Here is a 52,322-nt window from a genome sequence, read left to right as displayed (position 1 = left end):
TTCGCGCAGCGGCGGCGTATGCGCGCCGCTGGCCGGGTAGGTCCGCAATTCGGCGAGCAATTCCGTCAGCTCCGGATCGGCCGTCACCTCAACCTGCCGCTCCAGCCGCGCGAAAATATGCGCGCGCCATTCGCCAAGATTGAGGATGCGCGACGCGAGCCCATCCGGATGCAAGCTCGCGCGCAGCACATTGGCTGGCGGGGCTAGCAAAGCCGGCGCGATGCCGCTCATAAGCTTCATGGCGGCGTTATTGGCGGCGACGAGAGTCCAGCAGCGGTCGATCGCGAGCGTCGGATTGGGCTCGTGCGCCTTCAGAACCATGTTCATCGCGGCGCGTATGGCGTCGAAATCCGGATCGTCGAGCTTGCGTTCGCCAAAGCGCGGCGCAAAGCCGGCGGCCACCAGCAGCGCGTTCTGCTCGCGCAGCGGCAGTTCCAGATGCTCGGCCAATTGCAGCACCATCTCACGTGAGGGCGTGGCGCGGCCGGTTTCGACAAAGCTCAAATGCCTCGTGGAAATACCGGCCTCGCTGGCCAGATCGAGCTGGCTCATACGGCGACGCTGACGCCAGGTGCGAAGGTGATCACCGAAGGATTGGGCTTGCTGCATGGATCAAACATAGCCGGCGACGTTATTCGCGCCATTACCTCGCACGTAATCGCCCGCCCTGCGGCGCTGCGCCATCCTCCCGCCATCAACCCAGGAGGAACACATGCAACCGACCCTCATCCGCCGCGCCCTGCTCGCCGACGCGATACTCTCCGGCGCCGCCGGCATCGTCATGATCGTGGGCGGCGCAGCACTCGCGCCCTTGCTCAACTTACCGGCCGAACTCCTGGTGGGCGCTGGCGTGTTCTTCATCCCGTGGACGCTCGCGCTGCTCTGGATCGCACGCGCCACCCAGCTCCCACGCACCGGCGCGCAGGCTGTGATCGCCTTGAATGTGGCGTGGGTGCTGGCCTCGATCGGAGTGCTCTTCGTGCTGACGCCATCGCCGTTCGGCGCCGCCTTCGTCATCGCGCAGGCTATCGCCGTGGGCGTGCTCGCCGAGCTGCAATATATCGGCCTCAAGCGCGCGCCGGCGGCCGCGTAAACCATACACGCGGCGGGCGACCTCCCACGCCCGCCGCGCGATCCGTTCCCAGTCTTCAAGCTCTTGTGATCGCGGCCAGGTTTGCCCTGTGCCCGCGGTCACATCGTGCATCCAAACCGCTTCCTACATTCATCCTCAGTGCAGGAAACGTTTTTGCGTTTCGGGGAGTTGGGGAGCCATGTCACGCTTAGTCACCTCCGGGTTTGCCACAGCCATCGCGATTGCGATGGTGGCCGGGGCTGCGATCAAGCCGGCCGCGCCCGCCGCTGACGCTGCAGCGCCTGCGCGCATTGAAGCGCCACGGCGCGCGGTCGATCTGGGCCAATGCCAAATCCAGTACGACGCACTCCCTGCAACGCACCAACCGGCTGCGATGGAATGTGAGCACGCTAACTGGATCGCGCAACGCTGGGGCGGTCGCGTCATGGAAAGCACCGGCGCTGGCATGATCGAACGCGCGTCGTATGACGGCGCCAACGATTTCACCGACGTCCCGGCACACGCCTTGCCGCGCGCCGGCTATTGCCGCGCTTGGATCGATGGCGTTGAAGCTGATGCGCAACCTGCACAAGGCGATTGCCGCGAAGCGCGCCGCACGGCGGCGAACCTCGGCGGCCGGGTCATCTTCATGCCGCTCTAAGCGCGCATCGCGCCGAAGATGCTCTTGTGGCCGCTGATGATGCCTGCGATCGCTTGCGGGTCGGGCTCCAAAGACCACTCGCCGCGATCATAGGTGCCGCCGAGCACTATGCCGTCGCGCCGACCGAACATGTAGCCTTCCTGCGCGATCGTGTTGTAGTCGATCTCCGGCTGCGGCAGCAGGATCACGAGTTGGCCCCGCACGGGCGTGATCTCGGCATCGCCGAACAGTGCGCCCGCACCTAGGCCCGTGCAATTGAAGATCGTCCGCTCGGGCAGCGCTTGGATTTGCGCGACGTTTTCGAACCCGCCCACCACGATCTCGGCCCCCGCCATGCGGACGTCGGCCTCGACGCGACGCAAATAGAGCGGCGTCTCGATCATCATGGTGTCGAACTGGCGCACGTAGCGCTTGGGAAAATTGTGCTCGCGCGGTTCGAGGTCGCGCTGATTAACCACCAGCGCCCGCATCGCGTCGTTCTCTCGCGCCGGATATCGGGTGATGGGCTCGTCGGAGAGATTGTAATTGCGCTCCCAGCTCACACCGTACGCATCGCCGACCAAGCTCTGGTAACGCCGGAACGCGAATTGCGCGGCTTGGAAGTGCTGCGCCAGATATTCAGGCGTCGCCACGCGCCAATCATACACGGACGCCGGCCACCATTGCGCGCCGGCGACGTTGGATGTCGTGTTCGGCGAAAGTTCGCGTGCATAGATGCGAACTTTAGCGCCGCGCTCCTGCAATAGTCGCGCCGTCGCTAGGCCAACAGCGCCGCAACCAAGCACAGCGCAATCGGGTTTTGCCGGATCGTAGCCAAGGTCCACCGCGAGCTTGGCCGTACCCCAAGACAACGTGATGCCGCCGCCGCCGTGCCCGTAATTGTGTACGACAATCTTGTCGCCGAACGGCACGCGTTCGACGCGAAATCCGCTCGGCCGATACGGCCGCAAGCCAACGTCAATACGGATGATCCGCTCCTCCGAGACATGCACCGGCGGCAGCACAGCGCGATGCGGCGGCGCACGCCCAAGATCGCGCGCTAACCCTTCGCTAAATCCACGTGCGGCCGCGCACGAACTCGCAAGCCCCGCGCCGCCCAACGCCAAAACCTTACGCCGTGTATGCATGAAACTCCCTCGCGCGCATGAGATGGCTTACACGAACTCTGTCAACGATGGCTTGCAGATCGCGCGAAATCCTCGCACAAGGTCGCCATGCACGGGCATCACGGTCACGCTCACGATCATCATCACGATCACGCGCATCACCATCCCGAGCCTTCCGACAAACGTTATACAATCGCCATCGCGCTGAACCTCGGCTTCGTCATCGTCGAAGCGGCGGCAGGCTTCTTTGCGAATTCCACGGCGTTGCTCTCGGACGCCGCGCACAATCTGTCCGACGTGCTGGGTTTGGCGCTCGCCGGCGGCGGCGCTTGGCTGGCGCAACGCCAAGCGGGCGAACAGCGCACTTATGGCTATTCAAAAGCAACCGTGCTGGCCGCACTCGCTAACGCACTTGTGCTCGTCATCGCCTGCGGCGGCATTCTCTGGGAAGCGACCTCGCGCTTCTTCCGACCGGAAGAGACGCAGCCGATTTTCGTGATGACGGTTGCAGCGATTGGCGTGTTCATCAATGGCGCGACCGCAATGCTCTTCCTCGCCGGCCGCAAGGAAGACGTGAACGTGCGCGGCGCGTATCTGCATATGCTGGCGGATGCGGGCGTCTCCGCCGCCGTCATCGTGGCGGGCGCCGCGATCTGGTTCAGCGGATTTAACTGGATCGACCCGGCCATTTCAGTGCTCGTCGTGCTCCTGATCCTTTGGGGCGCCTGGGGCCTGCTGCGTGAATCGCTCGATCTCGCGCTTGATGCGGCGCCAGCGCACATCAATGTTTCAGAGGTGCGAGACTTCCTCGCCGGGCAAGCCGGCGTCACCGCCGTGCACGATCTGCACATTTGGGCGATGGCAGCGACCAAGCCTGCGTTGACGGCGCATCTCGTTCGCCCCGAGGGCGGCGACGATGCGTTCTTGAGCCAGCTCGCCGATACGATCAGCAAACGCTTCGGTATCAAGCACGTCACGATCCAAATCGAACGCGCCCAGCGCGACGATTGCGTGGATTGCCACTAAGATGTTCATGCTCCCGCGTATACGGGGGAGCTGTCGCGTAAGCGACTGAGGGGGCGAGTGGCGCAACGGAACCAGACTTACCCCCTCCGGCTCACTACGCTCGCCACCTCCCCCGCAAGCGGGTGAGGATTATTCTTCGCTCCACGTCTTCAGCAGCTGATGCGCGATCGCGAACGGCGGCGGCGCCCAGGAATCGGGATGTTTGCCGGCGATGAGAAGCTTGGCTTCTTCGCGCGTGAACCAACGGCCGCTTTCGAGTTCGGTCGTGTCCACCGTCTCGCGATCGTCTTCGACTTCGCAGAGCACCCCGATCATCAACGAATGCGGAAATGGCCAGGGCTGCGTCGAATGCATGCGCACTTCACGGACCTTCAATCCCGCTTCTTCCAACGTCTCGCGCGCGACGGCTTCCTCGATCGCTTCACCGGGCTCGATGAAACCCGCAAGCGCGGAATACATGCCCTTCGGCCAAGCGCGTTGGCGGCCGAGAAACACGTGCTCGCCGAACGTCGCGACCATGATGCAGACCGGATCAAGACGCGGATAATGCTCGCCACTGCAGGACGGGCAATCGCGTCGCCAGCCTGCTTCCACGATCAAAGTCGGCGTTGCGCAATTGGCGCAATAGCCATTGCGCGCGTGCCATTCGAAAATCGATTTTGCAGGCCCCAGGATCGCCAGATCCTCCCGCGACAAACGCGGCCCAAGCCCGCGCAAATCTTCGAAGCGGCCAAGATCGCCCAGAGGCGCCGGATCGGGGATATCGAGCGCAAAATGCGCGGCGCCTTTGGGATCTAAGCCTAGAAACAGCAAAGTCGCGTCCGCCGGCGCAATCCGCGTGCGCGCCGCGCCATTCAGCCAACCAGGCCCCACCACGCCGCCTTCTTCCATGACGAACGGCTGGTGCCGATAGAAGGGCACGAGCTGCGTCTCCGGCGCGGCGAGGGCTGCCTCCAGCCACGCCTTATCGCGCCGGTGATGACCGGCGCGATCGAGCGGCGAACGGGTAAACGCGTTCGGGTTATGCGGCAGCAACATCAAGCGGGCCGACGGAAGCGCAGCACGAACTGATCCGTCCGACCGCGAATATCGCCTTCGAACACGCGTAGCGCATGATCGTCCGCTGGATTGCGCAGGACTTGGCTCTCTTGATCAAGCACGAAGCCCGCCGCCGTGAGATCGGCGACGACTTGCTCTTGTGCGATACGATGCAGGGTGCTCGTGACGGAGATGTCGCTGCCCGCCGACGCCGCGTGATCGATGATCACAAGCACACCGCCCGGCTTCAACGCGGCGAACATTTCACGATTCAAGCGCGGCACGTCGATGCTCAGCTGCGGGAGGTAGAAATCGTGATAAATTTGCGAAATGAAAATCGCGTCGAGCGGCTCATCGATCGTCCAGCCCTGATAACCCGCCGTCAGATGCGTGACATTCGGATAGAGCGGCGCAATAGCAGCGAGCGGACGCGGGCGCTCCGCCGCGCCAGGACGATCCACGCCATAGACGCGCCCGCTCTCGCCGACCGCGACGGAGAAGAGCCGCGTGTAATAGCCGCCGCCGGGGCCAATATCAGCGATGCGCATACCGTCGCGCACGCCTATGAACGCCAAAATCTCCGCCGGATGGCGCAGCGCATCGCGCTCGCGATCGGCTTCAGGGCGGCGCGGATCGCCTAAGGCCGCCACGATATGCGGAGACGCGGCCGTCACTTCAGCCGGCATGGACATCATCAGCCCCGGCACAGCGCCACCGGCGCACGCGGCCAGAACCGCCGCAAACCCAAGCCCTGCCAACAATTTCCGCATATCGTCCTCCCGAATTGGCGGGAGATTTAGCCCGGCGCGGCGCGCTTGTCTTGCCTCTCCCAACGATGTGAACGATTGGAAACGGCTTCGCGTTACACTGCCGCCCATGATTCCTGTCACCGCCTCCCTCGCTCTGGACGAGCGCGACCTCGAAGAGCGCTTCATCCGCGCCTCGGGCCCTGGCGGCCAGAACGTCAACAAGGTGTCGACGGCGGTTGAGCTGCGTTTCAATCTCAACGGTCACACCGAGTTACCGGAAGACGTACGCGCGCGGCTGGAACGTCTTGCGGGGCGGCGGCTCACACTCGAAGGCGAGATCGTCATCCGCGCCGACGAGCACCGCACGCAAGACCGCAATCGCAGCGAAGCTTTAGCGCGGCTGGTCGATCTCGTGGAGCGCGCCACACACCGGCCTAAGCCCCGCGTGAAAACCAAAGTACCGCGCGCCGTCAAACAAAAGCGCCTCGACGGGAAGTCGAGGCGCTCTGACGTCAAATCAAAACGTGGTCGCGTCCGCGACCACGACTGATTATTCCGGCTTCCGAAACCGCATCACAAACTGATCCGTGCGGCCACGGATCGTGGGATCGAACACGCTTGCGGTTCGTGCGTCGGCGGGATTGCGCAGCACATCGCTTTCGCCGTCGAACACAAAGCCCGCCGCTTCCACTTCGCGACGCACGGTCGCTTGATCAATGCGGTGCGTGGTTGTTTCCGCATCCGTCGCCACCGGCGAGCCATCCACGGCGGAGTGATCGATGACCACGTAAAGGCCGCCGGGCTTCAGCGCCGCGAACGCTGACGCGTTCATCGCCGCGCGATCGCCCAGTGCGTACGCCGTCAGCGCCATGTCGTGGTAATTCTGCGCCGTGAACACGACGTCGAGCGGCTCAGGATAGGCGAGCGCGTCGTACGGTGTGCGCGCCATCACCGCGTTCGGATATTCCGCCGCAACGGCCAAGACCGGCGTTTCATACTCGCCCGCGACGCCATCGGGTCGGATCGTCGGATAGACGCGGCCTTCGTCGCCAACGGCCACTGCGAAAAGCCGTGTGAAATAGCCGCCGCCCGGAAAAATGTCCGCGACGCGATCGCCCGGCTCAATGCGCGCGAATGCCAGCATTTCAGCGGGGCGTCGACTGGCGTCACGGTCGCGATCGGCAGCCGGTCGGCGCGCATCAGCCACCGCCGCTACGATATTCGCCGCATCGGGCGACACCTCGACCGCAGCCGGCGGCGCGACCGGCGCCTCGCTCGTCGGCTGCCCGCAAGCGCTCAACGCCAACGCCGCCGCAGCGGCCAAAAGCAAATGTCTCATGTGCGTTCCTCCGGGCAGCGGATTTAGCGCTGCACCCGACGAACTTCACGTGCACTGCGACGAACGCACACTTCCGCGAGCTTAGCGCCCGCGCTTCGCCGTTTGCGGCGGCGGCATCAATTCCAGCTGTTCCGGCGGCGCTGGGATACGCGGTGCGACTTCGATCTGCGCAGGCTGGGCGATGTCGACGCCCGCATCGCCCGCGCCCAATTCCTTGAACTTACGCGCCTGCGGCAGCACGCGGCTTTCGACCGAGCTGAGCAAGCCGTTGTAGGTCGTCACCGTTTTACCGATCGCGTCGCCAACTTTGCTCATGTGATCGGTCATTACCGCCATGCGGCGATAGAGTTCGCGGCCGAGATCGGCGATCTCTTGCGCGTTCTTGGCGCTCTGCTCTTGGCGCCAGCCATAGGCGACGGACTTTGCCAACGCCACCATCGTGCTCGGCGTGGTGATGATGACTTTCGACGCGAACGCATCATCGAACAAATTCGCGTCTTGCTCTGCGGCGGCCGCGAGGAAGTTCTCGCCCGGCACAAACAGCACCACGAAATCCGCGGTCGCTGGCACGTGCTTCCAATAATCCTTGGACGATAGGCTTTTCACGTGCGCCTTCAACTCGGCCGCGTGCTTCTTCAAGCTGGCTTGGCGCGAAAGATCATCTGTCGCTTCCATCGCCTCCATGTAGCCCGAGAGCGCGACCTTCGAATCCACGACGATGCAGCGCCCGCCCGGCAGATTGATCACAACGTCGGGGCGCAGACGCGAACCTTCGCCATCCGTCGTGCTCACCTGCTCGGTAAAGTCCACATTCGGCGCGAGGCCGGAAAGCTCAAGCACGTTGCGCAACGTCTGCTCGCCCCAGCGGCCGCGCATCTTCGGCGACGCTTTCAACGCAGAGAGCAATTGCGTCGTCGTCTTGTTGGTGGAGCCGACCGCATCGACGATCTGCTTCACCTGCTCGCTCATCGCCGACTTGTCCTGCAGCCGCGCTTTCTCAAGCGCCTCCACAGAGCCCGCGAGCTTCGTCAGCGTCTCCTGTGCCGGCGCCAGGACCTCTTTCACACCCGTCGCGGAAGCGGCCTTGTGCTTTTCGAACGTCTCATTCGCGAGCGCCATGAAGCTTTGCCGATTAGCCTCCAAAGCCTGCGTCGCCAGCGCCACGAATTGTTGCTCGACCTTCTTGGCCTGCTCCTCAGCCGCCGCCGCACGCGCCGCCGCCCCCGCCTTCTCGGCCGCCAGTTCCGCGCCCAGGCGGCTCGCCTCAGCCCGCAGCGTCTCGCACTCGGCCACGGCGCGGTCGCGCTCGGCCCGGATCATGTCCACCCCCTCAAAGCGCGCCTTCGCGGCTGCGGCAGATTCCTGAGCCTTTGCAGAGCGATAGGCGAAGAAGGCGGCCGCCCCGATGGCGGCCAGGGCGAGGAGAAGCAGGAGCGATTCGGTCATCGCGCCAGTGTATCAGGTTGATCTGGCGCATGGCCTGTTGCCCGCTTCGGGCGTAGGTTCCTCCACATGAACGCGATCGAATATTTGATCCCTGTCGCCCTGGTGGTCGTCTTCGGCGTCCTCTGCTTTGGCATCTACGCCATGTTCCGCGGCGGCGATTTTGGCCGCTCCTGGTCGAACAAGGCGATGCGCATGCGCGTGGTCGCGCAATTCGTCGCCATTCTGATCCTGGTTGCGGCCATGTGGGCAAAGCAGCATTACGGGTAAATGGTCAGACTAGATAAAATCGTCACCAAGGCTGGCGACGGCGGCAAGACCCGCCTCGTCACCGGCGAGCCCGTTTCCAAAGCCAGCGCCCGCGTTGCAGCTTACGGCGCGGTGGACGAAGTGAATTCCGCCATAGGCGTCGCGCGCCTGCATACGAACGCCAAGCCCACGCTCGATGCGATCCTGGAGCGCGTGCAGAACGATCTCTTCGATCTCGGGGCCGACCTCGCCACACCGCATGCGCCCGATCTCAAATTCGAGCCGCTGCGCATTCAACCCAGCCAAGTCGATCGCCTTGAAGCGGAAGTCGATCAACTCAACGAACAGCTGGAGCCGCTGACCTCGTTCATCCTGCCGGGCGGCTCACCTGCGGCCGCGCACCTGCACCTCGCTCGCGCCATCGCCCGCCGCGCCGAACGCGACATTGTCGCCCTCGCTGACGTTGAAGAGATTTCGCCGGACGCGATCAAATTCATGAACCGGCTGTCGGATTTGCTCTTCGTCGCCGCGCGCTACGCCAACGACCAAGGCAAAGCGGATCTGCTCTGGAAACCCGGCGCGAACCGCTGATGCGCGGTGGCATTCATCACATTGATCTTACTGTGAGAGACGCGCACGCCTCGCGTGCGTTCTACGAAAGCGTGCTTCGCTTCATGGGCTATCGCCTCGCCGACGCGCATCCCAACGGCTACGATTTCGATTGCCGCGATGGCGATACATTCTGGTCCATCGGCATCTTGAGCGCGCGCGGCGCACACGCGGATCGCGTTCATGATCGCTATAGCGCGGGCCTGCATCACATCGCCTGGAACGCCGCGAGCCGCGAAGATGTCGATGCGATGCACGCGCACCTTCAGAGCATCGGCGCCAACATCACCGATCCGCCCGCCGATTATCCGAAATACGGCCCCGGCTATTACGCCGTATTCTTCACCGACCCCGACGGCCTGAAGCTCGAATACGTCTTCAAGCCGTGAGCAGTGCGCTTGCGTGCTGTTCGCCTTGGTGAGATAGTCACTTCACCGGGCAGCAACGCGGGCGCCCGGTGAGACGATGTTCGTCCAAGTCCCGCTCCAATCCCGTTTGGGAGGAGCGCACTTATGACGGACCCTCGCCTTCAATCCATTTTGCAGGACGTGATCGCGGGCCAGCGCCCGAGCACTTGGGTCACGCGCGAGCGCCCCAAGATCGATCGCATCGCCTGCCCCTGGGCGATCCTGCGCTTCATCGATGCGAACGCGCGTATTCTCTATGCGCCGACTGAGGATGTCTTCGATGTTGCGGAGCGCGAGCACGCGGTGGCGTTCGATATTCCGGGCGCACCCATCTCACACGATGGCGATCTGTGTAGCTTCGACACGCTTTTGCGCGCGTTCGGGTTGAGCGATACGGCGTTACAACGTCTGGCTCTGATCGTGCGCGGCGCGGATACGGATCGTCATGAGCTCGCGCCGGAAGCGGCTGGTTTGCACGCGATTTCGCTAGGGCTTTCCCGCAATTATGGCGACGACCACGCGCTCTTGGCGCAAGGGCTCGTCGTATATGACGCGCTCTACGCCTGGGCGACACAGCCCAGCGTCGAGCGCCATGCGTGGCGGCCTGCGGTGTAGGAAAAGCCGGCGCGCTCACGAGCGCGCCGGCAACGCCGCCTCAGCTTTTGCGCGACATCGCGTCGAGCTGTTTTTGCATCGCTTCCATTTGCTTACGCAATTCGGCGACTTGCTGATCGCTGTCTTCGTCGTCAGCGCTCGGCGGTTTTGGCATGCCGGGGATGCCGCCGCCCGTATATGTCGCGCCTGGCACCGCGAACGGCGCCCACATTTTCATGGCTTGCTGGAACATCGCCATGTTGCGTTGGGCTTGCTCCTCGAACGCGGCCATCGGCGTCGTTGCGCCAAACGTGCGTGAGAAATTCTCGCGCAATTGATCTTGGCCCTTGGAGAAGCTCTCCATGCTCATTTCGAGATAGGGCGGCAGGAAACCTTGCATCTGATCGCCGTAGAAGCGGATCAAGCGGCGCAGGAACTGCACCGGCAAAAGGTTTTGCCCCTTGCTCTCCTGTTCGAAAATGATCTGCGTCAGCACCGAGCGCGTGATGTCGTCGCCGCTCTTTGCGTCGAGCACGACGAAGTCCACGCCCTCGCGCACCATTTCCGACAAATGATCGAGCGTCACGTAGCTCGATGCGGCGGTATTGTAGAGCCGCCGATTTGCGTACTTCTTGATAACGACGACCTCACCTTGAGCTTCGCCGCCGGCCTCCCCCGCCGTTGGACCGTTTGCATCCGCCACGATCGCTTCCTTTATTTTGCGCCCGCGAACACCGGGCTTTCCAAGAGAATCCGCTCTCCTTCGCCGCATTGCAAGAAAAAGCGTCCGTTAGGACAGCCCATTGCGACCGGCGCGCTTGGATTTCGCGTTTCGCTTGTGCGATAGGACGGTTAATCTCTTCTTTTCGATCCAAGGCCTTCGCCTTTCAGGAGCCTGCCGCATGACCGACATCGTGATCGTTTCCGCCGCCCGTACGCCTGTCGGCTCGTTCCTGGGTTCGTTTGCTGCAACGCCCGCGCATGAGCTCGGCAAAATCGCGATTACGGCCGCGCTGCAACGCGCAAAAGTCGACGCCAAAGACGTGTCGGAAGTGGTGCTCGGCCAAGTGCTGACGGCCAACCAAGGCATGAACCCGGCCCGCCAAGCCTCGCGCGCCGCTGGCGTGCCGGATGACAGCCCGGCCTGGTCGTTGAACCAGGTGTGCGGCTCAGGGCTCCGCGCGGTCGTGGTCGGCTATCAGCAGATCAAGGCAGGCGACGCGAAGATCGTGGTCGCGGGCGGCCAGGAAAATATGAGCCTCTCACCGCACGCGCAGAACATGCGCGGCGGCACGAAGATGGGGCCTGTCGAGTTTGCCGACACGATGATCAAGGACGGCCTGACCGACGTCTTCAATCAATATCACATGGGCATCACGGCCGAGAACGTCGCCGAGAAATGGCAGATCACGCGCCAGCAGCAGGACGAGTTCGCCACGCTCTCGCAGCAGAAGGCGAGTGCGGCGCAGAAGGCCGGCAAGTTCAAGGACGAGATCGTCGCCGTCACCATCAAGGGCCGCAAGGGCGACACGGTGGTTGAGAATGATGAATACATCAAACACGACGCCACACTCGAAGGCGCAGCTGGTCTGCGCGCAGCGTTCAAGAAGGACGGCACGGTGACGGCCGCGAACGCGTCGGGCTTGAACGATGGCGCGGCCGCACTCGTGCTGATGACGGCCGACGAAGCGGCCAAGCGTGGCCTGACGCCGCTCGCGCGCATCGCCTCGTGGGCCTCGCGCGGTGTCGATCCGAGCATCATGGGCACGGGGCCAATCCCGGCGTCGAAGGCAGCACTTGAGAAAGCTGGCTGGAAAGTTGGCGATCTCGATTTGGTCGAAGCCAACGAGGCCTTCGCCGCGCAAGCCTGCGCCGTGAACAAGGATATGGGCTGGGATCCGGCGATCGTGAACGTCAACGGCGGCGCCATCGCCATCGGCCACCCGATCGGCGCCAGCGGCGCGCGCGTGCTGACGACGTTGCTCTACGAACTGCAACGCGCCGGCAAGAAAAAGGGCCTGGCCACGCTCTGCATCGGCGGCGGCATGGGCATCGCGGTGTGCGTGGAGCGGTGAGCGCCGCAAGGAAGACTGTAAAGACCGCGAAGAAGGCAGCGCCAGCGAAGGCGCCCGGCGCTGCCAAACCCCACCGCATCTATTCCATCAGCTTCGCCAGCGTGTATCCGCACTATGTCGCGAAGGCGGAGAAGAAGGGCCGGTCGCGGGCGGAGGTGGATGAGATCATTCGATGGCTCACCGGCTATCGCCAGCAATCGCTCAATGCGCACATCAAGAAGCAGACGAGCTTCGAGGATTTCTTCGCGCAGGCGCCGAAGATGAACCCGGCGCGCTCGTTCATTACGGGCACGGTCTGCGGCGTGCGCGTCGAGCAGGTGAAAGAGCCGCTGATGCGCGAGATCCGCTATCTGGACAAACTCATCGACGAACTCGCCAAGGGAAAAGCGATGGAGAAAATATTGCGCAGCGAGAAGCCGTAGCGATCCGCCCGGCATCAGGCTAAATCCCCAGCGATGTCCGACGTTCAACGCAAACTGACCACCATCCTCGCCGCCGACGCTGCAAGCTATAGCAGCGTGATGGAGACCGATGAGGTCGGCACCTTGTCGGCCTTGCGCGCCGCACGCGGTGTATTCGCGCAGTTCATTGCCCGCCATCACGGCCGCATAGCCAATACGGCGGGCGACGGGCTGATCGCGGAATTCCCGTCTGTGGTGGAAGCGGTACAATGCGCCATCGAGGTGCAGCGCGAATTGGCGAGCGATGCGCGAGGCGGTTTGCGCTTCCGTATCGGCGTGCATTTGGGCGATGTGCTGGTCGATGGCGACGATCTGCTGGGCGAAGGCGTCAATCTCGCCGCGCGCCTGCAAAGCATGGCTGAGCCCGGCGGCATTCTGATTTCGCAGCAAGTCTATGATCAGGTGCAGAAGAAGCTCTCGGTCGGCTTCCACTATCTGGGCGAAAAGCAGCCGAAGAATTTCGCCGAGCGCGTCAACGTCTATAGCGTCGGCGGCGCCGAGGGCAGCGCGAGCGACAGCAAGGCGCGTGCGAAGAGCGCGGCGCCCGCAAGCGAGAAGAAGCAACGCTTCATCGCACAGGCGGCGCGGCTGGGGCTGATCCTCGCGGCGCTGTTCGCCATCGATTGGATGACGGGCGGCGCGTGGTGGGTGCAATGGCCGGCGATCGGCATGGCGCTGTGGTTGGCGTTCCGGTCTGGGCCGCTGTTTGAGCGCTCCTAAGCGATCCCCAATTCGCGTAGCACCCCAGCCTGATCAAAATACGGGCGCTCGCAGCGGATTTTGGCGCTGCCTGGTTCGAACTCGAAGCTCGCGGCCATGCGCATACGGAAGCTTTTGCCCGTCGGCTCGATTGTGCGGCTGCCCACTTTGAGCGGGCCGAGATGCGTGCCGGTCAGCCAAAATTCCACGAGCACTGTGTTGTCGGCGTGCGAGATGGCGATGATCTCGTTGCCCTGATCCGGAAACGGCGTGCGCGAGGCGGTGAAATAGGCGCGTACGGCTGCTTCGCCGTCGAACACTTGGCCGCCGCCATACATTTCGTAACGCGGGTGCTCGAACGTGGCGATCACGGCGTCCCAATCGTGGGTCACCTCGAGCGCCATGTGATCGCGGACGGTTTGCAGGCGGGCTTCGGCGAGAGCATCTGTCATGCGCCGAGTGTGGCGCGATCGGTGTGGCGCGCAAGCCTCAAGCTTTGCTCCCCCGCCCAGTATGCTCTTTTTCCCAACGCTTGCGTAATTGCGCCGGCCGTTGGCGATAGCGGGTTTCCAGCACTTCCGCGTCGCGGAAGCGATCCGAGCGGAAATGGCGGAAATCTTCGCGCAGCTCACACCAGGCCACGACCAGCCGTACGGTTTCAAAATAGCCGATCATAAATGGCCAGATCGTGCGCTCCGACGTGCGGCCGTTTTCGTCAGCATAGGCGATGCGCATTTTGCGTTGTTCGCGGATCGCGCCGCGCACAGCCGCGAGGTCGAACGCGTCGATCGCGCGCTTATGTGACGACACTGGCGCGAGCTGCGCATCGAGCACGACAGGCCGCAGATGCTCCGGCACGGCGGCGGTGAGCTTGCCGATGAGATCGCGCGCGCCACGCGCCAAAGCCGCATCGCCACGCTGCGCCACCCAGGCGGCGCCGAGCACGGCTGCTTCCAGCTCATCCTGTGTCAGCATTAGCGGCGGCATGTCGTAATCGCTGTCGATCACGTAGCCGGTCCCGGCCTCCCCCCGGATCGGCACCCGCTGGGCCATTAGCTCGGCGATGTCGCGATAAAGCGTGCGCAGCGACACCTCCAATTCATGGGCCAATTCTTGGCCCGTGACGGACCGGCGCTTGGAGCGGAGGATCTGGATAATCTGGAAAAGGCGTTCGGTGCGGCGCATAGGGATAACTTATACTGACATCCTGCTGCCACAAGGCTGTCAGCAGGGGCGAGCTATGACCTCTTTCCAAGCGAAGCGAGGAGAGAGAAATGACCGTTCTGTATGGTTGGGGCCCGATGTTCGGGGCGCCGAGCCCAAGCCCCTACGTGATCAAGTGCGACATGCAATTGCAGATGCTGGGCGTGAATTTCACGCGCGCCATCGCCGATCTGGAGCGCGTGCCAAAGCACAAGGCGCCTTATGTTGAGGATGACGGCCGCATCATCGAGGACTCCACCTTCATCCGGCTCTATTTCGAAGAAAAGCTCGGCGACGATCTCGATGAAGGGCTGACGCTTGAGCAGCGCGGCATGGCCTGGGGGCTTGAGCGCATGCTCGAAGACCGCCTCAGCATGATCATGGCGCATGAGCGCTGGTTGGTGGATGCCAATTTCGACAAGGGCCCGCGCCAATTCTTCCAAGGCGTGCCGGAGCCGCAGCAAAGTGCGCTGTGCAAGGACGTGCGCGAGCAATTGCACACAATGATGGTGCGCCACGGCATCGGCCGTCATTCACGCGAAGAGCGAATGATGCTGGCCGAGCGCGACATCTCGGCGATCGCGGCTGTGTTGGGCGACAAGCCCTATCTCTTCGGCGACACGCCAAAGGCCGTCGACGCCTCCGCCTTCGGCGTGCTGGCGTCCTGCGCCACACAATTCTTCGAAACGCCGCTCACTGGGTTGGTGCGCGAGCACACAAACTTGATGAGATACCTCGAACGCATCGAGTGGCGCTTCTTCGGCGAAAGCGTCTGGCCGGCGATGGCGGCGTAAATCGTCGAGGCGCGGCGGCGATTCATCGCTCTCGGCTCAAACATCCGCTTCGGCAGGCGCAGCCTCCCGGCGGGAGTTGATGATGAGAACGATCCTCGCCGCTCTTGCGGTGCTTGCGTGTGTGGGCTGTGCTTCGGCGCAAGCGCAGCCTGCCGCAGCCTCGCCGTGCAGCATGCCTGAATTCCGCCAGATGGATTTCTGGGTGGGCGTTTGGGATGTGCGTTGGGAGGCCGCTTCTGGGATGCCAGCGGGCCAAGGCGTCAACACGATCACGCGCGCTTACGGTGATTGCGTCATCCAAGAAGCTTTTGACGGCGGGCCCGCAACCGGCGGACTGATCGGTCATTCAGTTTCGACTTATCACGCGCCGCTGCAGCACTGGCGCCAGACCTGGGTCGACAACCAAGGTGGCTATTTCGCTTTGGTTGGCGGGCCCGAGGGCGATGATTTTGTACTGGTGAGTTCGCGCGTCAGCGATAACACGCCGGTACAGCGCATGGTGTTCACAGAGATCACGCCCAATAGCCTGACCTGGCGCTGGCAACGCACACCCGACGGCGGCGCAACCTGGGCGGATCAATGGGTGATCCACTATACGCGGCGCTCGCGGTGAATCTGCGCGACGCGAAACCTTCGCATGGTTCCAAAGCCGGCGCCGCTGCCCTCGTGGCTCAGCGGTTAGACGTGTTGGTCAATCAGGATTTGGTTGCCGTCTGGGTCTTCGAGTGTCAGGTGCGCCGGCCCTTGGAGTCTGCTTGCATCGACCTCGGCGACCAGCGTGACGCCTGATGCTTTCAGGTTCTGCTGAATTTCGCGGATGTCGGTAAAGCTGGCCAAAGCTTGGCCGTCGCTATCCCAGCCCGGATTGAACGTCAGCAGGTTCTTCTCGAACATGCCCTGAAACAGGCCGATGAGCGTGGTGTCGTTTTTCATGATCAGCCAGCGCTGATCCTGGTTCCCGCCGAACGCAGTGAAGCCCAATTTTTCATAGAACGCGCGCGAGGCCGCAATATCCTTCACCGCTAGGCTGATCGAAAATGCGCCAAGTTTCATGGGGCGGCCCCTTGCTGAGTGGTTGATCAGTGAGCGCGCGCCGGCAGCACGCGCGGATTGCGCAGGATCGCGGCGGAGATGAGCGCGATCAGTAGGCCCACGGGAAAGATTTCCGCGAACGTCATGGGCAGACGGAACAGCGGGTTGCGATACGCCTCTTTGATTTGGTCGAGTTGAGCCGCGTAAGCCTCCAATTCGGCGGCGCTGACGCCAGCAGCGCGTTTGGTCTCGATGGACTGGGCGACGTACGTCTCCATGAACGTGTAGTTCGTGGCGGCGAGATAGATTTCCCAGCCGATCACATACGCGACGCCCGCCGCGGCCGCGACCAGCAGGCCGAGACCGAACGCCGGCATGAATTTGATCACGCCGCCGAGCTTCTTGTTCCGGTAATCGCGGATGGCCAGGAAGATCATCGACAACGCGACGATCATCACCAAATAACCCAGCCATTGCGATGAAAGCGCGTGGCCGTGGCCTTGGCCGCCCGCGAGCATGATGCCGAGAATGATGACGGCGATGACGATCGCGCCCGATACGGCGCCGTAACGCAAAGCAGTGGCGAACATCACTCAGTCTCCCGATTGTCGTGGTAAGACTAGGGCGGTTCGGCTCGGGAAATGACATCACCCAAACGGGTGAAATCGGCCAAATCAGCCGATTGGATGAAAAATTCTAAGGGATAAGCGCCAGTTCGCGTGCTTTTTGGATGGCTTGGGTGCGACGCTGCACCTCGAGCTTTTGGTAGAGGCTGGCGACTTGGCTCTTGATCGTGTTGGGCGAGACGCCGAGGGCTTGCGCGATCTCCTTGTTGGCTTTGCCCGCCGCCAGCAATTCCAACACCTGCAATTCGCGCTGGGTCACGCCGAGCGAGGCGAGCGCTGCGGTGTTCTTCACAAACGCCGCCGAGGGTGCGCGACGCGCCAAGCGCATGCCGGCCCATACGCCGAGGCCGGCGAACCCAAGCGCGATCAGCGCCACGTAAATCTCGACCGCGAAGACCCGGGCGAAGAATTGGTATTGGAGCCATTGCAGGGCGAGCGCCCCGCCCGCGAGCGCCAGCGCATAAAAGATCACGATCCGCGTCATGGCTGGCACTTTGGCGGAACCATCGGTCAGGCGCTAGGCGATGGCGTCAGCGTCGCACCTGTCCGAAAAATACTCGTTTCCGCGTTGCAGCATGTTGCCTCGCGTCCGGAGTCGCGCAAACTGCGCGCCTGTCTCCGGGCTTTGTCCCGGCCAATGATAAAATCGGGAGAGAATGATGGCGCGGGTGGCTTTGGTGACGGGTGGAACGCGTGGGATCGGCAAGGCGATCTCGGCGCGGCTCAAGGCCGACGGTTTCAAGGTCGCTGCGAACTATGCGGGCAACACGGAGAGCGCCGAGGCGACCGCTAAGGAACTCGGCATCAGCGTCTATAAGTGGGACGTGGGCGATGAAGCCCAGTGCGCTGAAGGCATCGCCAAGGTCGTCGCCGAACTCGGCCCGATTGACGTATTGGTCAACAATGCCGGCATCACGCGCGACGGCCAATTCCACAAGATGAGCGCTGAGAAATGGCGCGAGGTGATCCGCGTCGATCTGGACTCGCTCTTCTACATGACCCGCCCAGTGATCGAGGGCATGCGCGATCGCGGCTTCGGTCGCATCATCAATATCAGCTCGATCAACGGCCAGAAGGGCCAATTCGGCCAGGTGAATTACTCAGCTGCGAAAGCCGGCATGATCGGCTTCACCAAAGCGCTGGCGCAGGAGAGTGCGGCCAAGGGCGTGACCGTGAACGTCGTAGCACCCGGCTACATCGACACCGACATGGTGGCGGCGGTGCCAGAAGATGCGCTGAAGAAGATCATCGCAACGATCCCGGTGGGCCGCTTGGGCAAAGCCGAAGAAATCGCCGCGATGGTGGCGTTTCTTGCATCGGACCAGGCGTCCTTCATCACGGGCGCGACGATGACCGTGAACGGCGCGCAATACATCGCGGGCTGACGCCGCTTATTGTGGCGAATACACGCCGGTATAGATCCAAATGGTCGCAAATGCGCCGAGTGCGGCGACGGCGAGGAGAAGTCCGATCTCCAGCATCGCGAGCGTGCGCTTATCGCCTAGGCCAAGGTCGGGGGCGCCGAGATGTTTGCTCATGATGGTGCGGCCTGAGAAATCGGGTTCTGGTAGAGGCGCGAGATCAAGCGATCATTATTCCAAACTTCGACGATAGCGTTGGTTGGCAGCTTGCCGCGTGCAAAGGCGATTGCTTCGGCGTCGTCGTCAAAAGGTTCGAAGATGGAACTCGTGGTTCGGCCTGATTTGTCGAGATAGCGTACGGAATAGTTCATGGCGCGCTCCTTCTACGTAAGCGCCGAGCGTGGCGGGATCGCCGCGCTCGGCCTTATGTCTCAGCTTTTTTTCGGCTCAACGATTGGTGTTACAGGCGCGCTCGTCGGCGCGCCGAGCGGCGCGGCCTGCTTCTCGGGTTGTTGTTGCGGGGTGGAAGGTTGCGGCGCGTTCTTGGGTTGATCGGCCATGACGAATTCTCTTTGTGATTTGCGCCGGAAACACACCGGCCCAACCCACATGGCCCGCGCGCAAGCAGCGGCAATGACGGTGCTTTGGGTGCAGGTGGGAACAGGCGCTTAAAGCGAGCGAATACATCACGTGCGCTCCCGAGATATATTTTCTGATATGTGCGCGGGCTGCGGATGGCGCGGAACTGTCTCCCGTAACGGGCGTTCTTCTCGTATTCCAAGGAGAAGATTCATGGACAAAGAGCACGTCAAAAGCGCTGCCGACAAAGCATCGGGCACGGTGAAGGAAGCCGCTGGCAAGATGACCGGCAACAAGAAGCTTGAAGCTGAAGGCAAGATCGACAAGGCCAAGGGCGAAGCGCGCGAATTCATCGGCGACGTCAAGGACGCGACGAAGAAGCAGCCGAACTAAGCTGATCACGATCTAATGAAACGGCCCGTGCGCAAGCGCGGGCCGTTTTGCGGTGTTTCGCAGGCCGTTAAGCGGGCGCCGGCAGCACGACCATCTCATAGACGATGAGCACCGTGTAAGCGGCCCATAGGCCCGTCAGGATAATCGCTCCGACCAATGGAGCGAGATGGGTATTGCTTTCCTTGTGCTCGGCCATGGGTTTGCGCCTCCCTGCGCTGTTCGCGCACGTTTGCGTGCGTCAATTCCAGAGCTTGGGCTTGCGTTCCCGCCAAGGCAATTCCTTTTCGAGCTGCCCGGCGAGGCGCAACAGCGTGGCTTCGTCGGCGTATTTCGCCGTGAACATCACAGCGATCGGCAGACCGCTTTGGCTTTGCCAGAGCGGCAGCGAGAGCGAGGGTTGGCCGGTGATGTTAAACGGCGGCGTGAACGGAAACGCTTGCGCTTGGCGCTTGTCGAAGGCGCGCAGATCGTCCGTCAACGTATCGAGCTCATCGACGCGCGGCACGTTCGTGCCGAGCACGGGCGTCGCCAGCACATCCCAGTGTTCGAAGCGTTGCAGGATTTCGCGGTTTGAGAGCCGAAGCTGCTGCCAGCCCCACATCGCGTCTTCACCGCTGATCCGCTTGCCCGCCTGATACGCGCGCCAGGCCAAGCCCTCGATCTCGCCTTCTTGTGGTTCGCGGCCTCTCACTTCGGCCCAGCGCCGAATGCCCGCAGCGAAGTTCGACGCCGAGACCAAACCCTGCGCGCGATAGAGCGTGCGATAATCGATGCCGAGCCCCTCCTCGCGCACGTCGTGACCGAGCGCTTTCAGCGTCTCCGCCGTGCGCTCCAATGCACGTTGAATCTCCGCATCCACTGACTTGCCCGATGGCGTTTCCGTGGACCACGCGATGCGCAGCTTGCCGGGCCCACGCTCCACCTCTTCCAGATACGGCCGCTCTTTCGCAGGATATGCAAACGGGCTCGCGGGCTCCGGATAGCCCGTCGCGTCCAGCATCGCGGCGCTATCGCGCACGGTGCGGCTGACAACGTGATCGACAGAAAAGCCCATCGCGCGATCGGTATCGTGCACGCCGTTGGGATTGCGATCGCGCGTCGTCTTCATACCGACCAAGCCGCAACACGCCGCAGGAATGCGGATCGAGCCCAAACCGTCACTCGCATGCGCCAGTGGGACCATGCCAGCCGCCACCGCGCTCGCCGCGCCGCCGGAGGAGCCGCCGGAGATGTGCTCGGGATTCCAAGGATTGCGGCACGGCCCCAGCAACGCCGACGTCGTCACGCCAGGGATACCGAATTCCGGCGTATTGGTTTTGCCCGCAAGCACCACGCCGGCATCGCGGTAGCGCGCTGTGAGCGTTGAATCTTCACCATCCGCCGCCACTTGCGCGAACTTACTCGCGGACGTGCGCGGCCAACCCTTTACGCGCAGGCCAAGGTCCTTGATCAGAAATGGCACACCTTTGAACGGCCCGTCCGGCAATGCGCCTGCGGCGGTCTGGCGGGCCTCATCATAGGCTTTGAAAGTAACCGCGTTCAGCGTGCCATTGTGGCGCTCGATCCGCTCAATGGCGGCGTCCAAAAGCTCAACGGGCGTCACATCGCCCTTCCGAACCAGGGCGGCTAAGCCCAAGCCATCGTATTCGGCGTATTCGCGCATGGTTTTCTCCCTGCGCGAACGATAGCGGTTAATTTCCGTTTGGCACGCCCGATGCAGCGGCGAGCCTATGGAGGAACGGGCTCACCCCCACGCACTCGACGCCGAGTTCGAGGAAATCGGCGAACAACGCCGCGGTGAACGCCGCAAGAGCGATCGTCGCGCCACGTGCGACCGGCTCGACCCGCTGTTCGCGGCCACGCTCGTCAACCAGATCGCTCGGCCGGAAACCACATGCACGCATAGCTATGCAGCGCCGACACTGACGCCGCGCCGCGGCATCGTGGTGAACCTAAAAGCTTAAGCGCTCTTCTTGGTCGAGCGCTCGAACTCTTCGAGCCAGCTGTCGATGGCGTCCAGCCGTGCTTCGATGCTTTCGATCCGCGACGCCGCGTCTTCGCGCGGCGCGGCATCACGTGTCGCGACGCCACTGCGCAGCGTGACTTCGACGATCTCGGCGCCAAGCACGCGAGCGAATGCATCTAGTTCCGCCGCGCTTGCCGCGCGCTCGTTTACATAGATCGCATGCAGATCGGCGCGTTCGATGCCAGCCGCCTCGGCCAGTGCGCCCCGGTCCAGCCCGCGTTCACCAAGCTTGGCGTCGAACCAATCGGCGTCAAAAAAAAGCGACATCGATCCACCCACGTTCAAACCGGCGCCGAACCTGCAGGTCCGCTCCGATCATGGCCGCCATCCTCCCCCGATTCGCCCGCTGGCTCGACTTCTCAATCGCGTTAGCTTTGGGAATGTGGTGCCTGTGACGGCCATCCTCCCCGCTTGCGGGGGAGGTGCTGAGCGCAGCGAAGCGTGGGGGGCAAGTGCGCGCACAAACGCCCCCTCAGTCGCTGACGCGAGAACTCCCCCGCAAGCGGGGGAGCATGAAACGAGCTTAATGCTGGCCCGCGAACTCGACGTCGCGGCGGGCCGAGATGATCGTCACCACGACACCGGCGAGCACATCCAGGAGCGCCATCACCAGAATGATGAAGAACGCGCTGGTGGCGAACGCCGGGTGGAGCAGAAACTCGACCAAGCAGATGATGAACACGAGCATCGACAGCGCGTGATTGAAGATCGCCGCCGTGCCGGTCGACGTTGATTTCAGCAGCTCAACGAAGAGCAGGATGAGTGCGAGCAGCACCATCACGTCGCCGAAGGTGACGACCCATTCCGCGCCGGAGGCCATGGGAATTTCCAGCCATGGCGTGTTGAGGTGACGGCGTACGCCGGCGCCATCGCCGCTCTCGGCCGCTGTCGCCCCGAAGGCCCAGACATTGTAGGTCAGAACCGGGATAAGGATCAGCGGAAAGACGTTGAAAATCGCCCCCATGGGACTCCCCTGCTGTTGCGTGCCTGCTCGACGCCCCCGCGTCGCCGCCGTTTGAAGCGCTATGCGTTCGCCTGGATCTACACGGTCGTTCATAGCTCGTCCGTACCCCCAGGAGACCGCGCCCGGCTCTGAAGCCACATTACACCCCACAGGTCCGTCATGTTGGCGGCGAGCCTGCCTAGGTTCGTGTACTTCGAGCGCCCGGCGCCCCTGTGACGATGGTTAACCTCTAAAAACTCGACTGCATAGCCTTCGCGCAGCATCAGTGCGGCCATGAAACGATGCATGTGGTCGAAATAGGGAAGAAGCAAAAACGCCTCCCTTTTGAACACCTTGACGCCGGAACCGCTGTCATCCGCGCCATCGTTGAGCGCGGCCTTGCGAATATTGTTGGCGACACGGGAGGCGACGCGCTTGCTCCAGCTGTCCTGGCGCTTGGCGCGCTTGCCCGCGACCATGCCGAGGTTTGCAGGCGCATCGGCGCGCGTCAGCTTGGCGTAGAGGCGCGGCAGGTCGGCCGGATCGTTCTGGCCGTCGCCGTCCAGCGTGCCCACAATGGGCGCACGCGCGGCAATCACGCCCGTGCGCACGCCCCGGCTTTGGCCCGAATTCTTGCGGTGCCCCACGATCCGCAGCGCCGGTAATTCCGCTTTCAAAGCAGCCAGTTCAGCGCGCGTGTCGTCGCGGCTCGCATCGTCCACGAAGATCATTTCGTAGGAACGGCCATCGAGCACGCCGGCGATTTCACGCGCCAGATTGGCGGCGTTACCGGCTTCGTCGTGGACCGGCACGACAACACTGAATTCGATCGTCTCGGGCAAGAGCTGTCCCCGGGGCCAGGAAGGCGGCCCTCTTAGCCGCTTCGGCGCCCTGAGGCGAGAGCGCGCGCCTGAGGGGCGCCGTCAAGACACAGTCATTTTGCCGGGTTATGGGCGGTTTCCATGACGGAATCGCCGCCCCCTTCACTGGTCCAGCAATTCACGCGGGGCTGGCGGGGCTATGTGCTGATTGCGCTGATCGCTTTGGCGTCCGGCCTCATTGGCGCAACCAAGGTTCCCCCGCTCGATATCGATGAGGCGCGCTTCGCCCAAGCCACGCGGCAGATGGTCGAGAGCGACGATTACGTCCGCATCCGCCTGCAGGATCGCGACCGCAATCGAAAGCCGATCGGCATTCATTGGCTGCAAGCGGCGTCCGTGCATGTGTTCGAGCCGCTGACGCCGAAGCTCAACACGATCTGGCCCTATCGCATTCCCTCAGCACTTGGCCTCGCGCTCGCAGCGCTGGCGACGATGTGGGCTGGCGCCGCGCTGCTGCCGCATCGCACTGCACTGATCGGCGCAGGGCTTTTCGCGACAGGCTTGCTCGCAAGCCTCGAAGGCATGATCGCGAAAACAGATTCCGTGATGGTGGGCTTCACCACGCTCGCGGTCGCCGCTCTCGCGCAACTTTATGCCGGCAAGCCGCGCCCACGCATGATGAGCTTGGTGTTCTGGGCGGCGATCGGCGCGGGCACCTTGATCAAGGGGCCGATCACCGCGCTCGTCGCCGCGCTCACGCTCGGCGCGCTCTATGCTTGGGAACGTAAGGCGGCATGGATGAAGCCGCTACTCTGGTGGCCTGGGCCGCTGCTCGCGCTCGCGATCACGCTGCCTTGGCTCATCTCCATCGGCATCGTCACGAATGGTGCATTCTACACCGAGCTTCTCGCCAACGAACTCGGCCCCAAAGTCGCCGGCGCGGATCACTCGCATAGCGGCTTCCCCGGCTATTATCTGCTACTTCTGCCGCTGCTGATTTTCCCGGCGACGTACGCACTTCCGGCCGCCGCGCGCATCAGCTTCGCCGCCATCCGCGCCCCGCGCACCGACGAAACCCACGCAGCTTTGCGCTTTCTACTCTGCTGGGCGATCCCGACCTTCGTGCTGTTCGAACTCTTCCCGACCAAGCTCGTCCACTACACGCTGCCGGCTTACCCCGCGATTGCGCTCTTGTGCGCGACCGGCCTGATGGCCATGCGCATGAAGCAATGGCGCACCATGCATCCGCTCGGCGCTGTGTTGTTTGCCTTGTTCGGCGGACTCATCGTCGCCCTCACCGCGTTCGTCGCGACTTACATGCCTGGCGGCTTCGACGCCGACTTCCGCCGCGCGCTCAGCGCCGGCATCATCGGCGCGCTGGTCGTCATCGCCTCGATCGTTGGGCTTTCGCTGGCTAAGCGCCCAACCGCGCGCGCCGGCATTCTCATCGCTTGCGCGCTGGCGCTTTCCTTCTCGCTGCGCGAACGCACGTTGCCGGAAGCGCGCTCGCTCTTTGTGAGCCAAGAGGCGGTCGCTGCGCTCACGCGCGCGCGCATGATGCCGCGCGATCAGGAGCCGTTCTGGGTCGTCGGCTACAGCCAACCCAGCCTCATCTTCCTCACCCGCACCTCGATCCGCATGGTGCAGCCGGAAGAAATGGCCGCGCAAGCTGAGCCCGGCGACAGCCTTGTGATCGAAGGCCGTGTGCTTGAACGCACGCTGGCGCTGCTGCAAGCGCGCGATCTCGGCTATGAGGAAGTCGATGCGGCGGCGCGCGGCATTGCTTTAGGGCGCGGCGAGAACACGGCCTTGCATATCGGCCGCGTACGAAAGCTTAGCGACGCCCCCCCCGACGCCCACCAATAGCGTCGCGCAAGCCGATCAAAGCGCCGATCGCTGGCCCCGCAAACAGCGCAAACATTCTTTCCAACGGCGTCTTCGCGCTCTTCACGGCAAACCGCGCCAAGCCTTGCGCTTGCCGCCGGCCTTTGCGCTGGCGCTCGAATTGCACGCCCGACGCTTCAGCTTGCAACAGCACCGAACCGCCAGCATCCGCTGCGCGCTTGCATAGATCCAAATCCGCCGCATCGCTCACATAGGCTTCGTCAAATCCGCCCAGCGCACTGAAATCCTCGCGCCCGATCAGCATGAACGCGCCCGACACGGACGCCACAGGCGCCGCCGCACTCGGCTTGGATGATTTGCGCTTGCCGCGCGCACGCTTCACGCCGGGCAAACCCATCGCCACCGCGAGCGCTGAGAACGTGTTGAGCGCACCGCCGCGCGCGGCGCGCTTCTCACGCCCTTCAAGGTCGGTCAGCCGCCCGCCGACGATCCACGGCGCCGCGGCGCCATTGGCGGACGTCGCCATGCGCTGCACCGCGCCACGCTGCAGCACGACGTCCGAATCCAGAAACAACAACCAGCGCCCACGCGCCTGCGCGACGCCAAGGTTCGCAGCCGCCGCCGCACTCATGCGCGCATCGGCCACCACCACGCGCACATCGCGGCGATCCAATTGCAGCGCCCGCAGCGCCGACGACACCGCCGGCGCATTGGCCTGATCCACGATTACCAGATCATCCACCCACGGCTCGGACAGCGCGCTGCGTAAGCACAGATCAAGCGTCGATTGGCCGGTGGCGTTTGTGGCGACAGCACGCGCGACGACAATCGCGGTCACGCGCGGCTCAAGCGTCGCCGTCGCTGATCTTTCGCGAGAGGGGAACTTGTCCACCCTTTGTCTCCGCCCCCGGAGCCGTCTCCGAGTCACATCCTGTATGGCATATAGGGCGGCGTCTAGGGTCGCGTGTGTCCGAGTCTGGACAACACGCGGATGTTACAGCTGATTTAGCGAATTCGGGCCGTTCGCTTACGCCAACGGCCCGATTCTTACGCCCGCTTCAAATCCGGCGGCGTCGCCTCATCGGCGAGTGCGGCCAGCGCTTCATCCAGACCGAGCACGCTCTGATCCTGGCTGCCGAAGCGACGCAGCGCGACCTTGCGCTCCTCCGCCTCCTTGCGGCCGACTACAGCGATCACTGGGATCTTCGCCAGCGAATGCTCACGGATTTTGTAGCCGACTTTTTCGTTGCGCAGATCGAGCTCCACGCGCAGCCCCGCCTGCTTCATCGCCGCCGCGACGTCCTGCGCGTAGCCATCGGCGTCAGACGTAATCGTCGCCACCACGACCTGCGTCGGCGCCAGCCAAAGCGGAAACGCGCCCGCGACGTTCTCGATCAGAATGCCGATGAAGCGCTCAAGCGAGCCCAAGATCGCACGGTGCAACATCACCGGGCGATGCTTGGCGCCGTCTTCGCCGACATATTCCGCATCGAGCCGATCCGGCAGCTGGTAATCGAGCTGGATCGTGCCGATCGTCCATTCGCGGCCGATCGCGTCCTTCACCGAGAAGTCGAGCTTCGGCGCATAGAACGCGCCGTCGCCTTCCGCGATGACCGGCTCCACGCCCGCCGCGCGCGCAGCGTTCAGCATTTGCGCTTCGGCTTTGTCCCAGAATTCATCCGTGCCGACGCGCATTTCTGGGCGCGTCGCCAACGCGATCTTATCGCTCGCCATGCCGAAATCGGCGTGAATCGATGCGGCAAGCTGGATGAAGCGCGTCGTCTCTTCTTCGATCTGGTCTTCACGGCAGAAGATGTGCGCGTCGTCCTGCGTGAACGCGCGCACGCGCATCAGGCCGTGCAGCGAGCCTGACGGCTCGTAGCGATGGCACGCGCCGAACTCGGCCATGCGCAGCGGCAGATCGCGATAGCTCTTCTGCCCGAACTTGAAGATCTGCACGTGGCCAGGGCAATTCATCGGCTTCAGCGACAGCGTTTCGCCTTCCACCGTCTCGCACACGAACATGTTCGGTCGATACTTGTCCCAGTGGCCTGATTTTTCCCAGAACACGCGGTCGAGCACTTGCGGCGTGCGCACTTCGACGTACCCCGCTTTCTCCAAGCGGCGACGCATATAGGCTTCGATCGTGCGCCACAGCGTCAGGCCCTTCTCGTGCCAGAACACCATGCCGCGTCCCTCTTCCTGCATATGGAAGAGATCCATCTGGCGGCCGAGTTTGCGGTGGTCGCGCTTCTCGGCTTCCTCGAGGCGCTTCAGATACTCCTCAAGCTGCTTCTCATCGGCCCAGGCCGTTCCGTAGATGCGTTGCAGCTGTTGGTTCTTCTGATCGCCACGCCAATAGGCGCCCGCAAGCTTCATCAGCTTGAAGGCTTTGCCCAACCGACCCGTGCTCGGCAGGTGCGGCCCGCGGCAGAGATCGCCCCATTTATCGCCATGCGAATAGATCGTGATCGGCTCGCCCGGCTTGATCACTTCATCGATCGTCTCGGCCTTGTAGATTTCGCCGATGGAGCGGAAGTGCGCGATCGCGGCGTCCTTCTCCCAGACCTTGCGAATGATCGGCAGGTCCGCATCCACGATCTCGCGCATGCGCTTTTCGATCTTCTGGAAATCGTCCGTCGAGAACGGCTCGTCGCGCGCGAAATCGTAATAGAAGCCGTCCTCCGTCACCGGGCCGAACGTCACTTGCGTGCCGGGAAACAACTCCTGCACCGCCTGCGCCAAAACGTGCGCCGCATCGTGACGCAACACTTCCAACCCATCAGCGCTATCGCGCATGACGAGTTCGATTTTACCGCCGCCTTCGAGCGGTCGCGTCAAATCCCACCACGCGCCATCGATCTTGGCGGCGACCACCTTCTTCGCCAGGCCCTTGGAAATGCCCTCGGCCACAGCAAGCGGCGTTGCGCCATCCTCGTACTCACGCACGGCGCCATCGGGAAATTGCAGAGAAATACTCATGATGTGCTCTTATCGGATTCGTCGTTGTTGTGTGGCGGCGCGCGATAGCCGCCTTTCCAATCCCCTAGCCGCCACGGGGCGTACCATGCGGCGCGCGGCTTTTGCTCCGGTGCAGGATCCCAGCCGTGCCCGCCCCAGGGCTGACACCGGCAGAGCCGCGCCGTCGCCATCCAGCTCCCCGCCCACGCGCCATGCTTGCGGATCGCATCCGCCGCATAAGACGAGCAGGTCGGCAAATAGCGGCAATCGCGCCCGATCAGGGGCGAGAGCGTCCATTTATAGAGCTGGATAAGGCCCAAAAGGCCCCGTGCTGGTAAGCTCGGCGACATCACAAAAACAGGTTTTCGGTTGATCTGACCGGGGCGCAACGCCGCCGCTACGGCGCGCCCGATCCCGCGCCGCCGGCTTTAATAAGTAGTCGTCGTGGTGGACGTGAGCCGTTGCATAAGTCGCCTATAACATGGTTCGCCCCAAGGGCTCAACCAAGAGCAAGTCAGTGTCGCCGCAAAACCATTCGCTCGCTGCGTTCTATGGTCCGAGCATAAACGGACTGTCGGACGATCGAAATCGCCCAGCTCCCCGGCGGCAGAAACGCCAATTCCTCAGCGAGCTGTTCCTCGCTTAGCCCACACGACGGCGTGTAGATGTTGAAGTCCTCAATGATCGGCATCTCGTCGCCACATGCGCCGTCGGTATAATGTTGGAACAGCCCAATAAGAGCTTCAGTCCACGCGTCCCCATCAGCCTCAGCCGCGTTCGTTGAATAGATGTGGTAGTAGGTCGTCTCACGCTCTGCGCATGACGCCACCACAAACAACAATACAGAGAGGAGCCATCTCACCGGGACACTCGTAGCGCCCTATTGCGCTGCTTCAGCCGGCGCTTCGACGCGCTTGCATTGCGCTTGTGTGAACGCGCCCCAGCACTCGACGATCGGGCGATCGCCGATCGAGACGACATATTTCGAGGCGACGTAATAATCCGAATACGCATTCGTGCCGGCGAACGCCGCGCCGATCGTCTCGAAGCCTTCGGAGATGTTCTGCGGGTCGTTCAGCACCTGCTCGGCGGCGGCGCGCATGGCCGGCTCGTCGGGCTTGGTGAAATAGCCAGCGACGCCCGCGACAACCAAAAGCAGCAAAACCAGTCTGAGCATCGAAATTCCCCTAACGCCCCACGCGCGGCCCGGACGCTAGCGCCCGCGCCCTGGAGGGCCAAGTGAATTATGGACGTCAGCTCACCTTCCGCTTCTTCGGCGGCGCCGGCGGCGCATACGCGGCGGAGAGCTTCTTCGGCGCTACCGCACGCCAGCTCTCATCCAGCCAATCCGTCAGTTTCGCCATCGGCGGCTTGGCCTTGGCGCTAAACTGGAACGTCACCCAACCCGCGCGGCCCAAGCCATATTCTGTCGGCTTCGCGCCCTTCACTTTGAGCGCTTCCTCATTGCGAAACGGCAGCTTCATCGAGCACGAAAAGCCGCCGTCTTCGTCGCCGCCCATGAACATAAACACCTTCTTGCCGCCGACCTTGAACGCGCTATGGCCCCAAGGAAAATCCTCGACCGTGTCGGGATACGCCAACGCCGCCTTGCGCAGCGCTTTGCCATCCGGATGCCTCAGGGGCGGTGATGCAGACATGCACACGAGCCTAGCTCAAAGCGCGCGATACATCACCAGCGCATCGACGAAGCCCAAGCGCGGATGTTCAAACGCGCCCGGCAAACACCCCACGATCTCGAACCCATGCGCCACCCAGGTTTTCACCGCGCGCTCGTTAGTCGAAATCACGATGTTAAACTGCATCGCCCGAAACCCGCGCGCCTTCGCCCGTTCCAGCGTATGCAGCAGCAACGCGCGCGCCACGCCTTGCCCGCGCGCTTGCGGCGCCGTCGCGTAGCCGGCGTTCGCCACGTGCGCGCCCGGCCCCTGCTGATTTGCGCGCAAATATGAAACGCCGAGCACAGCGCCATCGCGCTCCGCCACGCTCAGCTCATGCGCCGGCGCACACCAATAGGCGAGCGCCGCCTCCCGGCTCATGTCGCGCGGCAAAGTCAGTGTCTCGCCTTCGCGGATGATCGGCTCAAGGATCGCCCAGATCGCATTGGCGTCGGCGTCCGTCGCAGCGCGAATATGCATCAGCCCGGCCGCACGCCCAAGCAGCGGCGCATGCGCTCTGCATACACAGGCGCATGCGCCGAAATCCGCACGATCGAAATATCGAAGCACGACGCAAACGCTTGTTGCGTCTTGGAGCACTCGCTCATCGTTGCGTGATGCACACACTCAAAGCCTGCCGCGCCGAGATCGCTCACCAACGCCGCCGGCAAGTCACGCGGCGCGTAGCGCGCGCTCACATAAGCCGGCGCGTCTGCGATCAACGCGTTCACATCCAACGGCGCACGCACCGGCGCACTTGCGCAGGCCCACAACACCAAGACAGAAGCGAGAATCCCCCAGCGCGCCATCTCAGCTGGCCTTCGCGCGCGCGGCTTGATCCAAAGCTTCAACAGCGGCTTCGAACGCCAGCATCGTGCTGGTATGGCGCGGCGGATATTCGCGCACGCCTTCCAAATGCCGGAGTTCCCAGAAGCGGCCTTGCGGCGGAGGTGCGCCCTCTTTCAGCATCGCGCGCAAGCCGTCGCGCGCTTCGCGAATTTCCTGCGGACTCGCCCCAATTGCGTGCATCGCCAGCACGCCGGTCGCCGCCTGTCCCAAAGCGCAGGCCTTCGGGTGCACGGCGATCTCGCTCACCACACCATCTTTCAGCTTGAGTTCTACCGTCACGACCGAGCCGCAGACGCGGCTGACCTTGGTCGACGCGCCATCCGGCGCTTCCAACCGGCCGACATGGGGCATGTCGGCGGCCAGTTCCAAAATCCGGGGGTGGTAGAGGTCTTCCATCCGCCTTTATGTGGCCTTCCTTGACGGCGATGCAAAGCCCACGGAGGCTGCCCCGATGCAACGACGTTCATTCCTGATCGCCGCGAGTGCTGGCGTGGCTTGGCCCGTGTTGGCCTGGGCGCAGCAACAGCCCAGCGGCACGACGCCCGCACGCCCGCCCGCCAACACCGGCCCGCGCCAAATCGAGCCCGCCAACGATCTTGAGCGCGCCTTTATCGCGGCGCTGCACGACGAAGAAGCGCGTCCCGAATTCCGCCGCCTGCTGCTCGACAGCCAAGTCGCGCTCGCGCTGCAATCCAATCTCGACGACGCGCCGCCGCGCCTGCTGGCGCTCGGCGAAGGCCGCCAAGCCGGCTTCGTGTTCACCTCAGCCGCGCGCCTCGCCGAAGTGATGGGCCCCGCTGCGCCGCGCGCGGTCATCACTGGCCGCGAAGCGTTCGAGCGCCTGCGCGAAAAGTACGTAATCCTGAATTGGCGCCTCGCGCCGATGCTCACGCTCGAGCCGCCGGATGTCGCGAGCTATCTCAACACCGCACCGACAGAGGCGCATCCGCATCCGTAATTAGCGGCCAGGACCGCCGAGCAGACCATCGCTGCCGCAGCGGCGATCATAGAGCCCGCGCGTACGCGCCAAGCGGCCATTGCCGCCTTCATCGAAGAGATGGACCTGCCATGTGTGCGTGCAGCCGCTTGCGCTGGTGGTGCGACGGCAGACTTGCTCCGGCGGATCGCCGCGCCCGTTCTGCGGACCCGCCGCGCAATTGAAATCCTGGCGACGCAGATCGCCCGACACCGCGCTCAGCTCCAAGCCCGCGCCATAGCGGCTCGCGACATTGCGTTCGAACGCTGCAAGCGTCGCAGCCGGCGTTGCGTTGCGCCAATCGCCCAGCTCCAGCGGCGAGGATGGAATGCTCGCCGGGCCAGACGGCGTCGACACACCGCCCACGGATGTCGTCTCACAGGCAGCCAAAGCCAGCATCAACGCCGCAGCGATCGCAAAACGCTTCATCTCATTCCATCCCTTTGGCCAACTATGTGGCGCGTGTTCTTATCTTGCGCCGAGGCACATGCGGTCGAAGCCCGCGATTGGCTCGGCCCGGTTGCGCTCTAATACGACATACCAATCCACAGCGCACTGCTGTTCCATAATCTCGATGCGGCAATCGAGGCGGTCGCCATCTTCGCAACGGAACCCATTGGCTTCGAGATCCGTCTTAATCGCGGCGCGATCGCGCCCAGCGAAACGCTCGCGCACGCGGGTTTGGAACGCAGGCGCGTACACTACGGGGTCCGCTGCGCGCCATTGGCCGAAATCGAGCCCGCCGGCGCCCGCGCCCTGCGGTGGCGCGCTTTGACTGGCGCCAGCGCCCGTCGGCGGCGGCAAGGCCGAGCCGCGCTCAACCGGGAACGGGAAATCGCCATTGCGGCCTTGATCACTGGAGCTTTCGCCCCCGCCGGTCGCACAAGCCGCCAGCGCTACGAGCGCCGCAAATATCAGAACGCGCATGAAAATTCCTTGTCCCCAGGCTGACGGGCTTAGTCACCTCGGGCGCCATCTTCAAGGCGCGACGCCCAGCTCAGCCCGCCATAAACCGACCCACGAGGGAGCAGACGCGTGAAACCAGCCAAAGCCGCCGAGAAACGCCGCGGCCCCAGCCGCGCAGCGGGCCAATGCCTGTGCGGCGCGGTGCAGTTCGAGATCGGCGTGCCGGCGCGCTGGGCTTGGCATGACCACACTGCCAATTCACGCCGCGCCCACGGCGCCGCTTACGCCACCTATGTCGGCTGTTATCGCAGCCGCTTTGGCATCACGAAGGGCGAGGATGAAATCTCGCGCTTCACAGAGCCAGAGACAGGCCACGTGCGCAGCTTCTGCAGTCAATGCGGCACGCCCATCGCGTATGAACGCGCACACGCGCCGCAAATGATTAACGTGCCGCGCGCGCTCATCTCAAGCGGCACAGGCCGCGAACCGCGCTATCACATCGGCATCGATCATATGCAGGAATGGACCTATCAGGGCGAAGCACTCTCCGCCCTCAAAGGCTTTCCGGGCGTCGTCTGGACGCGCGGCAAACGCAAGCGCGCTTAAGGCGCCGGGGTTTCGTCCGCTGGCTCGGCGCTATCGTCGAGATACGATTGCGCTTCGGTGCGCAAATTGAAGCCATCGGTGAGAATGTTGTCGATGCGCCAGCCCTGCGGCGTCTCCACCATGTCGTACAACACCGCGCGCGGCTCGTTGCCGTTGAGCGTGAAGCGCGCCTCCAACATTACATGGCCTTCCGCCGCCGGCACAGGCTCCGGGCCAGTTTGCGGGCCGACTTCGAGACCGCTGATGCTGGTGCAATCTTGACAATTGGCGGCGATGTCGCCTTCGATGAACGGCTCGTTGCGCGCCAGTGCTGCGACCTGCGCGCGCGAGGTCAGGCTCGCCAATTCATCCGTCATCGGGATCGCATCGAGCGGCGTCGAGACGCGCCCGATATGCTCTTCCACCGTCGCGTAGAGATCGCGAATGACGGCTTCCGCCTCGCTCGTATCCGGCTGCGGCGTACAGGCGGCGACCACAAGCACAAACGCGGCGACGAAAAAGCGCTTCATCAATTTCCCCAGATTCTGCGTGGCCTTGGTAGCCCCTAGCCCTTCCGCCGCCAAGTCGAACCGCTGGGGCCATCCATCACTTCGACGCCGCGTGCGGCAAGTTCGTCACGCAAACGGTCGCTCTCGGGATAATTTTTCGCCACCCGCGCCGCGACTCGCTCGGCCACGAGGCGATCGATCTCGACCGCCTGCTCGCCGAACGAGGCTCTGAACCAATGCTCGGGATCTTCGCGGAGCACGCCCATGAGATGCGCGGCCGCCAACAGCTCGCCCTTGGCCTTCGCTTGATCAGCGGGCTTCTTGGCGATGTTCGCCGCCGTCGCCAGCGCTGAAAGCTCGGCGATCGCGGCCGGCGTGTTGAGATCATCCGCAAGCGCTTCGACAAACGCTGACGGCGCAGCCGCCTCAGCCGCAGTCACATCCTTCAAGCGAAGTACGGCGCCATACAAACGATCCAAGCTCGCTTGCGCTTGCTTCAAGAGATCATCGCTCCAATCGAGCGGTGCGCGATAATGCGCGCTGAGCAGGGCCCACCGGATCGTCTCGCCCTGCCAGCCTTGCTCCAGCAATTCGCGCGGCGTGATAATGTTGCCGACCGATTTGGACATCTTCTCCTTGTCCATCGTCAGGAAGCCGTTGTGCATCCACACGCGCGCCAGCGCATGGCCATGTGCGGTTTCACTCTGCGCGATTTCGTTTTCGTGATGCGGGAAGATGAGATCGATGCCGCCGCCATGAATGTCGATCGGCGAACCCAACTCGCTTTCGATCATCGCCGAGCATTCGATATGCCAACCCGGTCGTCCCGCGCCGAACGACGCCTCCCAAGACGGCTCACCCGGCTTCGCCGTCTTCCACAACGCGAAGTCGGAAGGGTGACGCTTATCGTCCTCGCCTTCGACGCGCGCGCCGGCTTTCAGCTCGTCTTGCGAGCGTCCCGAGAGCTTGCCGTAATCTCCGTCGGCGCCGACGGAGAAATAGACGCCGGTCTCGGCCCGATACGCCGCGCCCTTCGCCAAGAGCTGCTCGATCAGCGCAATCATGTCATCGACGTGCGCCGTCGCGCGCGGCGTCAGCGTCGGGCTCAGCACGCCAAGCGCGCGCGTGTCCTCTTCGTAGATGCGCTCGAACTTCCGCGTGATCTCTTCGATCGGCACGTTGCCGGCCATCGCCGCAGCAATGATGCGATCGTCGATGTCGGTGTAATTGCGGGCGTAGATCACCGCACGTTCACCATAGGTCAACCGCAGAAGGCGGAAGAGCACATCGAACACGACAGGCGGGCGGGCATTGCCGATGTGCGCGTAGGAATAGACCGTGGGCCCGCAGACATAGAGCGTCACCCGGCTTGGATCAGCGGGGGTAAACGGCTCTTTGCGCCGCGTGAGCGTATTGGTCAGCGTAATTTGCATGATTTGGGTTCTAGCGGCGGGCCGTGCTACACTCCATATCCCATCGGGGCCAAGTTTCAGGGCTCCGTCGCCTGAGGTGAATTTCGGGCGGGCGTTAAGTCCGGGTGTCCGTCTGGTGCGTACCATCAGCAGAACCCTCCCGGCTCGACCTCCGTCCCTCAGACTAAGGACTTAAGACCTCCTCATGAGTGAAATTTTGAAATGGCGTACGCCCGCCGAGGCTGCGCAAAAGCGTCCGTCGCGCGAAGCGGCGATGGAAGCGGTGCGCACCTTGATCGCCTGGGCCGGCGACGACCCGGACCGTGAGGGCCTGAAGGACACCCCCAAGCGCGTCATCGAAGCCTATCGCGAATGGTTCGGCGGTTACGACCAGGACCCCACCACCGAACTCAACCGCGTGTTCGAAGACGTCGGCGGCTATGACGACATCGTCATGCTGAAGAAGATCGACGTGGAGAGCCATTGTGAGCACCACATCGCGCCGTTCCTCGGCAAGGCCTATGTCGCGTATCTGCCGACCGAAGCCGTGGTCGGCATTTCCAAGATCGCGCGCGTGGTCGAAATCTTTGCCAAGCGCCTGCAGACGCAAGAGACGATGACCATCCAGATCGCCGAAGCGATCGAGCACACGTTGAAGCCGCGCGGCGTGGCTGTGCTGATCGACGCCGAACACCAGTGCATGAGCACGCGCGGCGTCCACCACAAGGACGTCACCACCGTCACCACCCAATTCACCGGCGAGTTCAAAGAGAATGTCGAACTCCGCAACCGCTTCCTGAAGCTGGCGGGGTATGGGTGAGGCCACCCAATAGGAATTTCTCAAAGGGCGCGATGCAAGTCGCGCCCTTTTGCTTGCGCCCTAACCCGCCTCACGCGGCAGGATCACCATGCGATACGGGATGAACAGGCGAAGGTCCAAATCGCCGGCGCGGCGCCATGCGATCGGGTTTTCCAGACCTTCAAGCCGCGCGCCGTAGCCGTTGCCCAGCGCATTCGAGATTTGCGAGGCGTCGCCCGCGATCGCGGCGATCAGCGACGGGCGATATTGTTGCGGATCATTCAAGGTGAGCTGCATCTCGCCGAACGACACCTCAACCCGCCCCGGCCGCGGAATGTTGGTCACGAATTGCGTAAACCGCTCGCGCACCGCGTCGCGATCATCGCCAGCAGCGACGCGCGTGCGCACCGTGATCGTCACATAGGATGTGTCCGGCCGGGGACCACCGCGCAGAGATTCCATCGCTTTATCGACGTTGAACGCCACCACGCGCGCTTGCCCGGATTCGTCGGAATCCTCCTCGATCAACGCCACTGAGATACGTGCGTTGCGGTCCGCGTAGCGCGTCAGGCTCTGCAAGGCTTGGCGCAATTCGGCGGTGCGTTGCGCCGCTTCGCGCGTGTCCGAGCCGATCGTGATCTGTTGCACGGCGAAATCCGCGCGGCGCACCAGCGACACGTGCGGCACACTGAAATTCTCATACGCCTCGCGATAGCGCGTCGCCGTAACGACGATCTCTTCTTCCTGTGCAAAGGCCGGCCCCACGCCCATCAACGCCAGGGCCGCACCGACCAATATGCCGCGAAACATAAGCCCCTCCCCTATTGCCCTGCCAAAACGCTAAGCCCGCGCGCAGACTGGCGGCAACCAGAAGTACATCGCTTCACCCGGACGTGATCGATGTTGCGGGTGCGTGGCAAACCTGCGTAGAGGGGGACATGCGCATCGCCGTGGTCGGTCTTGGCATTGCTGGTTTGAGCATCTGCGCGCGCTTTGCGCTCGCCGGCCACGACGTATCTGGCTTCGACCAATTCGAGCCAATGCACACGAACGGCTCCTCGCACGGCGACACACGCATCATGCGGCTGACGCCCGGCGAAGGCGAAATCTATGTAAAGCTTGCGCGCCGCGCCCAAGAGATGTGGCGCACCTGGGAAGGTTTGGCGGGGCGCCCTTTCATCGAGTGGACCGGCGGCTTGATGGCCGGCCCCCGCGGCTCGCCCTTCGTGGCCGCAAGCCAACACCTCAGCCACACGCCCGCCGCCATCATGCGCGGCGACGCCGTCCACGCGATGACGCGCGGCTACATCGCCATGCCCTATGAATGGGATGTGTTTCGCCAGGAAGATGCTGGTGTCATCGCCGCCGACGCGGTGCGCGCGTTTCTCTTGAAGCAAGCGCCGCGCTGGGGCGCGAAGCTTCACTTCAACGCACGCATCGAAGCGCCGATCGACGGGCTTTCGTTGAAGATCAACGATGAAGCGCGCGCGTTCGATGTGGTGATTGTCGCCGCCGGCGGCTGGGCGCGAAAACTGCTGCCGGAATTTGCCGGCAAGCTTGCGGTGAAGCGCCGTGTCGTCGGCTGGTTTGAATCACCGAACCCGCGCATGGCGCCGGTGATCTGCGCCGACAACGATGAAGGCGTCTATGGCATGCCCGCGCCGCGCGGTCTTTATAAGGTCGGTCTGCATGCGATCGGCGGCGCCACTGATCCGGACGATGTGCGCGAACCCGATGCGCAAGACGCAGCACTCCTCAGCGAACAAGCGCGCGTGCTTCTGCCCACACACAATCCCGAACCCGTGCGCATGGCGCGCTGCCTCTACACCGTCACGCCCGATGAGCACTTTCTCATCACGCCGAGCCGCATCAACGAGCGCGTTCTGCTGTTCTCAGCCTGCTCCGGGCACGGCTTCAAATTCGCGCCGATGTTTGGCGCCATCGCCGAAGATTGGCTGAATGGTAAGGAAACCGAGGAATTGGCGGCATTCGGGCCCGCACGACGCGCCAACGTGAACCGCCTCGGAGGTGAAAAAACGTAAGGTCACATTTGTGACTCAGACGAGTCACGATGCCGTCGCCGAATCCGCGAACCATGCGCGCCATGAACGCAGATCAATTCCTGGCCCTCGCCGAAGCATTGCGCTCCTACGCGCAACATTCCGGACGCGACACGAATGCGTCCAATCTATTCGTGCACGGCATGCTGATGCGCGCGATCCAGGTCGATCGCGTCGAACCGCCAAAGCGCGAAGACGCGAAGCGGCGCGCCGCTTAAGTCACAGGCGTAATCGCGCCAACGGCGGGGCCGTCTTCCGGCGCGACATTGAACGCCGCCACGCGCGTCGTCTCGTAAGTCTTCGAGAGGATGGTGGAAACGGCGAAGAATTCGGCCAGCGCCTGCTGCTTCGAGAGCGTCAGCAGCAAGAAGCCATGATGCTCGGGATCCGTGAATTTGATGTGCGGATTGCGCGCGCGCACGCCCGCTGCGAAATCCACGCCGAACGGTGCGAAATACGCCGCCTCGCTTGGCGACGTCACCGACGTCGTGCCAAACTCAACGGCAACACGGCCCTGCTCGTCCGCGACTTCGTTCGCCCAGGCGATATGCGTGTCGCCGGTAAGAATCAGCGCATTGCCGCTGGCCGCGCGGATCGATTGCAACAGGCGCGCGCGCACCGCTGGATAGCCGTCCCACGCATCGACATTCAGCGGCAGCGGGAAGCGCGTGAGCTTCAGCAATTGCGTGACGCCGGGGCTCAAGCGCTCCAACGCTTGCGCCAACGTCGGCGGCGTCGCGGAAAGATCAGGCGCCGTCAGCGGCGCCACCAGCACCTGGTTGCCCAGCACTTGCCAGGTCGTGCCGCCTTGCGCCGACCCAGCCAGCTCACTCGACAGCCATTGCTCCTGTGTTTCGCCCAAGAGCGCACGATCGGGCGCGGAGAGCGCTGTGTTCAACGTCTCAAGATCGGGCGCGATGAAGAAGCCGTTCGGCAAATTTGGCACAGCAGAGATCAGGCCCTGCGCACGCCGCCAATCCAGCACCGGACGCAATTCATCACCGACATTTTCGTAGATCGCCGGCAAGCGCTGCATCGCCGGCACATCCGCCTCATGCTCGCGCAGCGCAACGGGCGCAGCCGGATTGCTGAAATTCCAGCGCTGCATCTCGATCGGCATTTGCGTCGCGTAGTCGAATTGCTGCGTGCGCGCGAGCAAACGCGTTTCGACCATCACCAACGTCGCCAGATCGCCAAACTGGAACGAGCGATTGATCGCCTCGAACGCGCGGCCGGGCTCCGGATCGCGGATCGGCATCCATTCGTAATACGCCTGCAACGCCGCGCGCTTGCGATTGGCCCATTCGCCTTCGTTGGGCTGGTGATTCTGCGCACCTGTCGAAAACGAGTCATTCGCCGTCTCATGATCGTCCCACACCACGATCCACGGCGCCATCGCATGCGCCGCCTGCAATTCGGCTTCGGTTTTGTATTGCGCGTGGCGGGCGCGATAATCCTCGATGCGCGTCAGCTCCACTTCCGGCGACGGCACTCGGCCAAGCTGGATCGCGGTGTCGCCGCCATAGCCGGAGAGGCCGTATTCGTAGATGTAATCGCCCAGATGCAGGACGACGTCGACATCGTCACGCGCAGCCAGCGCGCCATAGGCGTTGAAGAAGCCGTGCGAGAACGACGCGCAGGACAGCACCGCAAGCTTCAGCTCCGCCAAACTGCCGCGCGGCAGCGTCTTCGTGCGCCCCACGGCGCTCGATGCGGCGCCTGCGCGAAAGCCGTAAAAATATGGCGCACCAGCGCGGAGGCCCGTCACATCCGCCTTCACCGTGTAGTCGCGTGCTTCGCTGGTCTCGACGACGCCCGTCTTCACCACATCCGTCAGCTCGCGATTGCGCGCCACGATCCAGCGCACCGGCACAGCGCCCGCGTTCGACGGCGTCACCCGCGTCCAGATCACGACGCGATCGCTTTTCGGATCGCCCGAAGCGACGCCGTGGTTGAACGCGACCTCACCCTCATAGGCCGGCGTCTCGACATTCGGCGACCCACATGCAGCCGTTGCACCCGCCGTCGCCACCGCCGCCAGCGCGCCGCGCCGTGTCCATACACGCTTGCTCATTCGCCCGCCCCTTCAATGGCCCGCACGCGCAAGCGCACCGGCTGGTGATCCGTGTGTTCGAAGCCAAGGTCAAAGCCACGCACACTTTCGACCGCGACATTTGGCGAAACGACGAAGCCGTCAATCGTCGTCACGTAATTCTCCCCCGCCACGTACGGCTTGTGATTGGTCCGCACGCTCGGGATCGTCGCATCCGCCGCGATGCGCCAGCCGGGCGGCAGCGCGTCTTGCGGGAAAGGGAAAAGCCAAAACAGGAAGCGCTGATCGGTCGTGTGCGGGAAATCCGTCTGGGCCAGTTGGAAATTCCAGTCGCCGCCAATCACGACGCGCCGCCCGCCCTCATATTCCCCTTGCGCCCATGCCATCAGCTCGCGCAATTGCCGCGTCCGCACCACAGCATCTTCGTCGAACGCCGCGAGATGCACGCTGGCGATGGTCCAATTCTCATCTCCCGCCAGCCGGATCAGCGGCGACGCGTAGCGCCGTCGCACGCCGAGGAAGCCGCTATCCTCCGCCGGCAGCGCGACAATGTCCGCGCCCTGCACGGCGACACGCGCATAGAGCGCCTGCCCATGCTCGAGATGCAGCGGCCACGGCAATAGGCGCGTTTTGAAATCCGAGAAGAACGTGTTGTCGCGATCGCGCAGCGCGTGTTCGGCCCGCGCCCGCACATCGATCCAATAATTTACCGGCCCGCCGCGCGCCGTCTCTTGCATGACGACAACATCGGCGTCGGCTTGGCTCAGCAGAAGCGATTCAATGCCGGCCACGTTCGCGCGCACGGCTTGGCGCGACGGCGGAAACAAATGCTCGCCGCCGTCCGAAACGAAATCGCTATCGGCGCCCAAGCCGCCATAGCCGACGTTCCAGATCAGAATGTCGAGCGTGTCGTCCGCCTCATCCAGCGCTTCACCCGGTGTGCGGCGAATATCGGAGGCTTCGGCCGAGACCTGGTGGTTCACGGCCAGAAAAGCGGCCACGTAGAGCGCGCCCGCCGCAATCAACACGGCCAATATGATGAGCGCCCGCTTCATCGGCGTTTCGCGTCCTCCCGCGCGCACTATGGGGGCTGGCCCTGCCCGCGCAAGTCGCTATTGAGGGGCCAAATGTCCGACCACGACGAAGATTTTGAGACAGGCGAGGTCCGAGAAGCGATCGCCCCTGAAGACGCCGGCGATCGCGTTGATGCGTGGCTGGGCAAGCTCTGGCCGGACCTCTCCCGCTCGCGCGTACAAGGCTTGATTGGCGCCGGTAAACTCAGCGTGGATGGCGCGCCGGTGACGCACGCGAAGGACAAGCCCCGCGCGGGCGCCCGCTACGAACTCGTTCTACCACCGCCAGAACCGGCCGCACCTCAGCCCGAAGCACTGCCGATCAATGTCGTGTTCGAAGACGAACACCTGATCATCGTCGACAAAGCCAGCGGCATGGCCATGCACCCAGCCCCCGGCTCGATGCGCGGCACGCTCGTGAACGCGCTGCTCGCGCATTGCGGCGACAGCCTTTCCGGCATTGGCGGCGTCGCCCGCCCCGGCATCGTCCATCGCATCGACAAGGATACGACTGGTCTCGTTGTCGTCGCCAAGCACGACGCGGCGCACCAGGGCCTCGCCAAACTCTTCGCCAAACACGATCTCGATCGCGTCTATTACGCCGTGACGCGCGGCGCACCTAAGGAGCGCGCGGCCACGATCGAAAACCGCCTCATCCGCTCCACCGAAGATCGCCGCAAATACGTTGTCGTCCGAGATCCCAAAAGCGAAGCTGGCAAACACGCGATCACGCAATATTGGACGATCGAGAGCTTTGGGCGGCAGCCCGATGTGTCAGCGGGGCATCCCGCCGCCGCGCTGCTGGAGTGCCGCCTCCACACAGGCCGCACGCACCAAATCCGTGCGCACCTCGCGCATCTGGGCTGCCCGCTCATTGGCGATCAGCTCTACGGCAAGCAACGCGCCTTCAAAGCCGAAGGCCCCCACGCAGCCGAAGCCGCCGAAGCCGTCGCCGCCTTCCCGCGCCAAGCGCTGCACGCCGCTGTGTTGGGGTTTGTGCATCCGATCACCGGCGAGGAATTACGCTTCGAAAGCGCGCTGCCTGCGGACATGGATGCTTTGCTGACGGCACTGCGGCGGCTCTAACGAACCGCCGCAGCCCGACCAGCTCTTAGTAGCGCGCGCTGAGCGACACGCCGATCACGCGCGGTTCATTTACGAACGCGGTGTTGTTGTTGAAGTCGATGCCGCCGATCACGTTCTCTTCGTCCGTGATGTTGCGACCGAACACCGCCGCTTCGTAGCGGCCGTCCGCACTGCGATAGCCAGCCCGCAGGCCGCCTTCGAATTGCGTGTCGGTTTCGTATTCGACGGCGTCATAGAGAAAGATGTTGAACGAGCCGCGCACGGTCCAATCCGTGCCCACAAAGAGCGACGCGCCGCTGGCCAGCGGATGCTCGTATTCGGCCGTGACGTCGAACGTGAATTCAGGCGCCTGCGGAAACGGGTTTCCGTCGATGAAGACGTTGCCCAAGCCGTCGCCCGGATCGCGCACCGTGCATTGGCCGGAACCGCACGGACCAACCACGAGATCGGAATCGTTGATCTCTGTGTGATTGTAGCTGAACGACGAGGTCAGGAAGAGATTGTCGGTCGCGGCCCACTCGCCTTCGATTTCGAAGCCATAGGCTTCGCCTTCAGCGGCGTTGACGAGTTGGTTGAAATTGCCGAGGCCGCCGATCGCCGAGAATTGCTGGTCTTCGATCGTGTAATAGAAGACCGCCGCATTCAAGCGCGCGCGATTGTCGAGCAGGTCAGCCTTCACACCGGCTTCGTACGAGAGGATCGTTTCCGAGTTCGCAACAGACGGCGGATTGAAGAACGCGACATCGCGGCCTTGGATCGTCGGCGCACGGAAGCCCGTCGCGACGCGGCCATAGAGATTGAGGTCTGGATTGACCTCATACACCGCGCTCAGATCCCAGCTCAGATGCTCGTCCGAGACGTTCACCGGCGCGACCGGGATCGAGGTGAGAATGCCCACCATGTCCTTTTCGTCTTCGGTGTAACGCAGACCAGCTGAGAGCGTCAGGCGATCGTTCACTTCGTAGCCGACTTGGCCGAACACCGCCCACGACGTGTTGGTGTGCTCAAGCGTCGTTAGCGGCGGGAAGCCCGCGCCGACCGTGCTCACGGTGAGCTCAGAGTCGAAATAGAAGATGCCGGCCTGCCAATTGAACGCACCGGCTTCGCTGGCGATGCGCAGCTCTTGCGTGAATTGCGTCAGATCGTCGATCGAGTCGGTCGTGTCCGAGTCAAACGGGATGAAGCCCGGACCAACGCCGGAAACGCCGCCATCGATATCGCCGCGCGAATTGCCGTCGAGCGTTTCGTAGCCCGTGATCGAAGTCAGCGTGAGGCCGCCGAAATCATAGCTCAACGTCGCCGAACCACCGAGTTGGTCGTAGGCCTGATTGTTGCCTCCGCCGCCATTATACGAAACACTGTCGCGATCGAAATTGCCGTTCAGCTCGTTCGAGCCCGTCGTCAGCACGTTGGCGCGGAAGAGCGTCGAGGTGCCCTCATAGGTGCGGCCGTGCAGATTGAGCAACGCGCTGAATTCCGGCGTCGGCTCAAACAACACTTGCGCGCGGCCGGCGAAATCATCGTAGCCGCCGAGTTCGCTGCCATCGAAAGTGTTGTCCACCCAATCGTCGCGGTGACGATAGGAGAGCGCCACGCGGCCCGAAATCCCCGGCGCGATACCGCCGCCCACGGCGCCATCCAGCACCGACGTGCCGAAGCTGCCATAGCTTGCGTTCAGGCGCGCATCGAATTCATCGCTCGGACGCACTGAGCGGAAGTTCACGATGCCAGCCGGCGTGTTGCGGCCGAACAGCGAACCTTGCGGGCCACGTAGAACTTCAACTTGCTCGACGTCAAAGATCGGGAACGATTTCAGCGCGACGTTTTCTTGCACCACGTCGTCGATGATCACCGACACAGGCTGCGAAGCCGCGAGATCGAAATCGGTATTGCCAAGGCCGCGAATGTAGAAGCGCGGCGCGACACGGCCGTTCGAGGATTCCACATTAAGACCCGGCACGCGACCGGCGAGCTGCAGCACATCGCCACCGCCGCTGACCAATGCGCTCAAGCGCTCATCGTCAATCGTGCTCGCCGCGACCGGCACGTCCTGCAAATTCTCAGAACGGCGTTGGGCGACGACGTAGATGTCCTCAAGCCCTGCTTCGTCCGAAGCAGTTTGCGCGAAAGCGGACGGCGCAAACGCCGCCGTGGACAAGAGAATGGCGAGCGTGACAGCCCGCGTAAGACGCTTCGTTCTAAGCATGAAGACCCCCATTTCGACCCTTCACCGGCCAGGGTCCATTTATGTCGGCACTGTGAACAGCAAACGGGGGAACATTACCAAGCGCTTCGCCCACCGCGCGAAATGCTCAGGCGCGCGGCAGCGCCGCTGAGCCGATCGCCACATCCACCTGTTCCTGCGCGGAACATGCACTTGCTCCCTGCCGCGCGTCGGCGACCCAGGTTACCTTGCGCGCGCGGTTAAGTTTGGGGCGGAAATTCCATGACGCTGTTTGCGAATGTCGAGCGCTTGCTCGCCTCGTTGGTTGCGCTGTTGCTCTTCACGCTGAACGAAGTGCGGATGTTCCAATCGCTGCCGCGTAGCGCCGATCCGGGCGACGGGCGCGTGCATGCCGTCTGGATGCAAATCGGCGACGCGCCGGCGCAGGTCTATCTCTCGGTGTTTGACATGAGCCTCCGTTGGGGACTCGCCGGGCTGACCGCCGCACTGGCCATCTGGGCGCTCATCGAGACCTTCCAGCAGGCCAAAGTGCGCAGCTAAGCGCCGTTCGTCGCGCCAATCCGAGGGCGCCATAAGACCTGCATTGTTCCGCCGCATTCGTCGCGCCAGTGAGGCGCGCGATGGGGTTGGGTCGTTCTGAGCAATTGGCCGATTGGCGCGTGCGTCTATTGGCGCGCGGCGGCGGCGTTCTGTTTTGCCTTTTGTTCGCGGCGCTGCTGCTCATGAGTTCACGCACATTCATCAGCCCCGAGCGCCCCGCTGCTGGCGTCGAAGTGCTGACCGAAATACGCCCACCGCCGCCCGATAGTCTCCCGCAAGCGCCCACCGTTCAGCGCGCCACGCCCGGCGCGCCGAACGCCGCACCCACGCCAACGCCAACACAGCCCAGTGTCGACGCTCAAATGCTCTCCCACATGCTTGGCTGCGCCAACCCGCGCATCGCGGCCCGCCGACCCGATTGCCCGCGCGAGCCTCGACCAGAGGATTGGCGTCGTCCGCAATTGCCCACCGGCGGCGATTTCGAGCCCGAGGAACCCGTCGACCTCGACCGCGCCTTCACCCGCGCCGAGCAGCGGACCATCGTTATGCCGCCTTGCCCGCCCAGCGGCTGCATCCGTATTGGCCCGCCCCCGCCCCCGCCATCGCGCAGCGCCGAGCAGGTTTGCGAGGAAGGCGGATTGGGCGGTCCATGCCGTCCGCCGCCCTTCCGTCCTGAGCAAGAAACAAACTCGAGTCCGTAAGCGCGAATCAATCCCTATGGGGTCGTTCGCGAATGTTCATGGCGCTGATTCTATTGGTTGATTTCGTTTCGCTTGCCGAATCGGATAGTTCTTGCTATGTTCCATTCGTTAGGAAGTAGTGAGTTTCTGGTGTGCGAGCCGAATAGGGCGCGCCGCCTCCGTTCCTTCAAACTGCTGAACCGCTTCCTATATTAGCAAGCGTGACGGCAACCGAGCCGCCCTCTCGTACGTAAGAGAGTGAGGCCCACCCGCCCGTCACATGAGGGGTTCTACACATCATGGCTTCAACAGCGCTGACGCTCGCACTGTCCCCTGAGCAAGGACTGCAACGGTATCTCTCTGAGATCCGCAAGTTTCCTATGCTGAGCAAGGAAGACGAGTTCATGCTGGCGAAGAGCTGGCAGGAACACGGCGACACGCAAGCCGCGCACAAGCTCGTCACCTCCCACCTTCGCCTCGTCGCCAAGATCGCGATGGGTTATCGCGGCTACGGCCTGCCGATCGGCGAAGTGATTTCCGAAGGCAATGTCGGCTTGATGCAGGCCGTCAAGAAGTTCGATCCCGATAAGGGCTTCCGCCTCGCGACCTACGCGATGTGGTGGATCCGCGCCTCGATCCAGGAATACATCCTGCGTTCATGGTCGCTTGTGAAAATGGGCACCACCGCCGCACAGAAGAAGCTCTTCTTCAATCTCCGCCGCATGAAGGGCGAGATGGCCGCACTCGAAGAAGGCGACCTCAAGCCTGAGCATGTTGCGTCGATCGCGCACAAGCTCGCAGTGACGGAAGAGGAAGTCGTCTCCATGAACCGCCGCATGAGCGGCGGCGGCGATGCATCGCTCAATGCGCCGATCGGCGGCGCGGCCGGCGAAGGCGATGCCGAATGGATGGATTGGCTCGCCGACGACCAAGCCGAAGGCACGCAGGAAACGCGTCTCGCCGACAGCGAAGAATTCGACGCGCGCATGACGCTGCTGCAAGAAGCGATGGGCGAGCTCAACGAACGCGAACGCCACATTATCCAAGAGCGCCGCTTGAAGGATGAGCCGGCGACGCTGGAAGAACTCTCGGTCGAATACGGCGTCAGCCGCGAGCGCGTGCGTCAGATCGAAGTGCGCGCGTTCGAGAAGCTGCAAAAGGCGATGAAGAAGGTCGCAGCTGAGCGTGGGCTTCTCGCAGAGGCCAACGCCTAACACCAAGTCCCTTGCGCGGGTTCAGCTCCTCCCCCTGACCCGCGCCAGTCGTGCCTTCCGCCCATGGCGCGACCTTCGGCCCTCGCTCCACCAGCGAGGGCCGAACCCTATGTGCCCGGCCGCTCGTCGGCTTTCGCGCTCGACGACAGCAATTGCGTGAACGCCTCACTCTCCTCGGCATAATCTTGCTGCATGCGGTCGATGAATCCGCGCTGCGCCTTCATCAGATCGTCAGCGGAGGTGCATTTGCTCAACGCCTCCATCTGATCCGCGTAGGCATGCATGCGCCGCGCCCAAAAGCGCGCGGCTTCCAGCGCGAGGCGCTGCGAGGCGGCAAACGAAGTTGCATTGAGGGGGGCGAGTAAATCCGGCGTCGAACGCGCGCCGTTGCGTTTTGCTGTCATGGCGGTTCTCCGAATGGAACCGATGCATTGAACCAAGTTTGGGTGGCGCCTTCGCACGCTCGCGCCATTCGGGTCACGTCGAAGGAGGCCGCTTGATACATCGCACGCGCGCGACACGCGAATGTTGCGCGAAATCAAGCTTAAGCGCGATTGCGCGTCGCGCAGTTCCCGGAACTCGATTTTCCACCAAACGTTCAAAAATCGAACCGGAACAATGCATTGTCTTTCAATTTCTTCACCACACGGCTTAAAGCCCGCGCGAATGCGACAGGCGCTTGGCTCAAGCGCGCCGGCGCGCGCGTGGGTGAAGGCGTCAGCTCTGAACCTTGGCCGCGCATCGGCATCTGGGCCGGCGGCATTGTCGCCGCATTCGCGCTGACGCTCGTTCTGTTTCTCACTTTCGCAGACTGGAATGCGCTGCGCGGCCCAATCAGCCGCTTCGCCTCCGCCGCGACCGGGCGCCAGATCATCATTGGCGGCAATCTCGATGTGAATCCGTGGTCGTGGACACCCGAGGCCGATGTGCAGGGTCTCAGAATCGGCAATCCCGCACGCTTTCATGAGCGCGGCGCCTTTGCCGAGGTGCAGAACGCAGAGGTCTCCGTACGCCTGCTGCCGCTCTTCATCGGCCGCTTCGACATCGTCCGCCTCGACCTCGATGGCGCACATGTCGCGCTCTATCGCAGCGCCGAGGGCGATTCCAACTGGTCCGCGGGCCCAAACGCCGGCCGAGGCCGCCAATTCAATCTCCCCGCCATCCGCGAATTTGCGCTGCGCAACGGCCGCGTCCAATTCGAGGACGACAAACGCAACATGGTGCTCGACGCCACCTTCACCACGCAGGAAAGCGCCGACGCTAGCAATCCCGGCAGTTTTGAACTCAACGGCGAAGGCCGCATCAATCGCCGCCCCTTCACCATTGCACTAAGCGGTGCGCCACTCCTAAACGTCCGCCGCGACCGCCCCTACAATTTCGTCGCCGAGGTGCACGCTGGCGCCACCCACATCGAGGCCAATGGCGCGATCAATCGCCCGTTCGATTTCGGCGTGTGGGGTGCGGATATTCGCGCGCGCGGCTCTGATCTGGCGGATCTCTATCCGCTGATCGGCCTCGCACTGCCCAACACGCCGCCTTACAATCTCACCGGCCGCGTCGAGCGCAACGGCCAGCGTTACGGCATGCCAAACGTGCAAGGCCGCGTCGGCGATAGCGATCTACGCGGCGCCTTCACCGCCACGCGCCAACGCAATGGCCGCCTCTTGCTCGACGGCGACTTCCAATCCAATTCGCTCGATTTCGACGATTTGCTCGCCGTGCTCGGCGGCGCGCCATCGACGCGCGAAACCGCGTCGCCCGAACAACAAGCCATCGCCGCGCAGCTCGCCGCGCAAGGTCGCATCCTCCCCGACGCGCGCCTCGACATCAGCCGCGTCCGCAACATGGATGCGCGCGTCTCCTATCGCGCCGCACGCGTCCGCAGTGATCGCTTCCCGCTACGCGGACTTTTCGTCGATGTCTCGATTGACGAAGGCTTGCTCCTCCTCGATCCGCTCCAGCTCGAACTCAGCCGAGGCCGCCTCGGCGGCGCAATCAGCATCAATGCGCGCCATGAAACGCCGCGCGTGGATATGGATGTACGCCTCACCAACACGCGCATCGAATCCATCATCGCACTCAGCGGCCAGCCGCCCGTCACCGGCCCGCTCTCTGGCCGTGCGCAATTTAGCGGTTCGGGAGCCTCCGTTCGCGACGCCGCCGCCAACGCGAACGGCAACATCGTGCTTGTCACCCAAGGCGGCGAAGTGCGCGAAGCGTTCGCCGAACTCACCGGCATCAATGTTACCCGCGGCCTTGGCCTGCTGCTCTCCGACGACGACAGCACCACCAATGTCCGGTGCGGCGTCGTCAGCTTCCGCGTTCAAAACGGCATCGCACGTACGCGCACGCTCGTGGTGGACACCAAAGACGTCCTGATCGGCGGTGAAGGCCAGATCAGCTTGCGCGACGAAACCATGTCGGTCCGCATTCAAGGCGAACCGAAAGAGCCGCGCCTGGTGCGTCTGGAAGCGCCGATCACGATTGAAGGCAGCTTGCGGGCGCCGCGCGTGGGCGTGGAAGCGGAAGGCGCGCTCGGGCAAGGCGGCGTCGCCGCATTGCTCGGCTCACTGGTAGCCCCGCTCGCGGCGGTGCTACCGTTCGTGGACGCGGGTCTCGCCGAAGACGCAAATTGCGGCGCGCTGCTCGCCGGTCGGCAAGAGCAACGTACGCGCGAGGAAGGTTAGGTCACCGCGGCCGCGATCGCGAAGAGCACGATCGCCGCCACCATTACCGCGACCGTGGCGCTCGCGGCATACCCAAGCGCGCGATCCTCCGGCGCCTTCAGCAGCACCGGCAAGCCGCGATACATCAGATAAACCATCGCCGCCAAAGCGAAGAGCGAAAGCCACCAGAGCGGCGGCCACAGCGAAAAGAAGCCGGAGAGAAACGCCGGCGTCAGCGAATACGCCGCCACCTTCTGCGCCGAAATCTCGCTCTTATCGGCGTCGAAATTGGGCGCGAGCGCATTGATGATGATGCCCAGCAAAAACACGAGGGCGATGCTGACGATCCACGTCACCACTGCATTGATCAGAGCGCCGCCGGCGTCGGCGCCGAGCAAGCCATTGAACAAGGATTGGCCGATCAGATCGCAAACCGGCGGGATCGCCGCCAGCGGCGCGACATAGCCCAGCAGAATATTCGGGATCGAGGTTTGCTCGTCGCGAATTTGCTCCCACTCTTTGGTGGGGTTCTGAAACAATCCGAACGCGCGCGAGAGGATGAACTCAGATTTATGCAGCGCCGCTTGCGCGCCCGCGCGCGCTTGCTCGGCATCGAAATGAAAGCGCCGGTTGCCCGAGCCTTCGCCGCGCTCTTCATCCCCTGCCGACATTCGGCTCCTCCGCAAATCGCAAAGCCGAGTCTAGCCGCTCAAGGCGGCCAAGGGGAGCCTCAAACCGCTCTCTTGTCAGGTGTGCAGCCGGAGCCGCTTACGCCTTGAACGGGTCGCGCATCAGGATGACGTCGTCGCGCTCAGGGCTGGTCGACACCAGGGCAGCCGGGCAGCCGATCAGCTCTTCGATGCGGCGGATATATTTGATCGCCTTGGCCGGCAAATCCTTCGACGAGCGCGCGCCGCGCGTCGTCTTCTTCCAGCCATCGAGCGTTTCATAAACCGGCTCGACGCGCTGCTGATCCTTCAGGCTTGCCGGCAGATAATCGATCACCTTGTCGCCGATCTTATAGCCGGTGCAGATTTTGATCTCGTCGAAGCCGTCAAGCACATCGAGCTTCGTAAGCGCGATGCCGTCAGCGCCCGAAAGCGCGATCGACTGGCGGACCAGCACCGAGTCAAACCAACCGCAGCGGCGCGCGCGGCCCGTATTGGTGCCGACCTCACGACCGATCTCGCCGAGCTTCTTGCCGATGTCGTCATTGAGCTCAGTCGGGAATGGCCCGCCGCCGACGCGCGTCGTGTACGCCTTCACCAGCCCAAGCACGTAGCTGATCTTGCCAGGGCCAACGCCCGAACCCGCGCTCGCTTGGCCAGCCACAACGTTCGACGAAGTCACGAACGGATACGTCCCGTGATCGACGTCGAGCAACACGCCCTGCGCGCCCTCGAACAAAACGCGCTTCGATTGCTGAAACGCGCCATCGAGCACGCGCCACGCCGGCTGCGCGAACGGCAGCACTTTCGGCGCGATTTCGGCCAATTCCTGCTTCAACGCCGCGACATCAATCTCCGGCAGATCGAGCCCTTTACGCAGCGCATTGTGGTGCGCCGTGAGGCGCTCGATCTTCCAATCAATCGCTTCGGGATCAGCGAGGTCGGCGACGCGGATGGCGCGACGGCCGACTTTGTCTTCGTATGCCGGGCCAATGCCGCGCTTGGTGGTGCCAATCGAAGCCGCGCCGGCTTGCGCTTCACGCGCCGCGTCGAGATCGCGGTGGAACGGTAGAATGAGGCTGGCTTGATCTGAAAGCACCAGCATGTCCGGGGTGATCGCAACACCCTGCGCCGTGATCTTCTCGATCTCATTGATCAGCGCCCACGGATCGACAACAACGCCGTTGCCGATGATCGAGAGCTTGCCCTGCACCACGCCCGACGGCAGCAGCGCGAGCTTGTAGGTGGTGTCGCCAACAACGAGCGTGTGGCCCGCATTGTGGCCGCCCTGGAAACGCACCACGACGTCGGCGCGATTGCACAGCCAATCGACGATCTTGCCCTTGCCTTCATCGCCCCATTGAGCACCGACAACCACTACGCCAGACATGCGTTTACCTCGCCGGGCGTCTCAGCCCGCGTTGTGTTTTGACCGCGCCTCATTGGCGCGGTTCCCCTTCTGGCGCAAGGCTTTAGCAGTCAAAAGCCCGAGCCTGCGCGCCTATGCCCCGCGGCTCAGATGTCGAACTTGGCCGGCGGCGCGGCCACCGACAGGAAATGCCGCCCAGCGCGGCGGCCGATATCGTCCAACAGCGCCAAATTGCCCGCGTCGCCATTGGTGATTTCGCTCATCGCCTTGATCTCTGCTGCGTCGAGTTCGCGGCCCAGCAGATTCTGTGCGTGTTCCGGCCGCCGCGCGCTTTCTTCGATGTTCTCGATGCGCGCGTCATAGCGCTGATAGTGCAGCACCGGATCAATCGCGAGATACGCGCCTGACGGCTGATCTTCCTTCTCGGAATTGATGTACCAGCGCGCGCCGCTCTCCGAGATCGCCTGCATGTAGGCGATCTGCTGCAACGACACGTCATTGATCATGCCGCGCAACGCGTTGAGCGTTTGGCCGACGAACGTCTTCTTCCGATATTGGTTGGCGTCCATCCGTTCGCGGAAGAAGCCGGTGCCGAGCGAGAGGATATAGAGATTGTCCTTGCCTGGCTTCCAATTGAAGCCATACGCCGGATCGGTCGCGGCAATCGCCAATTCCATCGCCGGATTGTTGTAGCCTGCGACGCCGCCATCGATCACGAACGCCGCCGTCGAACGATCCGCATCGCCGGGCGCCGGCAGGTTGAGCAGCACGCCTTTGAAATAGTGCGGCGCCGCCGCACTCGCCTGCACGATGTCGCGCAAGCGGAAGCCCGAATTGTGCGGGTAATATTTCCAGTTCGCGTTGTTGAGCAGAATCCAGGCGCTGCCCGTATCGATGCGTTTGC

Annotated in this window: 67 protein-coding genes (2 of these 67 running past the window's edge); 27 read left to right on the top strand and 40 right to left on the bottom strand. The window is 63.3% G+C overall.

The features are described from left to right. Positions 1–609, bottom strand: partial view of a helix-turn-helix domain-containing protein gene (locus EPJ54_RS15060; protein WP_135212553.1) — the 5' portion only. Its footprint begins 177 nt before the window's first position; the window shows 609 of its 786 coding nt (coding positions 1–609); the start codon lies at positions 607–609; the stop codon falls past the left edge of the window. Between the two features lie 103 nt (positions 610–712). Between EPJ54_RS15060 and EPJ54_RS15055 the strand changes: the two genes are divergently transcribed. Continuing rightward, on the top strand, positions 713–1,093 hold the full coding sequence (locus EPJ54_RS15055; RefSeq protein ID WP_135212552.1) for a hypothetical protein: 381 nt from the start codon (positions 713–715) through the stop codon (positions 1,091–1,093). 178 nt (positions 1,094–1,271) lie between these two features. Continuing rightward, positions 1,272–1,733 carry a hypothetical protein gene (locus tag EPJ54_RS15050; RefSeq protein WP_135212551.1) on the top strand — a complete coding sequence of 154 codons (462 nt, stop codon included), beginning with the start codon at positions 1,272–1,274 and terminating at the stop codon, positions 1,731–1,733. Here EPJ54_RS15050 and EPJ54_RS15045 read toward each other — a convergent pair. After that, positions 1,730–2,860: an FAD-dependent oxidoreductase gene (locus EPJ54_RS15045; protein ID WP_135212550.1), complete on the bottom strand. Its 1,131-nt coding sequence runs from the start codon at positions 2,858–2,860 to the stop codon at positions 1,730–1,732. The genes EPJ54_RS15050 and EPJ54_RS15045 overlap by 4 nt on opposite strands. Positions 2,861–2,947: 87 nt before the next feature. Between EPJ54_RS15045 and EPJ54_RS15040 the strand changes: the two genes are divergently transcribed. Beyond that, the gene (locus EPJ54_RS15040; RefSeq protein WP_135212549.1) at positions 2,948–3,865 is read left to right on the top strand and encodes a cation diffusion facilitator family transporter; all 918 of its coding nucleotides are present in this window, start codon (positions 2,948–2,950) and stop codon (positions 3,863–3,865) included. 129 nt (positions 3,866–3,994) lie between these two features. On the opposite strand, the gene nudC is transcribed toward EPJ54_RS15040, so the two are convergent. Further along, complete coding sequence (gene nudC / locus EPJ54_RS15035) at positions 3,995–4,903, bottom strand: NAD(+) diphosphatase (RefSeq protein WP_135212548.1); 909 nt, start codon at positions 4,901–4,903, stop codon at positions 3,995–3,997. Further along, positions 4,903–5,673, bottom strand: coding sequence for a class I SAM-dependent methyltransferase (locus tag EPJ54_RS15030; protein ID WP_135212547.1), 771 nt, complete (start codon positions 5,671–5,673; stop codon positions 4,903–4,905). Before EPJ54_RS15030 ends, nudC begins: the two co-directional genes overlap by 1 nt. A 106-nt stretch (positions 5,674–5,779) precedes the next feature. Here EPJ54_RS15030 and arfB point away from each other — a divergent pair, with 106 nt between their 5' ends. After that, positions 5,780–6,202: an alternative ribosome rescue aminoacyl-tRNA hydrolase ArfB gene (gene arfB, locus EPJ54_RS15025; protein WP_239590959.1), complete on the top strand. Its 423-nt coding sequence runs from the start codon at positions 5,780–5,782 to the stop codon at positions 6,200–6,202. On the opposite strand, the gene EPJ54_RS15020 is transcribed toward arfB, so the two are convergent. Beyond that, positions 6,203–6,991 carry a class I SAM-dependent methyltransferase gene (locus EPJ54_RS15020; RefSeq protein WP_135212546.1) on the bottom strand — a complete coding sequence of 263 codons (789 nt, stop codon included), beginning with the start codon at positions 6,989–6,991 and terminating at the stop codon, positions 6,203–6,205. It abuts the gene before it with no gap. An 81-nt stretch (positions 6,992–7,072) separates the two neighbouring features. Beyond that, positions 7,073–8,437 (bottom strand): DNA recombination protein RmuC, encoded by a 1,365-nt coding sequence (locus EPJ54_RS15015; RefSeq protein ID WP_135212545.1) that lies wholly within the window; start codon positions 8,435–8,437, stop codon positions 7,073–7,075. A gap of 66 nt (positions 8,438–8,503) precedes the next feature. Between EPJ54_RS15015 and EPJ54_RS15010 the strand changes: the two genes are divergently transcribed. The 4 genes from EPJ54_RS15010 to EPJ54_RS14995 all read left to right on the top strand — a co-directional run bounded on the left by EPJ54_RS15010 (position 8,504) and on the right by EPJ54_RS14995 (position 10,314). Continuing rightward, complete coding sequence (locus tag EPJ54_RS15010) at positions 8,504–8,704, top strand: twin transmembrane helix small protein (protein ID WP_135212544.1); 201 nt, start codon at positions 8,504–8,506, stop codon at positions 8,702–8,704. After that, complete coding sequence (locus EPJ54_RS15005) at positions 8,705–9,274, top strand: cob(I)yrinic acid a,c-diamide adenosyltransferase (protein WP_135212543.1); 570 nt, start codon at positions 8,705–8,707, stop codon at positions 9,272–9,274. Beyond that, on the top strand, positions 9,274–9,681 hold the full coding sequence (locus EPJ54_RS15000) for a VOC family protein (RefSeq protein ID WP_239590958.1): 408 nt from the start codon (positions 9,274–9,276) through the stop codon (positions 9,679–9,681). Before EPJ54_RS15005 ends, EPJ54_RS15000 begins: the two co-directional genes overlap by 1 nt. 123 nt (positions 9,682–9,804) lie before the next feature. Next, entirely contained in the window at positions 9,805–10,314 is a 510-nt protein-coding gene (locus tag EPJ54_RS14995) for a chromate resistance protein ChrB domain-containing protein (protein WP_135212541.1), read from the top strand. 40 nt (positions 10,315–10,354) lie between these two features. On the opposite strand, the gene phaR is transcribed toward EPJ54_RS14995, so the two are convergent. Next, positions 10,355–10,996, bottom strand: coding sequence for a polyhydroxyalkanoate synthesis repressor PhaR (phaR, locus tag EPJ54_RS14990; protein ID WP_239590957.1), 642 nt, complete (start codon positions 10,994–10,996; stop codon positions 10,355–10,357). A gap of 199 nt (positions 10,997–11,195) precedes the next feature. Between phaR and EPJ54_RS14985 the strand changes: the two genes are divergently transcribed. The 3 genes from EPJ54_RS14985 (at position 11,196) to EPJ54_RS14975 (ending at position 13,549) form a co-directional block, all read left to right on the top strand. Next, positions 11,196–12,368: an acetyl-CoA C-acetyltransferase gene (locus tag EPJ54_RS14985; RefSeq protein WP_135212539.1), complete on the top strand. Its 1,173-nt coding sequence runs from the start codon at positions 11,196–11,198 to the stop codon at positions 12,366–12,368. Between the two features lie 77 nt (positions 12,369–12,445). After that, entirely contained in the window at positions 12,446–12,790 is a 345-nt protein-coding gene (locus EPJ54_RS14980) for a DUF2200 domain-containing protein (protein WP_420823044.1), read from the top strand. A 33-nt stretch (positions 12,791–12,823) separates the two neighbouring features. Continuing rightward, complete coding sequence (locus EPJ54_RS14975) at positions 12,824–13,549, top strand: adenylate/guanylate cyclase domain-containing protein (protein WP_135212537.1); 726 nt, start codon at positions 12,824–12,826, stop codon at positions 13,547–13,549. On the opposite strand, the gene EPJ54_RS14970 is transcribed toward EPJ54_RS14975, so the two are convergent. Next, positions 13,546–13,980: an ester cyclase gene (locus EPJ54_RS14970; protein WP_135212536.1), complete on the bottom strand. Its 435-nt coding sequence runs from the start codon at positions 13,978–13,980 to the stop codon at positions 13,546–13,548. The genes EPJ54_RS14975 and EPJ54_RS14970 overlap by 4 nt on opposite strands. A gap of 37 nt (positions 13,981–14,017) precedes the next feature. Then, positions 14,018–14,713, bottom strand: coding sequence for a helix-turn-helix transcriptional regulator (locus tag EPJ54_RS14965; protein ID WP_135212535.1), 696 nt, complete (start codon positions 14,711–14,713; stop codon positions 14,018–14,020). A gap of 89 nt (positions 14,714–14,802) precedes the next feature. On the opposite strand from EPJ54_RS14965, the gene EPJ54_RS14960 reads away from it, so the two are divergent. Next, positions 14,803–15,525 carry a glutathione S-transferase family protein gene (locus EPJ54_RS14960; RefSeq protein ID WP_135212534.1) on the top strand — a complete coding sequence of 241 codons (723 nt, stop codon included), beginning with the start codon at positions 14,803–14,805 and terminating at the stop codon, positions 15,523–15,525. A gap of 79 nt (positions 15,526–15,604) precedes the next feature. After that, complete coding sequence (locus EPJ54_RS14955) at positions 15,605–16,138, top strand: hypothetical protein (protein ID WP_135212533.1); 534 nt, start codon at positions 15,605–15,607, stop codon at positions 16,136–16,138. 65 nt (positions 16,139–16,203) lie between these two features. Here EPJ54_RS14955 and EPJ54_RS14950 read toward each other — a convergent pair whose 3' ends face one another. From EPJ54_RS14950 to EPJ54_RS14940, 3 genes are all read right to left on the bottom strand, one after another. Then, complete coding sequence (locus tag EPJ54_RS14950; RefSeq protein ID WP_135212532.1) at positions 16,204–16,578, bottom strand: VOC family protein; 375 nt, start codon at positions 16,576–16,578, stop codon at positions 16,204–16,206. 26 nt (positions 16,579–16,604) lie between these two features. Continuing rightward, positions 16,605–17,147: a DUF4199 domain-containing protein gene (locus tag EPJ54_RS14945; protein ID WP_135212531.1), complete on the bottom strand. Its 543-nt coding sequence runs from the start codon at positions 17,145–17,147 to the stop codon at positions 16,605–16,607. A 106-nt stretch (positions 17,148–17,253) separates the two neighbouring features. Beyond that, positions 17,254–17,667, bottom strand: a complete 414-nt coding sequence (locus EPJ54_RS14940) for a response regulator transcription factor (protein ID WP_135212530.1) — start codon at positions 17,665–17,667, stop codon at positions 17,254–17,256. A gap of 175 nt (positions 17,668–17,842) precedes the next feature. Between EPJ54_RS14940 and phbB the strand changes: the two genes are divergently transcribed. Continuing rightward, complete coding sequence (gene phbB, locus EPJ54_RS14935) at positions 17,843–18,568, top strand: acetoacetyl-CoA reductase (RefSeq protein WP_135212710.1); 726 nt, start codon at positions 17,843–17,845, stop codon at positions 18,566–18,568. Between the two features lie 6 nt (positions 18,569–18,574). Here phbB and EPJ54_RS19900 read toward each other — a convergent pair whose 3' ends face one another. The 3 genes from EPJ54_RS19900 to EPJ54_RS20260 are packed head-to-tail and all read right to left on the bottom strand — an operon-like array spanning position 18,575 to position 19,104. Then, positions 18,575–18,721, bottom strand: coding sequence for a hypothetical protein (locus tag EPJ54_RS19900; RefSeq protein ID WP_167755755.1), 147 nt, complete (start codon positions 18,719–18,721; stop codon positions 18,575–18,577). After that, a complete protein-coding gene (locus EPJ54_RS14930; RefSeq protein WP_135212529.1) occupies positions 18,718–18,915 on the bottom strand; it encodes a hypothetical protein in 198 nt (65 codons plus the stop codon). Before EPJ54_RS14930 ends, EPJ54_RS19900 begins: the two co-directional genes overlap by 4 nt. Positions 18,916–18,975: 60 nt before the next feature. Then, entirely contained in the window at positions 18,976–19,104 is a 129-nt protein-coding gene (locus EPJ54_RS20260; protein ID WP_275574759.1) for a hypothetical protein, read from the bottom strand. 232 nt (positions 19,105–19,336) lie between these two features. Here EPJ54_RS20260 and EPJ54_RS14925 point away from each other — a divergent pair, with 232 nt between their 5' ends. Further along, positions 19,337–19,516, top strand: coding sequence for a CsbD family protein (locus EPJ54_RS14925; protein WP_135212528.1), 180 nt, complete (start codon positions 19,337–19,339; stop codon positions 19,514–19,516). Between the two features lie 67 nt (positions 19,517–19,583). On the opposite strand, the gene EPJ54_RS20255 is transcribed toward EPJ54_RS14925, so the two are convergent. Beyond that, complete coding sequence (locus EPJ54_RS20255) at positions 19,584–19,712, bottom strand: hypothetical protein (protein ID WP_275574758.1); 129 nt, start codon at positions 19,710–19,712, stop codon at positions 19,584–19,586. 42 nt (positions 19,713–19,754) lie between these two features. Next, positions 19,755–21,179: an amidase gene (locus tag EPJ54_RS14920; RefSeq protein ID WP_135212527.1), complete on the bottom strand. Its 1,425-nt coding sequence runs from the start codon at positions 21,177–21,179 to the stop codon at positions 19,755–19,757. Positions 21,180–21,246: 67 nt separating this feature from the next. On the opposite strand from EPJ54_RS14920, the gene EPJ54_RS14915 reads away from it, so the two are divergent. Further along, complete coding sequence (locus tag EPJ54_RS14915; protein WP_135212526.1) at positions 21,247–21,480, top strand: hypothetical protein; 234 nt, start codon at positions 21,247–21,249, stop codon at positions 21,478–21,480. Here EPJ54_RS14915 and EPJ54_RS14910 read toward each other — a convergent pair. From EPJ54_RS14910 to EPJ54_RS14900, 3 genes are all read right to left on the bottom strand, one after another. Then, positions 21,477–21,809, bottom strand: a complete 333-nt coding sequence (locus EPJ54_RS14910) for a DNA-binding protein (protein WP_135212525.1) — start codon at positions 21,807–21,809, stop codon at positions 21,477–21,479. The two genes, EPJ54_RS14915 and EPJ54_RS14910, sit on opposite strands and share 4 nt — an antisense overlap. A 256-nt stretch (positions 21,810–22,065) precedes the next feature. Continuing rightward, positions 22,066–22,506 carry a hypothetical protein gene (locus EPJ54_RS14905; protein WP_135212524.1) on the bottom strand — a complete coding sequence of 147 codons (441 nt, stop codon included), beginning with the start codon at positions 22,504–22,506 and terminating at the stop codon, positions 22,066–22,068. A gap of 89 nt (positions 22,507–22,595) precedes the next feature. Next, positions 22,596–23,327, bottom strand: a complete 732-nt coding sequence (locus tag EPJ54_RS14900) for a glycosyltransferase family 2 protein (protein WP_135212523.1) — start codon at positions 23,325–23,327, stop codon at positions 22,596–22,598. A 120-nt stretch (positions 23,328–23,447) separates the two neighbouring features. On the opposite strand from EPJ54_RS14900, the gene EPJ54_RS14895 reads away from it, so the two are divergent. Next, positions 23,448–25,172, top strand: coding sequence for an ArnT family glycosyltransferase (locus EPJ54_RS14895; RefSeq protein WP_135212522.1), 1,725 nt, complete (start codon positions 23,448–23,450; stop codon positions 25,170–25,172). Here EPJ54_RS14895 and EPJ54_RS14890 read toward each other — a convergent pair. From EPJ54_RS14890 to EPJ54_RS14855, 8 genes are all read right to left on the bottom strand, one after another. Beyond that, a complete protein-coding gene (locus EPJ54_RS14890; protein WP_167755754.1) occupies positions 25,141–25,989 on the bottom strand; it encodes a glycosyltransferase family 2 protein in 849 nt (282 codons plus the stop codon). The genes EPJ54_RS14895 and EPJ54_RS14890 overlap by 32 nt on opposite strands. Before the next feature lie 209 nt (positions 25,990–26,198). After that, the gene (gene thrS / locus EPJ54_RS14885) at positions 26,199–28,133 is read right to left on the bottom strand and encodes a threonine--tRNA ligase (RefSeq protein ID WP_135212520.1); all 1,935 of its coding nucleotides are present in this window, start codon (positions 28,131–28,133) and stop codon (positions 26,199–26,201) included. Further along, the gene (yidD, locus tag EPJ54_RS14880; protein ID WP_239590955.1) at positions 28,130–28,432 is read right to left on the bottom strand and encodes a membrane protein insertion efficiency factor YidD; all 303 of its coding nucleotides are present in this window, start codon (positions 28,430–28,432) and stop codon (positions 28,130–28,132) included. The genes thrS and yidD overlap by 4 nt, the downstream gene beginning before the upstream one ends. 560 nt (positions 28,433–28,992) lie before the next feature. After that, entirely contained in the window at positions 28,993–29,289 is a 297-nt protein-coding gene (locus EPJ54_RS14875) for a hypothetical protein (RefSeq protein ID WP_135212518.1), read from the bottom strand. A gap of 76 nt (positions 29,290–29,365) precedes the next feature. Continuing rightward, positions 29,366–29,770, bottom strand: a complete 405-nt coding sequence (locus EPJ54_RS14870; RefSeq protein WP_135212517.1) for an MmcQ/YjbR family DNA-binding protein — start codon at positions 29,768–29,770, stop codon at positions 29,366–29,368. A gap of 15 nt (positions 29,771–29,785) precedes the next feature. Then, positions 29,786–30,268: a GNAT family N-acetyltransferase gene (locus tag EPJ54_RS14865; protein ID WP_135212516.1), complete on the bottom strand. Its 483-nt coding sequence runs from the start codon at positions 30,266–30,268 to the stop codon at positions 29,786–29,788. Next, complete coding sequence (locus EPJ54_RS14860) at positions 30,268–30,597, bottom strand: hypothetical protein (protein WP_135212515.1); 330 nt, start codon at positions 30,595–30,597, stop codon at positions 30,268–30,270. Before EPJ54_RS14860 ends, EPJ54_RS14865 begins: the two co-directional genes overlap by 1 nt. A gap of 1 nt (position 30,598) precedes the next feature. Beyond that, positions 30,599–31,033 (bottom strand): iron-sulfur cluster assembly scaffold protein, encoded by a 435-nt coding sequence (locus EPJ54_RS14855; protein WP_135212514.1) that lies wholly within the window; start codon positions 31,031–31,033, stop codon positions 30,599–30,601. Between the two features lie 55 nt (positions 31,034–31,088). Between EPJ54_RS14855 and EPJ54_RS14850 the strand changes: the two genes are divergently transcribed. Next, positions 31,089–31,595 (top strand): SseB family protein, encoded by a 507-nt coding sequence (locus EPJ54_RS14850; protein ID WP_135212513.1) that lies wholly within the window; start codon positions 31,089–31,091, stop codon positions 31,593–31,595. On the opposite strand, the gene EPJ54_RS14845 is transcribed toward EPJ54_RS14850, so the two are convergent. Further along, positions 31,596–32,042, bottom strand: coding sequence for a hypothetical protein (locus tag EPJ54_RS14845; RefSeq protein ID WP_135212512.1), 447 nt, complete (start codon positions 32,040–32,042; stop codon positions 31,596–31,598). It abuts the gene before it with no gap. Positions 32,043–32,081: 39 nt separating this feature from the next. Continuing rightward, on the bottom strand, positions 32,082–32,540 hold the full coding sequence (locus EPJ54_RS14840) for a hypothetical protein (protein ID WP_135212511.1): 459 nt from the start codon (positions 32,538–32,540) through the stop codon (positions 32,082–32,084). 108 nt (positions 32,541–32,648) lie between these two features. On the opposite strand from EPJ54_RS14840, the gene EPJ54_RS14835 reads away from it, so the two are divergent. Next, positions 32,649–33,125 (top strand): GFA family protein, encoded by a 477-nt coding sequence (locus tag EPJ54_RS14835; protein WP_135212510.1) that lies wholly within the window; start codon positions 32,649–32,651, stop codon positions 33,123–33,125. Here the strand turns inward: EPJ54_RS14835 and EPJ54_RS14830 are convergent. Next, a complete protein-coding gene (locus tag EPJ54_RS14830) occupies positions 33,122–33,634 on the bottom strand; it encodes a hypothetical protein (RefSeq protein ID WP_135212509.1) in 513 nt (170 codons plus the stop codon). The genes EPJ54_RS14835 and EPJ54_RS14830 overlap by 4 nt on opposite strands. Positions 33,635–33,669: 35 nt before the next feature. Next, on the bottom strand, positions 33,670–35,046 hold the full coding sequence (gene cysS, locus EPJ54_RS14825) for a cysteine--tRNA ligase (RefSeq protein WP_135212508.1): 1,377 nt from the start codon (positions 35,044–35,046) through the stop codon (positions 33,670–33,672). A gap of 184 nt (positions 35,047–35,230) precedes the next feature. Between cysS and folE the strand changes: the two genes are divergently transcribed. After that, on the top strand, positions 35,231–35,845 hold the full coding sequence (gene folE, locus EPJ54_RS14820; protein ID WP_135212507.1) for a GTP cyclohydrolase I FolE: 615 nt from the start codon (positions 35,231–35,233) through the stop codon (positions 35,843–35,845). A 60-nt stretch (positions 35,846–35,905) separates the two neighbouring features. On the opposite strand, the gene EPJ54_RS14815 is transcribed toward folE, so the two are convergent. Continuing rightward, the gene (locus EPJ54_RS14815; protein WP_135212506.1) at positions 35,906–36,634 is read right to left on the bottom strand and encodes a hypothetical protein; all 729 of its coding nucleotides are present in this window, start codon (positions 36,632–36,634) and stop codon (positions 35,906–35,908) included. A 128-nt stretch (positions 36,635–36,762) separates the two neighbouring features. Between EPJ54_RS14815 and EPJ54_RS14810 the strand changes: the two genes are divergently transcribed. Both EPJ54_RS14810 and EPJ54_RS14805 read left to right on the top strand, forming a co-directional pair. Continuing rightward, positions 36,763–37,866 (top strand): FAD-dependent oxidoreductase, encoded by a 1,104-nt coding sequence (locus tag EPJ54_RS14810; protein WP_135212505.1) that lies wholly within the window; start codon positions 36,763–36,765, stop codon positions 37,864–37,866. Between the two features lie 29 nt (positions 37,867–37,895). Then, on the top strand, positions 37,896–38,102 hold the full coding sequence (locus EPJ54_RS14805; RefSeq protein ID WP_135212504.1) for a hypothetical protein: 207 nt from the start codon (positions 37,896–37,898) through the stop codon (positions 38,100–38,102). Here EPJ54_RS14805 and EPJ54_RS14800 read toward each other — a convergent pair. Both EPJ54_RS14800 and EPJ54_RS14795 read right to left on the bottom strand, forming a co-directional pair. After that, entirely contained in the window at positions 38,099–39,958 is a 1,860-nt protein-coding gene (locus EPJ54_RS14800; protein ID WP_135212503.1) for an alkaline phosphatase D family protein, read from the bottom strand. The genes EPJ54_RS14805 and EPJ54_RS14800 overlap by 4 nt on opposite strands. Beyond that, a complete protein-coding gene (locus tag EPJ54_RS14795; protein WP_135212502.1) occupies positions 39,955–40,992 on the bottom strand; it encodes an endonuclease/exonuclease/phosphatase family protein in 1,038 nt (345 codons plus the stop codon). The genes EPJ54_RS14800 and EPJ54_RS14795 overlap by 4 nt, the downstream gene beginning before the upstream one ends. 72 nt (positions 40,993–41,064) lie before the next feature. On the opposite strand from EPJ54_RS14795, the gene EPJ54_RS14790 reads away from it, so the two are divergent. Beyond that, positions 41,065–42,096 (top strand): RluA family pseudouridine synthase, encoded by a 1,032-nt coding sequence (locus EPJ54_RS14790; RefSeq protein WP_135212501.1) that lies wholly within the window; start codon positions 41,065–41,067, stop codon positions 42,094–42,096. A 25-nt stretch (positions 42,097–42,121) separates the two neighbouring features. Here the strand turns inward: EPJ54_RS14790 and EPJ54_RS14785 are convergent, their stop codons facing one another. After that, entirely contained in the window at positions 42,122–44,302 is a 2,181-nt protein-coding gene (locus tag EPJ54_RS14785; protein WP_135212500.1) for a TonB-dependent receptor, read from the bottom strand. Positions 44,303–44,542: 240 nt separating this feature from the next. Here EPJ54_RS14785 and EPJ54_RS14780 point away from each other — a divergent pair, with 240 nt between their 5' ends. From EPJ54_RS14780 to rpoH, 3 genes are all read left to right on the top strand, one after another. Beyond that, entirely contained in the window at positions 44,543–44,821 is a 279-nt protein-coding gene (locus tag EPJ54_RS14780) for a hypothetical protein (protein WP_135212499.1), read from the top strand. A gap of 80 nt (positions 44,822–44,901) precedes the next feature. After that, positions 44,902–45,522, top strand: coding sequence for a hypothetical protein (locus tag EPJ54_RS14775; protein WP_135212498.1), 621 nt, complete (start codon positions 44,902–44,904; stop codon positions 45,520–45,522). A 278-nt stretch (positions 45,523–45,800) separates the two neighbouring features. Continuing rightward, positions 45,801–46,715, top strand: a complete 915-nt coding sequence (gene rpoH / locus EPJ54_RS14770) for an RNA polymerase sigma factor RpoH (protein ID WP_135212497.1) — start codon at positions 45,801–45,803, stop codon at positions 46,713–46,715. Between the two features lie 107 nt (positions 46,716–46,822). Here rpoH and EPJ54_RS14765 read toward each other — a convergent pair whose 3' ends face one another. Further along, positions 46,823–47,119 (bottom strand): phasin family protein, encoded by a 297-nt coding sequence (locus tag EPJ54_RS14765; RefSeq protein ID WP_135212496.1) that lies wholly within the window; start codon positions 47,117–47,119, stop codon positions 46,823–46,825. A gap of 219 nt (positions 47,120–47,338) precedes the next feature. On the opposite strand from EPJ54_RS14765, the gene EPJ54_RS14760 reads away from it, so the two are divergent. After that, complete coding sequence (locus EPJ54_RS14760) at positions 47,339–49,402, top strand: AsmA family protein (protein ID WP_167755753.1); 2,064 nt, start codon at positions 47,339–47,341, stop codon at positions 49,400–49,402. On the opposite strand, the gene EPJ54_RS14755 is transcribed toward EPJ54_RS14760, so the two are convergent. The 3 genes from EPJ54_RS14755 to EPJ54_RS14745 all read right to left on the bottom strand — a co-directional run. Continuing rightward, a complete protein-coding gene (locus EPJ54_RS14755) occupies positions 49,399–50,052 on the bottom strand; it encodes a Yip1 family protein (protein ID WP_135212494.1) in 654 nt (217 codons plus the stop codon). The two genes, EPJ54_RS14760 and EPJ54_RS14755, sit on opposite strands and share 4 nt — an antisense overlap. 97 nt (positions 50,053–50,149) lie before the next feature. Next, on the bottom strand, positions 50,150–51,439 hold the full coding sequence (locus tag EPJ54_RS14750) for an adenylosuccinate synthase (protein ID WP_135212493.1): 1,290 nt from the start codon (positions 51,437–51,439) through the stop codon (positions 50,150–50,152). A 125-nt stretch (positions 51,440–51,564) separates the two neighbouring features. Further along, positions 51,565–52,322, bottom strand: the 3' portion of a protein-coding gene (locus EPJ54_RS14745; RefSeq protein WP_167755752.1) for a patatin-like phospholipase family protein. It continues 415 nt past the right edge of the window; only the last 758 of its 1,173 coding nucleotides appear in the window; its start codon lies beyond the right edge, outside the window; it ends in the stop codon at positions 51,565–51,567.

This window comes from Vitreimonas flagellata, assembly GCF_004634425.1.
In the GTDB taxonomy this organism is placed as follows: domain Bacteria; phylum Pseudomonadota; class Alphaproteobacteria; order Caulobacterales; family Aquidulcibacteraceae; genus Vitreimonas; species Vitreimonas flagellata.
This window is presented reverse-complemented; position numbering and strand designations above follow the sequence as displayed.

Coding starts and splice junctions, on each gene's coding strand:
- arfB (WP_239590959.1), top strand. CDS start 5,780: ATGATTCCTGTCACCGCCTCCCTCGCTCTGGACGAGCGCGACCTCGAA.
- EPJ54_RS14800 (WP_135212503.1), bottom strand. CDS start 39,958: ATGAGCAAGCGTGTATGGACACGGCGCGGCGCGCTGGCGGCGGTGGCG.
- EPJ54_RS20260 (WP_275574759.1), bottom strand. CDS start 19,104: ATGGCCGATCAACCCAAGAACGCGCCGCAACCTTCCACCCCGCAACAA.
- EPJ54_RS14875 (WP_135212518.1), bottom strand. CDS start 29,289: ATGCTCAGACTGGTTTTGCTGCTTTTGGTTGTCGCGGGCGTCGCTGGC.
- EPJ54_RS14815 (WP_135212506.1), bottom strand. CDS start 36,634: ATGTTTCGCGGCATATTGGTCGGTGCGGCCCTGGCGTTGATGGGCGTG.
- EPJ54_RS15020 (WP_135212546.1), bottom strand. CDS start 6,991: ATGAGACATTTGCTTTTGGCCGCTGCGGCGGCGTTGGCGTTGAGCGCT.
- rpoH (WP_135212497.1), top strand. CDS start 45,801: ATGGCTTCAACAGCGCTGACGCTCGCACTGTCCCCTGAGCAAGGACTG.
- EPJ54_RS14910 (WP_135212525.1), bottom strand. CDS start 21,809: ATGTCGCTTTTTTTTGACGCCGATTGGTTCGACGCCAAGCTTGGTGAA.
- EPJ54_RS14995 (WP_135212541.1), top strand. CDS start 9,805: ATGACGGACCCTCGCCTTCAATCCATTTTGCAGGACGTGATCGCGGGC.
- EPJ54_RS14780 (WP_135212499.1), top strand. CDS start 44,543: ATGACGCTGTTTGCGAATGTCGAGCGCTTGCTCGCCTCGTTGGTTGCG.
- EPJ54_RS14940 (WP_135212530.1), bottom strand. CDS start 17,667: ATGACGCGGATCGTGATCTTTTATGCGCTGGCGCTCGCGGGCGGGGCG.
- EPJ54_RS15040 (WP_135212549.1), top strand. CDS start 2,948: ATGCACGGGCATCACGGTCACGCTCACGATCATCATCACGATCACGCG.
- EPJ54_RS15005 (WP_135212543.1), top strand. CDS start 8,705: ATGGTCAGACTAGATAAAATCGTCACCAAGGCTGGCGACGGCGGCAAG.
- EPJ54_RS14920 (WP_135212527.1), bottom strand. CDS start 21,179: ATGCGCGAATACGCCGAATACGATGGCTTGGGCTTAGCCGCCCTGGTT.
- EPJ54_RS14810 (WP_135212505.1), top strand. CDS start 36,763: ATGCGCATCGCCGTGGTCGGTCTTGGCATTGCTGGTTTGAGCATCTGC.
- EPJ54_RS14915 (WP_135212526.1), top strand. CDS start 21,247: ATGGAGGAACGGGCTCACCCCCACGCACTCGACGCCGAGTTCGAGGAA.
- EPJ54_RS14795 (WP_135212502.1), bottom strand. CDS start 40,992: ATGAAGCGGGCGCTCATCATATTGGCCGTGTTGATTGCGGCGGGCGCG.
- EPJ54_RS14955 (WP_135212533.1), top strand. CDS start 15,605: ATGATGAGAACGATCCTCGCCGCTCTTGCGGTGCTTGCGTGTGTGGGC.
- EPJ54_RS19900 (WP_167755755.1), bottom strand. CDS start 18,721: ATGAGCAAACATCTCGGCGCCCCCGACCTTGGCCTAGGCGATAAGCGC.
- EPJ54_RS14830 (WP_135212509.1), bottom strand. CDS start 33,634: ATGAAGCGCTTTTTCGTCGCCGCGTTTGTGCTTGTGGTCGCCGCCTGT.
- EPJ54_RS14860 (WP_135212515.1), bottom strand. CDS start 30,597: ATGGCGCGCTGGGGGATTCTCGCTTCTGTCTTGGTGTTGTGGGCCTGC.
- phbB (WP_135212710.1), top strand. CDS start 17,843: ATGGCGCGGGTGGCTTTGGTGACGGGTGGAACGCGTGGGATCGGCAAG.
- EPJ54_RS14930 (WP_135212529.1), bottom strand. CDS start 18,915: ATGAACTATTCCGTACGCTATCTCGACAAATCAGGCCGAACCACGAGT.
- EPJ54_RS15015 (WP_135212545.1), bottom strand. CDS start 8,437: ATGACCGAATCGCTCCTGCTTCTCCTCGCCCTGGCCGCCATCGGGGCG.
- EPJ54_RS14905 (WP_135212524.1), bottom strand. CDS start 22,506: ATGGGGGCGATTTTCAACGTCTTTCCGCTGATCCTTATCCCGGTTCTG.
- EPJ54_RS14870 (WP_135212517.1), bottom strand. CDS start 29,770: ATGTCTGCATCACCGCCCCTGAGGCATCCGGATGGCAAAGCGCTGCGC.
- EPJ54_RS14945 (WP_135212531.1), bottom strand. CDS start 17,147: ATGTTCGCCACTGCTTTGCGTTACGGCGCCGTATCGGGCGCGATCGTC.
- EPJ54_RS14765 (WP_135212496.1), bottom strand. CDS start 47,119: ATGACAGCAAAACGCAACGGCGCGCGTTCGACGCCGGATTTACTCGCC.
- EPJ54_RS14965 (WP_135212535.1), bottom strand. CDS start 14,713: ATGCGCCGCACCGAACGCCTTTTCCAGATTATCCAGATCCTCCGCTCC.
- EPJ54_RS14850 (WP_135212513.1), top strand. CDS start 31,089: ATGCAACGACGTTCATTCCTGATCGCCGCGAGTGCTGGCGTGGCTTGG.
- EPJ54_RS15000 (WP_239590958.1), top strand. CDS start 9,274: ATGCGCGGTGGCATTCATCACATTGATCTTACTGTGAGAGACGCGCAC.
- EPJ54_RS14775 (WP_135212498.1), top strand. CDS start 44,902: ATGGGGTTGGGTCGTTCTGAGCAATTGGCCGATTGGCGCGTGCGTCTA.
- EPJ54_RS14985 (WP_135212539.1), top strand. CDS start 11,196: ATGACCGACATCGTGATCGTTTCCGCCGCCCGTACGCCTGTCGGCTCG.
- EPJ54_RS14755 (WP_135212494.1), bottom strand. CDS start 50,052: ATGTCGGCAGGGGATGAAGAGCGCGGCGAAGGCTCGGGCAACCGGCGC.
- EPJ54_RS14865 (WP_135212516.1), bottom strand. CDS start 30,268: ATGCATATTCGCGCTGCGACGGACGCCGACGCCAATGCGATCTGGGCG.
- nudC (WP_135212548.1), bottom strand. CDS start 4,903: ATGTTGCTGCCGCATAACCCGAACGCGTTTACCCGTTCGCCGCTCGAT.
- EPJ54_RS14750 (WP_135212493.1), bottom strand. CDS start 51,439: ATGTCTGGCGTAGTGGTTGTCGGTGCTCAATGGGGCGATGAAGGCAAG.
- EPJ54_RS15050 (WP_135212551.1), top strand. CDS start 1,272: ATGTCACGCTTAGTCACCTCCGGGTTTGCCACAGCCATCGCGATTGCG.
- EPJ54_RS14975 (WP_135212537.1), top strand. CDS start 12,824: ATGTCCGACGTTCAACGCAAACTGACCACCATCCTCGCCGCCGACGCT.
- EPJ54_RS14845 (WP_135212512.1), bottom strand. CDS start 32,042: ATGAAGCGTTTTGCGATCGCTGCGGCGTTGATGCTGGCTTTGGCTGCC.
- EPJ54_RS20255 (WP_275574758.1), bottom strand. CDS start 19,712: ATGGCCGAGCACAAGGAAAGCAATACCCATCTCGCTCCATTGGTCGGA.
- EPJ54_RS14790 (WP_135212501.1), top strand. CDS start 41,065: ATGTCCGACCACGACGAAGATTTTGAGACAGGCGAGGTCCGAGAAGCG.
- EPJ54_RS14785 (WP_135212500.1), bottom strand. CDS start 44,302: ATGCTTAGAACGAAGCGTCTTACGCGGGCTGTCACGCTCGCCATTCTC.
- EPJ54_RS14855 (WP_135212514.1), bottom strand. CDS start 31,033: ATGGAAGACCTCTACCACCCCCGGATTTTGGAACTGGCCGCCGACATG.
- EPJ54_RS14895 (WP_135212522.1), top strand. CDS start 23,448: ATGACGGAATCGCCGCCCCCTTCACTGGTCCAGCAATTCACGCGGGGC.
- EPJ54_RS15055 (WP_135212552.1), top strand. CDS start 713: ATGCAACCGACCCTCATCCGCCGCGCCCTGCTCGCCGACGCGATACTC.
- EPJ54_RS14960 (WP_135212534.1), top strand. CDS start 14,803: ATGACCGTTCTGTATGGTTGGGGCCCGATGTTCGGGGCGCCGAGCCCA.
- EPJ54_RS15045 (WP_135212550.1), bottom strand. CDS start 2,860: ATGCATACACGGCGTAAGGTTTTGGCGTTGGGCGGCGCGGGGCTTGCG.
- cysS (WP_135212508.1), bottom strand. CDS start 35,046: ATGCAAATTACGCTGACCAATACGCTCACGCGGCGCAAAGAGCCGTTT.
- EPJ54_RS14950 (WP_135212532.1), bottom strand. CDS start 16,578: ATGAAACTTGGCGCATTTTCGATCAGCCTAGCGGTGAAGGATATTGCG.
- EPJ54_RS14840 (WP_135212511.1), bottom strand. CDS start 32,540: ATGCGCGTTCTGATATTTGCGGCGCTCGTAGCGCTGGCGGCTTGTGCG.
- EPJ54_RS15010 (WP_135212544.1), top strand. CDS start 8,504: ATGAACGCGATCGAATATTTGATCCCTGTCGCCCTGGTGGTCGTCTTC.
- folE (WP_135212507.1), top strand. CDS start 35,231: ATGAGTGAAATTTTGAAATGGCGTACGCCCGCCGAGGCTGCGCAAAAG.
- EPJ54_RS14970 (WP_135212536.1), bottom strand. CDS start 13,980: ATGACAGATGCTCTCGCCGAAGCCCGCCTGCAAACCGTCCGCGATCAC.
- EPJ54_RS14925 (WP_135212528.1), top strand. CDS start 19,337: ATGGACAAAGAGCACGTCAAAAGCGCTGCCGACAAAGCATCGGGCACG.
- EPJ54_RS15030 (WP_135212547.1), bottom strand. CDS start 5,673: ATGCGGAAATTGTTGGCAGGGCTTGGGTTTGCGGCGGTTCTGGCCGCG.
- EPJ54_RS14805 (WP_135212504.1), top strand. CDS start 37,896: ATGCCGTCGCCGAATCCGCGAACCATGCGCGCCATGAACGCAGATCAA.
- thrS (WP_135212520.1), bottom strand. CDS start 28,133: ATGAGTATTTCTCTGCAATTTCCCGATGGCGCCGTGCGTGAGTACGAG.